Annotated in this window: 45 protein-coding genes and 1 tRNA gene (2 of these 46 cut by a window edge); 32 read left to right on the top strand and 14 right to left on the bottom strand. The window is 37.5% G+C overall.

Annotated elements, in window-relative coordinates; genetic code table 11:
* Nucleotides 1-113: the final stretch of an FAD:protein FMN transferase gene (locus tag CGC47_RS05370; protein WP_013998065.1), read on the top strand. It extends 904 nt beyond the left edge of the window; the window shows 113 of its 1,017 coding nt (coding positions 905-1,017); its start codon lies off the left edge, out of view; the stop codon is at nucleotides 111-113.
* Between the two features lie 99 nt (nucleotides 114-212).
* On the opposite strand, the gene CGC47_RS05365 is transcribed toward CGC47_RS05370, so the two are convergent.
* The 6 genes from CGC47_RS05365 to hflX form a co-directional block, all read right to left on the bottom strand.
* Nucleotides 213-2,342 carry a TonB-dependent receptor gene (locus CGC47_RS05365; protein WP_095900092.1) on the bottom strand — a complete coding sequence of 710 codons (2,130 nt, stop codon included), beginning with the start codon at nucleotides 2,340-2,342 and terminating at the stop codon, nucleotides 213-215.
* A 253-nt stretch (nucleotides 2,343-2,595) separates the two neighbouring features.
* On the bottom strand, nucleotides 2,596-4,062 hold the full coding sequence (gene rpoN / locus CGC47_RS05360) for an RNA polymerase factor sigma-54 (RefSeq protein ID WP_095900091.1): 1,467 nt from the start codon (nucleotides 4,060-4,062) through the stop codon (nucleotides 2,596-2,598).
* A 26-nt stretch (nucleotides 4,063-4,088) separates the two neighbouring features.
* A complete protein-coding gene (locus tag CGC47_RS05355) occupies nucleotides 4,089-4,703 on the bottom strand; it encodes a lipoprotein signal peptidase (protein WP_041999416.1) in 615 nt (204 codons plus the stop codon).
* Between the two features lie 71 nt (nucleotides 4,704-4,774).
* Entirely contained in the window at nucleotides 4,775-5,995 is a 1,221-nt protein-coding gene (locus CGC47_RS05350) for an aminotransferase class V-fold PLP-dependent enzyme (RefSeq protein ID WP_041999413.1), read from the bottom strand.
* 69 nt (nucleotides 5,996-6,064) lie between these two features.
* A complete protein-coding gene (locus CGC47_RS10975) occupies nucleotides 6,065-6,487 on the bottom strand; it encodes a YkvA family protein (protein ID WP_041985440.1) in 423 nt (140 codons plus the stop codon).
* A gap of 2 nt (nucleotides 6,488-6,489) precedes the next feature.
* Nucleotides 6,490-7,716 carry a GTPase HflX gene (hflX, locus tag CGC47_RS05340; protein ID WP_095900376.1) on the bottom strand — a complete coding sequence of 409 codons (1,227 nt, stop codon included), beginning with the start codon at nucleotides 7,714-7,716 and terminating at the stop codon, nucleotides 6,490-6,492.
* A gap of 121 nt (nucleotides 7,717-7,837) precedes the next feature.
* Between hflX and CGC47_RS05335 the strand changes: the two genes are divergently transcribed.
* Both CGC47_RS05335 and CGC47_RS05330 read left to right on the top strand, forming a co-directional pair.
* A complete protein-coding gene (locus CGC47_RS05335) occupies nucleotides 7,838-8,347 on the top strand; it encodes a hypothetical protein (protein WP_157908816.1) in 510 nt (169 codons plus the stop codon).
* 150 nt (nucleotides 8,348-8,497) lie between these two features.
* Nucleotides 8,498-8,571: transfer RNA gene (locus tag CGC47_RS05330), tRNA-Asp, on the top strand.
* 106 nt (nucleotides 8,572-8,677) lie between these two features.
* Here CGC47_RS05330 and CGC47_RS05325 read toward each other — a convergent pair.
* The gene (locus CGC47_RS05325) at nucleotides 8,678-9,628 is read right to left on the bottom strand and encodes an NAD(P)H-dependent flavin oxidoreductase (protein ID WP_041999404.1); all 951 of its coding nucleotides are present in this window, start codon (nucleotides 9,626-9,628) and stop codon (nucleotides 8,678-8,680) included.
* A 446-nt stretch (nucleotides 9,629-10,074) separates the two neighbouring features.
* Here CGC47_RS05325 and CGC47_RS05320 point away from each other — a divergent pair, with 446 nt between their 5' ends.
* The 3 genes from CGC47_RS05320 (at nucleotide 10,075) to thrA (ending at nucleotide 14,871) form a co-directional block, all read left to right on the top strand.
* Entirely contained in the window at nucleotides 10,075-11,349 is a 1,275-nt protein-coding gene (locus CGC47_RS05320) for an O-acetylhomoserine aminocarboxypropyltransferase/cysteine synthase family protein (RefSeq protein ID WP_041999401.1), read from the top strand.
* A 127-nt stretch (nucleotides 11,350-11,476) separates the two neighbouring features.
* The gene (locus CGC47_RS05315) at nucleotides 11,477-12,442 is read left to right on the top strand and encodes an alpha/beta fold hydrolase (protein WP_041999398.1); all 966 of its coding nucleotides are present in this window, start codon (nucleotides 11,477-11,479) and stop codon (nucleotides 12,440-12,442) included.
* Nucleotides 12,443-12,453: 11 nt separating this feature from the next.
* Complete coding sequence (thrA, locus tag CGC47_RS05310) at nucleotides 12,454-14,871, top strand: bifunctional aspartate kinase/homoserine dehydrogenase I (protein WP_041999395.1); 2,418 nt, start codon at nucleotides 12,454-12,456, stop codon at nucleotides 14,869-14,871.
* Here the strand turns inward: thrA and CGC47_RS05305 are convergent.
* Together CGC47_RS05305 and CGC47_RS05300 are read right to left on the bottom strand one after the other, a co-directional pair.
* Nucleotides 14,866-15,303, bottom strand: a complete 438-nt coding sequence (locus CGC47_RS05305) for a DUF4268 domain-containing protein (protein WP_013998051.1) — start codon at nucleotides 15,301-15,303, stop codon at nucleotides 14,866-14,868. The genes thrA and CGC47_RS05305 overlap by 6 nt on opposite strands.
* Before the next feature lie 11 nt (nucleotides 15,304-15,314).
* Nucleotides 15,315-16,007, bottom strand: coding sequence for a ZIP family metal transporter (locus CGC47_RS05300; protein WP_041999392.1), 693 nt, complete (start codon nucleotides 16,005-16,007; stop codon nucleotides 15,315-15,317).
* A 460-nt stretch (nucleotides 16,008-16,467) separates the two neighbouring features.
* Between CGC47_RS05300 and CGC47_RS05295 the strand changes: the two genes are divergently transcribed.
* The 3 genes from CGC47_RS05295 to CGC47_RS05285 all read left to right on the top strand — a co-directional run bounded on the left by CGC47_RS05295 (nucleotide 16,468) and on the right by CGC47_RS05285 (nucleotide 23,071).
* A complete protein-coding gene (locus CGC47_RS05295) occupies nucleotides 16,468-17,625 on the top strand; it encodes a THUMP domain-containing class I SAM-dependent RNA methyltransferase (RefSeq protein ID WP_095900089.1) in 1,158 nt (385 codons plus the stop codon).
* 179 nt (nucleotides 17,626-17,804) lie between these two features.
* Entirely contained in the window at nucleotides 17,805-21,206 is a 3,402-nt protein-coding gene (locus tag CGC47_RS05290) for a SusC/RagA family TonB-linked outer membrane protein (RefSeq protein ID WP_095900088.1), read from the top strand.
* Nucleotides 21,207-21,226: 20 nt separating this feature from the next.
* Nucleotides 21,227-23,071 (top strand): SusD/RagB family nutrient-binding outer membrane lipoprotein, encoded by a 1,845-nt coding sequence (locus CGC47_RS05285; RefSeq protein WP_198537287.1) that lies wholly within the window; start codon nucleotides 21,227-21,229, stop codon nucleotides 23,069-23,071.
* A 64-nt stretch (nucleotides 23,072-23,135) separates the two neighbouring features.
* On the opposite strand, the gene rocD is transcribed toward CGC47_RS05285, so the two are convergent.
* Nucleotides 23,136-24,380: an ornithine--oxo-acid transaminase gene (gene rocD / locus CGC47_RS05280; RefSeq protein WP_095900086.1), complete on the bottom strand. Its 1,245-nt coding sequence runs from the start codon at nucleotides 24,378-24,380 to the stop codon at nucleotides 23,136-23,138.
* A 136-nt stretch (nucleotides 24,381-24,516) separates the two neighbouring features.
* Between rocD and CGC47_RS05275 the strand changes: the two genes are divergently transcribed.
* The 10 genes from CGC47_RS05275 (at nucleotide 24,517) to mutS (ending at nucleotide 36,476) form a co-directional block, all read left to right on the top strand.
* Nucleotides 24,517-24,846 carry a HesB/IscA family protein gene (locus tag CGC47_RS05275; protein WP_018279660.1) on the top strand — a complete coding sequence of 110 codons (330 nt, stop codon included), beginning with the start codon at nucleotides 24,517-24,519 and terminating at the stop codon, nucleotides 24,844-24,846.
* Between the two features lie 73 nt (nucleotides 24,847-24,919).
* Nucleotides 24,920-25,309 (top strand): four helix bundle protein, encoded by a 390-nt coding sequence (locus tag CGC47_RS05270; protein ID WP_041986636.1) that lies wholly within the window; start codon nucleotides 24,920-24,922, stop codon nucleotides 25,307-25,309.
* 79 nt (nucleotides 25,310-25,388) lie between these two features.
* Entirely contained in the window at nucleotides 25,389-26,846 is a 1,458-nt protein-coding gene (gene sufB, locus CGC47_RS05265; protein ID WP_041986640.1) for a Fe-S cluster assembly protein SufB, read from the top strand.
* A gap of 236 nt (nucleotides 26,847-27,082) precedes the next feature.
* On the top strand, nucleotides 27,083-27,418 hold the full coding sequence (locus tag CGC47_RS05260; protein ID WP_232779695.1) for a hypothetical protein: 336 nt from the start codon (nucleotides 27,083-27,085) through the stop codon (nucleotides 27,416-27,418).
* Between the two features lie 261 nt (nucleotides 27,419-27,679).
* Nucleotides 27,680-27,991 carry a hypothetical protein gene (locus CGC47_RS05255; RefSeq protein WP_013998037.1) on the top strand — a complete coding sequence of 104 codons (312 nt, stop codon included), beginning with the start codon at nucleotides 27,680-27,682 and terminating at the stop codon, nucleotides 27,989-27,991.
* Between the two features lie 337 nt (nucleotides 27,992-28,328).
* Nucleotides 28,329-29,729 carry a carboxylesterase family protein gene (locus CGC47_RS05250; RefSeq protein WP_042000497.1) on the top strand — a complete coding sequence of 467 codons (1,401 nt, stop codon included), beginning with the start codon at nucleotides 28,329-28,331 and terminating at the stop codon, nucleotides 29,727-29,729.
* 33 nt (nucleotides 29,730-29,762) lie between these two features.
* Nucleotides 29,763-30,500: a Fe-S cluster assembly ATPase SufC gene (gene sufC, locus CGC47_RS05245; RefSeq protein WP_042000500.1), complete on the top strand. Its 738-nt coding sequence runs from the start codon at nucleotides 29,763-29,765 to the stop codon at nucleotides 30,498-30,500.
* Nucleotides 30,501-30,714: 214 nt separating this feature from the next.
* On the top strand, nucleotides 30,715-31,683 hold the full coding sequence (gene trpS / locus CGC47_RS05240) for a tryptophan--tRNA ligase (protein ID WP_042000503.1): 969 nt from the start codon (nucleotides 30,715-30,717) through the stop codon (nucleotides 31,681-31,683).
* Nucleotides 31,684-31,809: 126 nt separating this feature from the next.
* Nucleotides 31,810-33,738: a hypothetical protein gene (locus CGC47_RS05235; protein ID WP_095900085.1), complete on the top strand. Its 1,929-nt coding sequence runs from the start codon at nucleotides 31,810-31,812 to the stop codon at nucleotides 33,736-33,738.
* Between the two features lie 170 nt (nucleotides 33,739-33,908).
* Nucleotides 33,909-36,476 carry a DNA mismatch repair protein MutS gene (gene mutS / locus CGC47_RS05230; RefSeq protein ID WP_172458725.1) on the top strand — a complete coding sequence of 856 codons (2,568 nt, stop codon included), beginning with the start codon at nucleotides 33,909-33,911 and terminating at the stop codon, nucleotides 36,474-36,476.
* A gap of 1 nt (nucleotide 36,477) precedes the next feature.
* Here the strand turns inward: mutS and murB are convergent, their stop codons facing one another.
* Both murB and CGC47_RS05220 read right to left on the bottom strand, forming a co-directional pair.
* Complete coding sequence (gene murB, locus CGC47_RS05225; protein ID WP_095900083.1) at nucleotides 36,478-37,488, bottom strand: UDP-N-acetylmuramate dehydrogenase; 1,011 nt, start codon at nucleotides 37,486-37,488, stop codon at nucleotides 36,478-36,480.
* A 17-nt stretch (nucleotides 37,489-37,505) separates the two neighbouring features.
* On the bottom strand, nucleotides 37,506-38,033 hold the full coding sequence (locus tag CGC47_RS05220) for a TlpA family protein disulfide reductase (protein WP_042000519.1): 528 nt from the start codon (nucleotides 38,031-38,033) through the stop codon (nucleotides 37,506-37,508).
* A gap of 220 nt (nucleotides 38,034-38,253) precedes the next feature.
* Here CGC47_RS05220 and CGC47_RS05215 point away from each other — a divergent pair, with 220 nt between their 5' ends.
* The 7 genes from CGC47_RS05215 to CGC47_RS05185 all read left to right on the top strand — a co-directional run bounded on the left by CGC47_RS05215 (nucleotide 38,254) and on the right by CGC47_RS05185 (nucleotide 44,383).
* Entirely contained in the window at nucleotides 38,254-38,967 is a 714-nt protein-coding gene (locus tag CGC47_RS05215; RefSeq protein WP_042000522.1) for a pyridoxine 5'-phosphate synthase, read from the top strand.
* An 8-nt stretch (nucleotides 38,968-38,975) separates the two neighbouring features.
* Nucleotides 38,976-39,755, top strand: a complete 780-nt coding sequence (locus CGC47_RS05210; RefSeq protein ID WP_042000525.1) for an alpha/beta fold hydrolase — start codon at nucleotides 38,976-38,978, stop codon at nucleotides 39,753-39,755.
* 51 nt (nucleotides 39,756-39,806) lie between these two features.
* Complete coding sequence (locus tag CGC47_RS05205; protein WP_041987413.1) at nucleotides 39,807-40,160, top strand: phage holin family protein; 354 nt, start codon at nucleotides 39,807-39,809, stop codon at nucleotides 40,158-40,160.
* A 25-nt stretch (nucleotides 40,161-40,185) separates the two neighbouring features.
* Nucleotides 40,186-40,809: a PASTA domain-containing protein gene (locus CGC47_RS05200; RefSeq protein WP_231552305.1), complete on the top strand. Its 624-nt coding sequence runs from the start codon at nucleotides 40,186-40,188 to the stop codon at nucleotides 40,807-40,809.
* An 88-nt stretch (nucleotides 40,810-40,897) separates the two neighbouring features.
* Entirely contained in the window at nucleotides 40,898-41,929 is a 1,032-nt protein-coding gene (locus tag CGC47_RS05195) for an RluA family pseudouridine synthase (RefSeq protein ID WP_013998024.1), read from the top strand.
* A 28-nt stretch (nucleotides 41,930-41,957) separates the two neighbouring features.
* Nucleotides 41,958-42,284 (top strand): DMT family transporter, encoded by a 327-nt coding sequence (locus CGC47_RS05190; protein WP_013998023.1) that lies wholly within the window; start codon nucleotides 41,958-41,960, stop codon nucleotides 42,282-42,284.
* 644 nt (nucleotides 42,285-42,928) lie between these two features.
* Nucleotides 42,929-44,383: a lipopolysaccharide biosynthesis protein gene (locus CGC47_RS05185; protein WP_042000531.1), complete on the top strand. Its 1,455-nt coding sequence runs from the start codon at nucleotides 42,929-42,931 to the stop codon at nucleotides 44,381-44,383.
* A gap of 28 nt (nucleotides 44,384-44,411) precedes the next feature.
* On the opposite strand, the gene CGC47_RS05180 is transcribed toward CGC47_RS05185, so the two are convergent.
* Both CGC47_RS05180 and CGC47_RS05175 read right to left on the bottom strand, forming a co-directional pair.
* Nucleotides 44,412-45,620: an MFS transporter gene (locus CGC47_RS05180; RefSeq protein WP_042000534.1), complete on the bottom strand. Its 1,209-nt coding sequence runs from the start codon at nucleotides 45,618-45,620 to the stop codon at nucleotides 44,412-44,414.
* Between the two features lie 160 nt (nucleotides 45,621-45,780).
* A complete protein-coding gene (locus CGC47_RS05175; protein WP_042000537.1) occupies nucleotides 45,781-48,045 on the bottom strand; it encodes an aconitate hydratase in 2,265 nt (754 codons plus the stop codon).
* A gap of 250 nt (nucleotides 48,046-48,295) precedes the next feature.
* Between CGC47_RS05175 and CGC47_RS05170 the strand changes: the two genes are divergently transcribed.
* From CGC47_RS05170 to CGC47_RS05145, 6 genes are all read left to right on the top strand, one after another.
* Nucleotides 48,296-48,859: a 5-formyltetrahydrofolate cyclo-ligase gene (locus tag CGC47_RS05170; protein ID WP_042000540.1), complete on the top strand. Its 564-nt coding sequence runs from the start codon at nucleotides 48,296-48,298 to the stop codon at nucleotides 48,857-48,859.
* Nucleotides 48,860-49,167: 308 nt separating this feature from the next.
* Nucleotides 49,168-51,450, top strand: coding sequence for an NADP-dependent malic enzyme (locus CGC47_RS05165; protein ID WP_095900082.1), 2,283 nt, complete (start codon nucleotides 49,168-49,170; stop codon nucleotides 51,448-51,450).
* Between the two features lie 211 nt (nucleotides 51,451-51,661).
* Nucleotides 51,662-52,939 (top strand): c-type cytochrome, encoded by a 1,278-nt coding sequence (locus tag CGC47_RS05160; protein ID WP_042000542.1) that lies wholly within the window; start codon nucleotides 51,662-51,664, stop codon nucleotides 52,937-52,939.
* 35 nt (nucleotides 52,940-52,974) lie between these two features.
* Complete coding sequence (locus CGC47_RS05155; protein ID WP_042000544.1) at nucleotides 52,975-56,049, top strand: TAT-variant-translocated molybdopterin oxidoreductase; 3,075 nt, start codon at nucleotides 52,975-52,977, stop codon at nucleotides 56,047-56,049.
* A 72-nt stretch (nucleotides 56,050-56,121) separates the two neighbouring features.
* On the top strand, nucleotides 56,122-57,516 hold the full coding sequence (nrfD, locus tag CGC47_RS05150) for an NrfD/PsrC family molybdoenzyme membrane anchor subunit (protein WP_013997993.1): 1,395 nt from the start codon (nucleotides 56,122-56,124) through the stop codon (nucleotides 57,514-57,516).
* Nucleotides 57,506-57,671 carry the beginning of a DUF3341 domain-containing protein gene (locus CGC47_RS05145; RefSeq protein WP_041987434.1) on the top strand. Its footprint extends 359 nt past the window's final position, so 166 of the gene's 525 nt are visible here — the first part of the coding sequence; the start codon lies at nucleotides 57,506-57,508; the stop codon falls past the right edge of the window. The genes nrfD and CGC47_RS05145 overlap by 11 nt, the downstream gene beginning before the upstream one ends.

Below are 57,671 nucleotides of genomic sequence, written 5' to 3'. Positions count from 1 at the left end.
AACAATTCTTAAAGGAAAATCCCACCATTGATGCGATGATTATTTTTAACAATACTCAAAATCAAACGGAGATTTTTACAACTGAAGGATTCAAAAAATATCAAACAGAATAAAAACCATTAGCGTTTATTGGTGTTATTAAACCAAAAAGCGGAAGTTTACTCAATGGTATAACTCCGCTTTTTTTAAGGGTATGGATTGAAAATTATTTTCTAAAATGATAGTGTTAGCCCTGCCAGATAATTGATTTCGGCTTGAGGGAAGTAAGCAGCTTGTCCATCTTCAAAAGTTCCGTTGGCTACATATTTCGCATTCAAAATGTTGTTCCCAGTAACTGAAATCACTATTGATTTACAGAATTTTAATGGATTTATTTCATACGATAAGTGCAAGTTGTTAACAAAGTAAGATTTTAATTTTGAGTTTTCTTCGTTAATGTTGCTCATATATTGCTCTCCTACGTATTTGGTTAACAATGTTGCACCAAAGTTTGGTATAGGCTTGAAAGTTAATGAGCTTGAAGCCACAAATTCAGGAGAATACGATAGTTTGGTGTTTCCTATATTTACCGATTTTCCTTCTTTTATAGTGTGAAAATCAATATTTTTATTTCTGCTGACAGATACATTTGGTTGCCAAATCCATCTGTCGGAAAGTAGTAAAGTAGCATCTACTTCAAGTCCAGCTCTGTAGCTATCTCCGCTGTTATCACGAATTGGATACCCTTTGTCGTTCAAACGACCAGTTAGTACCAATTGGTCTTTATAAAGCATATAATATAAATTCGTATTGATTTTTACTTTTGGGGTGTTGTATCTCCAACCCAATTCAAAATCGTTCAATTTTTCAGGTCGAGGCTCTCTTATTGTTGCGGAAGGGTCTGTCTTTTTGGCTTTTTCGTACTCTTTGTGTGCCGCTTTGTAGTCGCTACGATTCGGCTCCTTAGTGGCTTTGGCATACGATAAGTAAAAATAATTATTTTCGTTTAAGGAAAAACTTACTCCTATTTTAGGGTTGATAAAATTAAATGCTTTGTTAGCTTTGTATTCATCGGCTTTGTAGTGAACGTATCTGTATTGAATATCAGTAAATAAATCCCACTGAGGAGCAAATTTCCAAGTCATTTTGGCAAAAGCGGAACCATCTTTTTTGTATCCCCAATTTTCATCTACAATTTCTTGATAAGGTTTTGAAGCTTCTTCCGACCATACTCTTTCTTCGAAATGCAATCCGTCATATTTGTTGAAAGCACCTCCAAATATCAAATCAATAGTATTTTTCTTGAAATTGGAAGATAATGTAGCTCCGTAGAAATCGTTGTCTAAGGCGTATCGTGTGATTTGGTGTTTGTCATAGGTTGCACCGCCCCAAGTTTCGTACATTTCCCAATGTCCACGACCTTTGGTGTAATGAAAAGCCAAGTTGGTTGTCCAAAAAGGAGACCATTTTTCTACCCAATGCAGTTGAGCGTGGTCTTGTTGGTAATTATCCGTTTCATTGTCATAGAAACGAGTGTTGCCCTCTGCATCTTTGTATTTTCCAGCAGGATTGTATTTTCTGTTTTTGTTTAAAGTTGCCTCGTCAATTCCTATCCAAGTAAGCTGTGTTTTTTCTTTTCCACCAAAAACTAAAGCTTTAATCAGCGTATTTTTGTAAGAATAAGCTCCTTGTAAAAAATAGGATTTCAAATCAGATGATGCTCTGTCTCTGTACCCGTTAGAATTGATTTTTGAAAAACGTCCCGAAAGCTCAAAACGCTCATTGATTTTTCCTGTCGAAAGTTTTACCATATGCTTATGTGTGTTGTAACTTCCGTAGAAATTTGCAATTTCGGCGTATGGATTCTCCGAAACGGCATCAGTAAGTACGTTCAAACTTGCTCCGAAAGCTCCCGCACCATTAGTAGATGTACCTACACCACGTTGAAGTTGGATATTCTCTGAGGAAGAAGCAAAATCGGAAAGATTGTACCAAAAAGTTCCTTGTGATTCTGAGTCATTGTACGGAATACCATTGATAGTCACATTGGTTCGGTAAAGGTCACTTCCACGAACAGAAAGGTAGGTTGCCCCGAAGCCTGTTCCGTCTTCAGAATATGAAACTACGTTAGGCAAGTTCCCTAAAAGCATCGGGATTTGTTGTCCTTGATTGCTTTTTGCGATGTCTGATTTCGATAAATTGGAGAAAGTTACTGGCAAAGTTTGTTTTGCCCTTACTGCTGAAACCAGTACTTCGTCTAATTTGATGGTTTTTAATTCTGTAGAATCTTTTTCTGATTCCATTGTTTGAGCATAAGCCGAAGTAATAAGGCTCATCGCTCCCATAAAAAATAATTTTTTCATCAGTAAAATGAAATTTTTACAAAATAAAAGAGGTAATTATTTTATGGAATGAATAAAAAAAGCCTGTTTCTGCTACCCAAAAAGCAAAAACAAGCCACTTATTATTGACTTCGTTTCCTTAGACTGCATTACCAGCCCAAGTTCTATGGGTATAATCTCAGCCGCAAACGCAGCACCCCTTTGAGACGGGTGCAAAAGTATAAAAAAAAGTTAAAGCGTACAAGTGCTAATGCAACAAGGCGAGAACTTATTTTTAAAGTTCTTTACGTAAACGAGCCACAGGAATATCTAACTGTTCCCGATATTTAGCAACGGTTCTTCGGGCGATAGGGTAGCCTTTTTCTTTGAGTATCTGGGCTAAATCATCGTCAGGATAGGGTTTGCGTTTGTCTTCTTCAGCAATGATATTTTGTAGTATATTTTTGATTTCGTGAGTAGAAACGTCCTCTCCTTGGTCATTTTTCATAGATTCGGAAAAGAATTCTTTGATGAGCTTTGTGCCATAAGGTGTGGTTACGTATTTGCTATTGGCTACACGCGAAACGGTGGAAATATCCATACCTACTACATCGGCAATGTCTTTTAAAATCAAAGGTTTGATTTTTAGTTCGTCACCTGTCAAAAAATATTCTTTTTGATGATTCATAATGGCATTCATTGTTACGTACAGCGTTTGTTGGCGCTGTTTTATAGCGTCAATGAACCATTTGGCGGCGTCTAGTTTTTGTTTGATAAAGAAAACAGCTTCTTTTTGTGAGTTTGATTTTTCTTTGGTGTTTTTGTACGTTTCGAGCATCGTGGTGTACTCTCTGGAAACGTGTAACTCGGGTGCATTTCTTCCGTTGAGAGTTAGTTCTAGTTCGTTATCATTAATGCGAATATTAAAATCAGGAATGATTTGCTCCACTTGTATGTGATTGTTGGAGTAGGCATTGCCTGGTTTAGGGTTGAGTTTTTCGATTTCTTGAATGGCTTCTTTTAAATCTTCTTCCGATGCGGAAAATTTTTGCTGTAGGCGTGAATAATGTTTCTTGGTGAAAGGTTCAAAACCTTTTTCGATGATTTCTATGGCAAGTTCTATTGCGGGAGTACCCTTTTTGCGTTGTAATTGTACCAGTAGGCATTCTTGTAGGTCGGAAGCCCCTACGCCGGCAGGGTCTAACTGAAAAATGATTTGTTGTTGTATCTGTCTTACCTTTTCTTCATCGGTATAGATGTTTTGAGTAAAAGCCAAATCGTCAGTAAGGTCTTGTAGGCTACGGCGGATGTAACCCGTATCATCAATGCTGCCTACCAAAAATTCAGCGATGAGGTAGTCTTCATCACTTAACTGAAACGTATTGAGTTGGTTTATAAGGGATTGATGAAAAGAAATACCAGCGCTAAAAGGAATTTCCTTTTCTTCATCGTCATCGCTATAATTGTTAGCTTGAAGACGATAATCAGGGATTTCATCATCGCTTAAATATTCATCAATATTGATGTCATCTGTGTTAATGACTTCATTATCATTGAAATCATCTATGCTATTATCGAACTCATCAGCAAACTCATCGTATAGGCTTTCTTCTTTCCCTGTTTCCAAAGCAGGATTTTCTTCCAATTCTTGTTTTACGCGTTGTTCAAAAGCCAAGGTAGGAAGCTGTACCAGCTTCATCAATTGAATTTGCTGGGGAGAAAGTTTTTGTGAGAGTTTAAGTTGTAAGTTTTGTTTTAGCATAGTTGTTCTATAAATCAGATATTTATTTACTTGTTTGTTGCTTCGTTTTCTTTCGGGAAAGCTTTCTTATTGAATACCAAAAGTAAACCTACGGCAATGCTAATGGCTGCATCGGCAACATTAAAAACGGGTTCAAAAAAGCGAAAGTTTTTTCCGCCCCAAAACGGAAGCCATTCGGGTAATTTTGTATCGATAAGCGGAAAGTAAAACATATCCACCACTTTACCGTGTAGAAGTGTTCCGTAAGGATTCTCTGAAAATAAAGTAGCTACATTGCCATAGCTATGGTCAAAAATGACTCCGTAGAAAACCGAATCAATAATATTTCCTAAAGCTCCGGCTAAAATTAAAGAAATAGATATAATTAAAATAGTAGGACGCTGTTTTTTAATGGATTGTGTCAGCCAATACCCGATACCCACCACCGCTACAATGCGGAACAAGGTTAATGCCAATTTACCATACGTTCCTGGAATTTTAGTTCCCCAAGCTGCACCTTCGTTTTCAATAAATAGTATTTTAAACCAACTGAAAACCTCCACGTAATCATTGAGTTTGAAATGTGTTTTGATGTAGATTTTACTCCATTGGTCAATAATTAGCACTACTAATATAATCAAAAATGCGTGTTTTAATTTCATAAGGAAATAGGGTATCTATAAATTTAGCGACAAAAATAGTATTTATATTCGGAATAATTTCAACTTTTCTATTACGAAAGCATACTTTTTGCTTTCAGTAAAGCGACTATAAACTGATCGATTTCTTCAAAGGTATTGTAAAAGGCAAAACTAATGCGTACCGTCCCAGGAATTTGATAGAAGTTCATAATGGGTTGTGTACAATGATGACCCGTACGTACGGCTATGCCTTGTTTGTCAAGCAATGTGCCTAAATCATAAGGGTGTATTCCTTTGATATTGAATGAAATTACAGCTGTCTTGTTTTTCAAATTAGAGGTTCCGTAGAAAATTACTTCGGGTATGTTTTGTAATTTTTCTGTGGCATACTTGAGAAGTTCGTGTTCGTGACGAGCAATATTTTCCATCCCGATTTGGTGCATATAGTCAATGGCAGCGCCCAAGGCAATGCCTCCGCAGATGTTAGGTGTACCTGCTTCAAATTTATGAGGCAATTCGGCATAGGTGCTATTTTCAAAAGTTACTTCTTTTATCATTTCGCCTCCTCCTTGATAGGGCGGAAGTTTGCTCAGCCACGCTTCTTTTCCGTACAAAATGCCAACTCCTGTAGGTCCGTACATTTTATGCCCTGAAGCGGTATAAAAATCAACATCTAAAGCCTGAACATCGGGTTGTAAGTGTGGCGAGGCTTGAGCTCCGTCCACCAAAACTGCGGCATTTACCTTTTTAGCCAAAGCGATGATTTTTTCAATGGGTTGGATATTCCCCAAAGCATTTGAAACGTGTTGTACACATACTAACTTGGTATTTGAAGTTAGTAATTGCTCGAATTGATTTAGGTCTAAATGCCCTTCCATATCCATTGAAATCACTTTCAATGAAGCTCCGCTATGCTTACAGGCAAATTGCCACGGCACAATATTGCTATGATGCTCTGATGCTGAAACAATAATTTCATCACTTTTTTTCAAGATATTAGCAAATCCGTTAGCAACCAAATTGATGCTGTGTGTGGTGCCTGATGTGAAAATTATTTCACAAGATTTATGGGCATTAAAATGTTTTTGTAGTTTCACACGAGCTGCTTCGTAAGCCTCAGTGGCTTCTTGGCTGAGTGTATGTACACCCCTGTGAATGTTAGCATTCAGGTGCGAATAATAATGCACAATGGTGTTAATTACAGGCAGAGGCGTTTGCGAGGTAGCGGCATTGTCAAAATAAATCAGCGGACAGCCGTTTACTTTACGTGCTAATATCGGAAAATCGGCTCTAATGGCACTTATTGTTTTCATATTTATATGCTAAAGATATAGAATTATATTATTATTTATCTCTTTATGAAGTTTAGAAGGTAATGGTTTTTAAATGCCTTTTTTGAAAGCAAAACTTTCGCTCTCAGGCGGCGTAAGGTTTTTGCCCGTTGCCGTCCGCCATTTTTTGTAATTTTGAATTTCGTGAGAAAGCCGATTTACTACAAAAATCACTACGGTAATATCGTCTGTCCAGCCAATCATTGGAAACAAATCAGGAATAGTGTCAATGGGCGAAACCACATATAGAATCACTCCTGCTAAAACAGCCAAAGTAGTTTTTGAAATGGGATATCCGCCCGAAATACCGTCTTTAAACATTGATAAAAGCAGTTTGAAATCGGTTACCTTTTCTTTTAAGTTTACCGATTTGCTTTCGGCGGTGGTTAAATCTTCCTCTGATACTTTTTGTTTAGAAAATTTTTGAAGTAATTTCAGTGATTTATCAAGTATTTTTTCTTTTTTATCTTTCATAATTAGTTTTCTGTTTCTGTGTCATCTTCCATAAATTCTGGGTACAAGAAGTTGTTGTACGGAAAACGTGTGATGTGTATTTCTCGCACTTTAGCATACACTTTTTCGCGAAATTCCTCCAGATTATCCTTATTTAATGCCGAAATGAAAAGCACATCGTTGCCTACTTTGTTCATCCACGTCTGTTTCCACTGCTCCAATGTAAAATGTTTGGAGGTAGGTTCAGTGATGAGGTCATCTTCTGCAATAGTTTGATGTTTGTAAGCGTCTATTTTGTTGAAAACCATAATTGTAGGTTTGTCTGCACTTTTTATTTCTGAAAGAATTTGATTTACTGAGTGAATATGTTCCTCAAAATTTGGATGCGAAATATCCACAATATGAAGTAGTAAATCCGCTTCACGAACTTCATCTAACGTACTTTTAAATGATTCGATAAGTTGAGTAGGTAATTTTCGGATAAAACCAACAGTATCAGATAGTAAGAAAGGAAGATTTCCGATAACTACCTTTCGTACTGTGGTATCGAGTGTAGCGAAAAGTTTGTTTTCGGCGAAGACTTCACTTTTGCTAATTACATTCATTAGGGTAGATTTTCCAACGTTGGTGTATCCGATAAGTGCCACACGTACCATCGCTCCACGATTGCTTCGTTGTACAGCCATTTGGCGGTCGATGGTTGCTAATTTTTTCTTCAAAAGTGCGATACGGTCACGTACGATACGGCGGTCAGTTTCAATCTCTGTTTCTCCAGGTCCACGCATACCAATTCCTCCTCGTTGGCGTTCAAGGTGTGTCCAAAGTCCTGTTAATCGAGGTAAAAGATATTGATATTGAGCTAATTCCACTTGGGTTCGGGAATAGCTGGTTTGAGCCCGTTGTGCGAATATATCCAAAATAAGCCCCGTTCGGTCTAAAATTTTGGCTTTCAAGATACGTTCAATATTTTTTTGCTGTGCAGGAGAAAGTTCATCATCAAAAATAACAGTCCCAACTCCGTTTTCTTCCACGAATTGCTGAACCTCTTCCATTTTTCCTGTCCCTATAAAGGTTTTCGGATTTGGAACATCTAACTTTTGAGTAAATCGTTGTAAAACTTCTCCACCCGCTGTATAGGTAAGAAATTCTAATTCATCTAAGTATTCTTTTGATTTTTCTTCGTCTTGCATTTGGTTGATGATTCCCACCAACACCACTTTTTCGTAATTTAGATTTATCTGTTCGAGCATAGTATGCTTAATTGTTTCGTTTGCAAAAATAACAAAATAATTTTTTCTGTAAGGAAAAAAAGTATATTTGTGCCTATAAATCATTTGATTAATGAGTATTTTGCTTAAGATGATACGTTTTTTGCGAATTTTATTTCTGACCATAGGTTGGGGTGTCCCGATGTTGAGTTTTTTAGAATTCTTTCTGAATGCTGTCTTCAAGATAGAAATGATTTTCTATAATAATTATTTGATTGTCTTGGTTTTATTTTGGGTAATTGCTGGTTTAGGAAGTCTTATTTTTCTGCTTAAAAAACGATTGAAGTTTTTTATGTTTTTGGTTATTAGTATGTTGCATTGGGTGTTGTTTCATTATTGGTGGTCACAATATCAATTCAGTTTTCAAAAAAATGTGGAAAGCACCAATTATACAATGAAAATATTTATGCACCATTATGAGGTTTGGCAGATGAATTGGATATATCGCCAACAAATGTTGGTCAAAGAATCGGATATATTTTTCAATCCGTACTCGAAAACGGGTATAACTCATCTCTCAAAAGTGAATATTCTTAGTAATGATGAAGAAAAAATCATTCTTGAAATAGAAGTTGGTGCCAAAAGAGAAATTTTGCATATTGAAAAAAGATGATTTTTAAAAATAAATGATGTTCATTTTCAGTGTTTTGTTTTTTTGAGTGAAGAAATTTTGAATTTTTTTAATCAAAAAATTTGCACAATTGCAAAAATGTACTACCTTTGCAACCGCAATGATGAAACAAAATGTTCATAAGCAAATATTGGTCTGGTAGTTCAGTTGGTTAGAATACATGCCTGTCACGCATGGGGTCGCGGGTTCGAGTCCCGTCCAGACCGCGGTAAAATTTAGTTGTGTTGTTTTGTGTAAATACCTTTTACACAGGTTTATAGTTAAACCAATGAAAGCTTTCCCTTAAGGAAAGCTTTTTTGCTTTTATATCTTTTAGAAGTTTATGGAAGCCAAATCTTTACGCGCTGATTCAAATTCTGTGATGATTTCTTCAAAAATCTCTGAAACAGATTGTATTTTATGAATAACCGACGCAATTTGCCCGATTTCCAATTCACCAGCTTCTAAATCACCTTCGAACATTCCTTTTTTAGTTCTCCCTTTTCCTAAAAAAGTACGAAATGCCTCTGGTGAATTATTTTTGTTTTCATACATAGCTTCAAGCTCCTGATAGAATTTGTTTTTTAATAGTCTTACAGGTGCTAGTTCTTTCAGTGTAAGGTGGGTATCTCCTTCTTGGGCTTCGATAACTTTATTTTTGAAGTTAATATGAGCTGAGGCTTCGTGCGTAGCTACAAATCGGCTGCCGATTTGAACGCCCTCTGCTCCCAATGCCATTGCGGCGAGCATTCCTCTGCCTGTAGCAATACCTCCTGCTGCAATAATAGGAATGTTAATGTGTTGTTTTACAGAGGGAATAAGTACTAAAGTAGTGGTTTCTTCTCTTCCGTTATGTCCGCCCGCTTCAAATCCTTCTGTTACAACGGCATCTACCCCTGCGTTTTGGGCTTTTATGGCAAATTTTGAACTGCTTACCACGTGAGCTACTTTAATACCTTCTTTTTTCAATAGGGAAGTCCAAGTGTTAGGATTTCCAGCTGAAGTAAATACAATAGGTACTTTTTCTTCTAAAATGGTAGCTATCAGTTGTTCGATGTTCGGATACATTAGCGGTATGTTTACCCCAAAAGGCTTATTAGTGGCAATTCGGCATTTTCTGATATGTTCTCGAAGAACTTCTGGGTACATCGAACCTGCTCCTAAAAGCCCTAAACCTCCAGCATTACTCACCGCAGAGGCTAATTTCCAACCGCTTGCCCATACCATTCCTCCTTGAATGATAGGATATTTAATATGGAATAATTTGGTTACATTATTGTTCATACTTGATTGTTGAAAGAAAAATTTGATACAAAAATAGCTTTTTTTGGGTGATTTTTTTTGCGTTAGATAGCGATTGTTTAAGATTATTTGTTTGATAAATAAAATTATAAAAATCAATATGTTACGATTTTATTTTTGTATTTTGCTTTTGTTTTTAGCGCTGTTTGTTTTTGAAAAATATTTTTAAAAATAAAAAAAAATATAGAATTATTTTTTGTTTAATATGGAAAAGTGTTTATATTTGCACCGTTAAAAATTGATGTAATGAAAAAATATACTTTTAAAATGATGTCTATGATGATGTGCGGAGAAAATTCGGCAGAGTTATTCGTTTTGTAAAGTGAAATATAAAATTCGAATAAAACCTCTGCTTATGTAGAGGTTTTTTTTGTATCAAAGAAATAGAAAAATCTTAGTTAATTATAAATTGTAAAAAAGAAGAAATTATGAGTAAATTTAAACCAGCTACACAGGCACTACACGCAGGATATGATGTTAAACAACACGGTGGAAACAGAGCTATCCCGATTTATCAAACCGTTTCGTATGTTTTTGAAAATAGCGATCAAGCTGCTGCCCGATTCAATCTTTCGGAAGCAGGATATATCTATACCCGATTGAACAATCCTACTAACGATATTTTGGAGCAACGTTTGGCAGCCTTAGAAGGAGGTGTTGGGGCAGTAGTTACCGCATCAGGAACGGCGGCCCTTTCTACTACATTTTTAACCCTATTACGGGTAGGTGACCATATCGTTTCGTCTAATAGTTTATACGGAGGAACCTACAATTTGTTGAATGTTACGTTGCCACGATTGGGCATTACGACCACTTTTGTTGACCCACAAAATCCGCAAAATTTTGAAAAAGCAATTCAGGAAAATACCAAATGTATTTTTATCGAAACATTGGGAAATCCAAAATTAGATGTGCTTGATATTGAAGCTATTGCCAAAATCGCTCAAAAGTATAATATTCCGCTAATTGCTGATAATACAGTAGCATCTCCTGCTTTACTTAATCCGATTAAATATGGAGCGAATATTGTAATCCATTCATTAACAAAGTATATTGCTGGAAATGGAACGGCACTTGGTGGAGCTATCATTGATGGTGGAAACTTTGATTGGAGTAGCGGAAAATTTCCTGAATTTACCGAACCTTCAGCAGGTTATCACGGATTAGTTTTGCACGAAGCCTTAGGAAACTTGGCTTTCATCGCTAAGGTGAGAATTGAGGGGCTTCGTGATTTTGGAGCTGCACTTAGCCCGTTTAACGCTTTTCAAATTCTTCAAGGTTTGGAAACGCTGGAAATCAGAATAAAACGACATAGCGAAAATACTTTAGCTTTGGCAAAATGGCTTTCACAGCAACCCGAAGTAGCTTGGGTAAATTATCCAGGTTTGGAAAATAGTTCATATAAATCTTTAGCAGACAAGTATTTACCTAACGGACAAAGTGGTTTGCTAACTTTTGGATTGAAATCAGGGTATGAAGGAGCGAAAAAAACGGTGGATAATGTTAAAATCATTTCTCTTTTGGCGAATTTAGGTGATACCAAATCGCTGATAATTCATCCTGCAAGTACTACACATCAGCAACTTAGCGAAGAATCACAACGATTAACGGGAGTAACCCCTGATTTGATTCGTCTTTCTGTAGGTTTGGAAGATATCGAAGATTTAAAAGCTGATTTAAAGGCTGCTTTTACAAGTAATTAGTGTTAGTTGTTGGTTATCAGTTGTATTTCTGATGTCAAAATATAGATTTTTTGCTTGAAAGTTTTGTAACCGACAGAAATTCAGTTGAAAAAGTATTCATTAGTGTATGAAATCTAAAAATTAAAAAATGTCAAGCCTTCCTTACATAGAAATATCGAATTTTGAAACGCTTTCGGGAGGGAAATATCCGAAAATTCACTTGCAGTATCAAGTTTTTGGAAAAAAATTAGGAGAAGCCCCTCTAATAGTGGTCAATCACGCACTTACAGGAAATTCGCAAGTTACGGGCGAAAATGGTTGGTGGAACGAGGCCGTAGGCAAGGGGAGACCTATTGATACTCAGCAGTATAGTGTTTTGGTTTTTGATATTCCAGGTAACGGGTATAAAAATTCATTTTTTATTGAAAATCCAAAAGAGTGGATAGCACGTGATGTGGCTCGACTTTTTTTACTGGGACTGAAATCGTTACATATTGAACAAGTTTTTGCTCTTGTCGGGAATTCAGTGGGTGGAGGCATCGCTTGGGAAATGATTGCTCTTGTCCCCAATTTGTTCAGTCATTTGATAGCAGTAGCAACCGACTGGAAATCATCGGATTGGATTATTGCAAATAGTCTCATTCAGGAGTCTATTTTACAAAATTCAGCCAACCCACTGCACGACGCTCGTTTACACGCAATGCTTTGTTATCGTTCTCCTCAATCCTTCAAAATGAAGTTTGAACGTAGTTTTAATTTTGAGAAACTACCGCTTCGTAATGTAGAAACTTGGCTTTTGCATCACGGTGAAAAATTGGAAAAACGTTTCACACTTTCCGCCTATAAGCTTATGAATCAGTTGGTAAAAACAATTGATATCGCTGAAGGAAGAACGAGTTTTGAAAGTGTAATGAAAGACGTTCAGACAGAAATTCACATTATTGGCACAAATTCAGATTTGTACTTTGTTCCTGAGGAAAATCGGCAGACTTACGCTGTTTTACAGAAAATGGGTAAGAAAGCCACCTATCACGAAATCGATTCCATTCACGGACACGATGCGTTTTTGATTGAATATCAGCAGTTAGATAAAATTTTAAGAACTATAATTTAAGAATCAATACAATGAAAATATTAAAATTTGGAGGAAAATCATTGGCTAACGGCAAGGGGCTGGAAACCGTGCTTGAAATCGTCGAACAAAAAATAAACAAAGGCGAACATATTGCTTTGGTAGTTTCAGCACGAGGAAATGCCACAGATGATTTGTTAGCGATATTGGAAAAAGCCACCTCAGGAGAGTCATATCTTCCTATTTTTGAAGATTTTAAAACCTATCAAAAAGCCTATGATTTGGATTTTCCAGAGGAATTTGCCTTACTTGAAAAACTTTTTGAAGGGGTGTCACTTTTAGGAGATTACAGCGATAAAATCAAAGACCAAATCGTGGCTCAAGGCGAAATCATTTCGGCAAAATTGGTTACTTATCTTCTTGAAAAGAGAGGAATTAACGCTGTTTTTGTAGATAGTAGAAAACTTCTGGTAAGCGACGACCATTTTGGAAATGCCCAAGTAAAGGAGGCAATTTCTCAGCAGAAAACCCAAACTTTTTTTGAGCAACTTCCTAAGAGAGCAGTTGCGGTAGTCACTGGATTTATCGCAGCAACCGAAAAGGGCGAAACCACTACTTTAGGACGTAACGGAAGCAATTATTCGGCGGCTTTATTTGCGAATTTTCTCCAAGCGGAAGAATTACAGAACTTTACACACGTGAACGGGATATATACGGCTAATCCTGATTGGGTTTCGGAGGCTCAAATCATTCGCCATTTATCCTATCAGGAAGCCAATGAATTAGCAAATTTTGGTGCCACGATTCTACACGCCAAAACAATTATTCCGTTGATTTCCAAAGATATTCCACTTCGTATTCTCAACACGTTTAACGCTGATGATGCTGGAACATTGATTCATTCGCAAACTGCTGAAAAGGGCATACGTTCGTTATCGGTTTTGGAAGGAAATGCGTTGGTAATTCTCGAAGGAAGAGGATTGCTGGGACAGGTTGGGGTTGATGCTCGGATTTTCAGGGCTTTAGCACAACGCAATATCAGTGTGAGCATCATTTCTCAGGGTTCGTCGGAGCGTGGAATTGGTTTTTTGGTGGCAAATCAAGATGCTGAAAAAGCCAAAAAAGCTTTGGAGGAAGAGTTCGAGTCCGACTTTTATACCAAAGATGTAAGTGAAGTTTCTGTGGTGAAAAATGTGGGAGTAATTTCTATCGTGGGGCAAGATATGGCAACTTTTCATAAGCCTTACAATGCGTTGATTCGTAATCAAATAACCCCACTTTTAATCAATAATGCTGTCACTGGAAATAATGTGAGCGTGGTAGTGTATAATCATCAGTTACAGAAGGCTTTAAATGTTATCCACGGTGAAATTTTTTCAATTTCAAAACGAGTGAATTTGGTAATTTTCGGAAGAGGAACCGTAGGCGGAACACTTGTGAAGCAAATATTTGACGCTCAAGAGTCTATATTGTCAAGAAAGAACATTAGTTTGCGAATTGTTACAGTAGCAAATTCGAGCCAATGTCTTTTCAATCCGAAGGGAATTACTTCTGATGAATATCAAAATTTTGAAACTCTCGGTAAACAATATCAACTGGAAGACATCTTCAATTTTGTTAAAAAACATCATCTTGAAAATTTAATTGCGGTAGATGCAACTGCAAGTAAAACATTTGTAGAAAATTATATTCCGCTCATTGAGAATGGATTTGACTTAGTTTCAGCAAATAAAATAGCCAATACGGTTTCGTATGATTTCTATCAGAAATTAAGACAAGTACTTAGAGATAATCAAAAGCAATACTTGTATGAAACCAATGTTGGAGCAGGGCTTCCGTTGATTGACACCATTAAATTACTGCATCTCTCTGGAGAAAACATTACACGTATTAAGGGAATATTTTCTGGAACACTTAGCTATCTGTTCAATACGTTTTCGGACAGCGACCAACCTTTCAGTCAGGTGCTTCAAACCGCCATCGATAGTGGCTATACCGAGCCTGACCCACGTGAAGACCTTTGTGGAAATGACGTCGGGCGAAAATTACTTATTCTGGCACGTGAACTGGATTTGGAGAATGAATTTGATGAAATAACTATCCAAAATTTAATTCCAGAGCATTTACGTCAAGGAAGCGTAGCTGATTTTTTATCTCGGTTGAATGAATTTGATGTTGAATTTCAGAAGATTAAACGGAATCAAGAACCTAATCACGTTTTGAGATATGTGGGTGACCTGCACGGAAATTTAAGTCAAACTCAAACTTCTCGTCTTGAAGTGAAGTTAGTTTCCGTTCCGAAAGAAAGTGCGTTGGGGCAGGTAAAGGGGGCCGATTCTATTTTTGAGATTTATACCGAATCATACGGAAATCACCCTATCGTAATTCAAGGAGCTGGAGCTGGAGCCGCCGTAACAGCACGAGGCATATTCGGAGATATATTACGACTGGTGGAAAGAGGAACTTTATAGTTCCTTTTCCTTTATATAGTCTTCATATTCAAACCAAAAAGCTTCAAACTTATCCATCGTTTCATAGAAAAATTCCATCGTTTCACGCCAAGTGTTTTTATTGTGAATGGAAACATTTTCTTTAAGTACAGATATTCGGCTGATTTCCTTCTCATTGTCTAGAATACAAGAATCTTCAAAAACGGCTTGAGGGAGGAAATCCGTCAATAATATGTTTTTTAGAGCTACTAATTTTTCGTAGTAAAAGATACGGTTTTCAAGGTTATCATCTTCAATGTCAAGAACAACCATTGCTTTTTTGGTGTCGAAATAAAATTTGAAGCTGAAATCTTTAATTTTCGTATCGTAAAGTATCCATTTTCGAGGGAAAGACTTCCCGAAGGAAATCCAAAAAGTTTCTCGTAATTGTTTCGATTCTTGTTTTGAAAACATACTTTGGTTTTTTACGTAAAATAAGCAATTAGAAATCCTAAAAGGATACTCATCATTTTAAAACTGTTAAATTTATGTCCTTCAGCACTTTCAAAAAGAATCATTGTTGAAATGTGTAGAAAAATACCGATAACCATTGCCGAAAGTTCGGTGTGGTAGTTGGCTAAAAACGGAACATAATCGCTCAAAAATGTTCCAAGAGGGGTCATTAACCCAAAGAGAAATAAAAACCCAGCTGTTTTTAATTTTGAGACTCCTGTATTGATGAAAAAAGCACTCAAAACGAAAGCAATAGGTAATTTATGTACGAAAATTCCGTACACCAATTCGTGGCTGTGAGTTAGGGGAAATCCTTCTAAAAGTGAGTGAGTGCTTAAACTAATGAAAAGCGCTATAGGGAAGGATTTTTGAGTATGCGAATGTGTGTGAATGTGACCGTGCTCAGCACCTTGTGAGAAAAATTCTAATACAATTTGCAACAAAATCCCTAAAAGGATAAAGGTACCAGTGTGTTTTAAAGCGTTATGGTTGTGTTCGCCGTGTAAGTGATAAACCTCTGGTAGTAGCGTGAAAACGGTAAGTCCTAAAAGATAAGCCCCACTAAAAGAGAGTAATAGCTTTACGTATTTGTTTTCTTTGGGTTTGAAAAATACGGCTAATAAAAAGCCAATAACCACGGCAGAAAAAGGTAAAATATAATTCATTTTTGACTTTTAATAATAAACTGAAAAACAGGGTTTTCTAAAAAGAAAAACAGTGTGCAAAAATACAATAAAAAGCATAGAAAGACAATAGTATAAAGTACATTTTGAAAAATAGCTAGGATAATTGAGAGTTTCAAAAAATTTATTGTCTAATTTTGTAAATCGTAAAAAAATTATAGGGTCATCACTTAAATACATATTTGATTTTGTAGTTAAGCCTTGATTTTGAATTTTTTGTTGTCACAATTTTACTGGCATTGGAGACGAAGCGTTAAGAAAATCAATGAATGGAGCGTAGAAAATCTCCACTGTTTGAGCGTTAGCGAGTTTGGAGGTTTTCAGCGAAATGATTTGATTTTTAGCGGAGTATCCACAGCCTTGAATTTTTGGTACTTTTGTTTCAAGACAAAAGTACAAATATGAAAATAAATGATAAATTCAAAAAAATTATATTCTATTTATGAAGCAGAATTTTTCTATGGTTGCAAAAACATTTTTCGGTTTTGAAGATGTTTTGGCTACAGAACTCAAAAAAATAGGAGCGGTAAATGTGCAAAAAGGTGTACGCAGTGTGTCGTTTGAAGGTGATAAAGGCTTTATGTATAAAGCCAATTTGTCTTTACGTACCGCTTTAAAAATATTGAAGCCAATAACTCAGTTTAAAATTCGAAATGAACACGATTACTACCGAAAAATATATGATTTTCATTGGTATTCTTTCTTAGAAGTGAATCAAACCTTTGCCATTACAGCTACACTACAGACGGAGCTTTTTAATCATTCGCAATATGTTGCACTTCGGGCTAAGGATGCTATAGTAGATAAATTTCGGGCTCAACAAGGTAGGCGACCCAGTGTGGATGTGTTGCATCCGGACTTGCAAATACATATTCATATTCAAAAAAACGATGTAATTATTTCATTAGATAGCTCTGGTGAGTCGTTACACCATCGCGGATATCGTTCAGCGACCAATATTGCTCCGATTAACGAGGTTTTGGCGGCGGGTATGCTTATGATGAGTGGCTGGGAAGGGCAATGTGATTTTCTAGACCCGATGTGTGGGAGCGGAACACTACTTATTGAAGCAGCGATGATAGCTTGTAATATTCCAGCTAATATTCATAGAAAAGAATTTGCCTTTGAAAAATGGAAAGATTTTGATGCTGATTTGTTTGATACGATTTTTGAGAGTTGCCTTAAAAAAACAAAAGAATTTCACTATCAGATTTTAGGATACGACAAGGCACCTTCGGCGGTGGTTAAAGCTAAGGATAATTTGAAGAATGCCAGTCTTTCTGATTATATAGAGGTAGTACAAAAGAACTTTTTTGAAACCCAAAAACAAGATAAACAAAGAAAGTTACATATGGTTTTTAATCCGCCTTATGGAGAACGTTTGCAAGTAGATATCCCTAAATTCTACGAAACACTTGGCAATACTTTGAAAAATGGTTACCCTAACACGGATGCTTGGTTTATTACTTCTAATTTGGAAGCGATCAAATATGTTGGGCTTCGTCCCTCACGTAAGATAAAACTCTTTAATGGAAAGTTGGAAAGTCGCTTTTTGAATTACAAAATGTATGAAGGAGCTAAAAATAAGAACCGATTTTAATCTAAAAAACAAAAGATTTTTTAATAATTTTTGTTTGAATTCAGTTTAAAAGTAGTTTTTACCCAATGTAATGCCTTATGTATTGCAAGAAACGCATTTATGTTAAAAAAATATAAACAAATGAAAACTTTATTATCTTTGCCTTTAATAAAATTTAGTATTAACTAACTTGATAGTGTATGAAAAGAAAATTATTAGTTGCACTTATGCTTGTTATGGGAGTGTTTATGCAGTCCGTTTTAGCACAAGTGCGTATGGTAAGTGGTCAGGTAACCGATGAGTCGGGGATGCCGCTTCCAGGAGTGAGTGTGGTGGTTAAAAATACCTCAAAGGGAGTTTCCACTGATTTTGATGGGAAATATTCCCTGCAAGCCAACCAAGGAGATGTACTTGAATTCTCATATATTGGCTTTGCTACCCAAACTAAAAAAGTTACAGGGTCAAAAATGGATGTTGTTTTAAAGGAAGAAACTGAGCAACTTGGCGAGGTTGTGGTTACGGCTTTAGGGGTTAACAAACAAGCTCGTTCGGTGGGGTACGCAACTACCAAAGTAGATGTTGCTGAGATTGGGCGTTTGAATGTGGTAAACCCTGTTAATGCTTTACAAGGTAAAGTGGCTGGGGTTGCTATCAATACGGTAGGGTCTTCAGGGGTAACTTCAAGTTCTGGAATTACCATTCGTGGTGCCAAGTCTATTGATAAAAACAACTCTCCGATTTTCGTCATAGATGGGATGATTATCCAAGAGGCGGTTACTGGAGCGCTTTCAGGAACAGACTGGGGGTCTCAGCTTAAAAACTTAAACCCTGCAGACTATGAGAGCATAACGGTATTGAAAGGTGCTGCTGCCACAGCTTTGTATGGTTCTCGTGGAGCTAATGGTGCTATTGTAATTGTTTCAAAAGGAGGTAAATTTGGTAAACAAGGGCTTGGGATAGAGATGTCTCATTCTGTTGAAATGGGGGATATTTATAAATCTCCTATCGCACTTCAGAACGTTTATGGAGCAGGATATCCTCATAATGGATATGAAGGAGGTTTTTTAGGTGATGGTTCTTTGACCCGAGTTGCTCTTAGTTTTGGTCCAAAAATGGAAGGGCAGCTAGTAAACCAATATATGCCTCACGGTAAAGCTACTCCTTTTGTTCCACACCCTAATAACTGGAGGGCATTGTACCAAAGTCCTATAAACATACAACATAATATTGCTATAAATGGAGGTGGAGAAACTTCTTCTTTTCGTTTGTCATATTCTTATGCCGATAATAATGGTGTATTTGCACGAAATAACTTTAATAGGAATACACTAGCCTTCAAAGGTTTGATGAAGCTTAACAATGTTTTCTCTGTTGAAGCTGGTGTTAACTATGCCTTTTCAAGTGCTCAAAACGGAGGTAATCAAGGGGCTTGGAACTATGGTGGTAATTTACCAATGATGAGTACTTACTATACTCCTCGTAACTTTGATATGGCAACTTATCAAGCAATTTATCGTGACCCAGTTACTCATGCCGTTGAGACTAATTCACCTTGGGGTACCCTAAGAGGGTATTTACACGATAGAGATTTAAATCTTAGAAAAAGATATGAAAATTCATTGTTAACTAACTTGACTCTTCGAGCAGAAATAGCTCCTTGGCTCACGGCAAGTGTTAAAGGGAATTATAACTACTATGGCATATCAACCTTAGATAAAACCTACGGAACAGGGGTTGATTATGGTCCTACTCGTACAGGTAGTTATAGCAGAGGTGGGAATAACTCTGGGTCATATAACATATTAGGGATGCTTCAATCCAATGACAATAAGTTTAACATAGCAGGGGAGGAATTTACTTTTGATGCTATTGTAGCTGCTGAGTTGTATGGGAACTTAGAGTCACATTCTTGGAGTAAATCTACCAAAGGAGGATTGGTGGTCCCTGGTGTATTCGCATTTTCTAACTCTGCTGAAACCATAATTCCTAATTTTACATATACCCCAAGAAATAACCAAACTTTCGGACTTTCTGGAATATTAAATTTCGGATGGAGAGATCAGTTGTTTTTGGAAATCACAGGTAGAAACGATTGGCTATCTACCCTCACGTATCCTACATATATGAATTTGGGTAAAAATAACTATTCCGTATTCTATCCTTCTGTAAATGCTTCGTATGTATTTACTGAGTCGTTCAATATGCCTGAATGGTTTTCTTTTGGAAAAATTCGTGCTTCAATAGCAGAAGTAGGTTTAGGAACTAGTGCTTATGCTACTACACGTGGTTTTGGAGTTTTCTCACAATCCTCTCAATTTGACCCCAATCGAAATAGTGTTTTGGTGGCTAATCCGAACTTAGGTACAGCTTGGAATGCTGATTTGAAACCTGAAATTCAACGCTCTATTGAGGTAGGTACAGACTTGCGTTTCTTTAATGAACGTTTGAACTTAGATTTTACTTATTATAAGACCAATACTAGAAATCAAATCCTTTCTATTGGAGCTGTAGCTGAAGCAGGAGCAACAAGCCAGCTTATTAATGCAGGTAATATTCAAAATCAAGGTATTGAGGTTCAGTTGGAAGGAACACCAATCCGCACTAAAGATTTTCGTTGGACATTAGGGGCTAACTTTACTAAAAACAAGGGTAAGGTAGTGAAACTACACGATAATGTGAAAGAATGGAAATTGCTCGACGGGTATGATGCTGGTCCTGAAATCTGGGCTTACGAAGGAGGTGATTATGGAGTGATTACTACTATTTATAACTCAGCTAGTGGCTCAGCTATATACAGATTCAATAACCCTGATAATGCGAATGATCCAAGGAATGGTAAACCTGTAATTACTTATATAGGGCGTTATGGTAGTCCTAATCCAGTATATGCTTATGGCTATGTAACAAATCAAGATAAGGGTAAACCAGAAAGGGTAGTTTTAGGAAAGGTTGAGGCTGATTTTTACCTAAGTTTAAATACTTCTTTCTCTTACAAAAATTTTGATTTTTATGCTCTAGTAGATGGACGTTTTGGGGGTAATTTTTTCTCACATACTCATAAGTATGCAACAGGAAGAGGATCAGCGGAGTCTACTTTAAGAGGAAGAGATCGTGAGTTTGGTGGTATTCCTCGAAAAAATTATAAAGGAGAAACTGTATATGATGCTATTATGTTAGATGCTGTTTTTGATGAAGGTGCTAAAGTGCCTTCGGCAAGTGATCCTTCAAAACAAATAGAGGTCGGTGGTAAAACTTATGCAGAAGCTTTAGAGGCAGGTATTATGCCAATGATGGCCACTTCTTATTATATGTTCAACTATGGCTGGGGAGGACCTAATGAGTTGAATATTCAAGATAATACTTGGTTGATGTTAAGAGAAATTACATTGGGGTATCGTCTTCCTGAAGATATCTGTAAAAAATTTGGAGCAAATTATCTTCGTTTAGGGGTAACTGCTCGAAATTTAGGCTACTTAATGAATAAGTTAACTGACGGATTAAATCCAGAATCTGTTTCAAGTAATAATCCATTGACTCCAATGGATATCGGGGGAGCTCCATTCCACAGAACTTATTCTTTTAATTTAACTTTACGTTTCTAAAATTTACGAATATGAAAAAAATGAAATATACATTTTTTGGGGTATTAATGCTCGGAATGCTTTCAGGTTGTTTGAAAGATTATCAAGAATTAAATACTGACCCTGAGTTGCTTGGAAATACCGACCCTCGTAATGTTTTTACTGGGGCAACAGAGAATTTTAATAATCGTAGTCGGCAACATTTGATGGGTAAATACCAAGGAGTTATGCAGGCTATGCAGTATATAGTCTTTTATGAAGGTCCTCAATCAGGAGTATATTATGACGGGACAGCAACAGGTCGCCCTTCTTACTATGTGCCTTATTATCAAGATTATTTTCATCAAATAGGACTTCGTTTGCGTTACTTGACAGAGACCGTAATCCCTTCTAATAAGGATAAAGATCGTTTTCAACATTTAGCTGCCATAGCTAATATTTTAGAAACGTATCAAGCGTGGCTTATGTACGATGTTTATGGAGCGGCTCCTTATACCGAAGCTTTTAAGTTAGCTACTGAAGGCATTTCAAAACCTCGTTATGATTTATATCAACAAGATTTGAACGGCACTCCCTTGTATAAAGTGTTTGATAAAAAAGTTAAGGATAATGTTGCTATATTACAATCGCCTTCTGTAACTAATCAGTTTGAATTGGGAAGAAATGATTATTTTTACCAAGGAAACATATCAAACTGGATTAAGTTTGGTAATACTTTGCGTATAAAAATGGCTCAACGTCTTGAAAAAGCAGATAATGCTTTTTATACAGCTACTATAGCCGATGCTCTAAATTCAGGAGGTATTATTTCTAGTAATGCAGAGTCTTGTGTATATAATCATCCGAATGAACATAATGATAATACGGATGATATGCAAATTTTGACCTATCAGTATTGCGCTTCTCGATCATTTGTTAATTTCTTAAAAACTTATGATGATCCTCGTTTGCCTTTGTTGGTTCGTAGAAATGGTTTTGGTAAAGGGAATAACAATAAAGGAAATGATAAGATAGCAGAGGATTTGAAAAAATATTTCCCTGACTATGCTTCTAAACCGAAATTTCAAAAAATTTCAGAACGTTACTTTGGAATGTCTGCCAATCCTGATAGTACTAGTACCGATTGGTCAAGAAACTCTTATTATACCTTTGAGTATATTCCTGAAGGGAAAACAGCAACTGAAACGTTTACTGTACGCCATAATAGCCAAATAGAGAGTCGTTTCTTTGTTAAAAACGGAGGTAAGGTAGGTAATCAAGTAACTGCGCGTGATAAGGAAGATGATGCTTATGATGTAGCACAGACAAGTATAAGTCTCTTTACACCACTTATCACCTATCCTGAAGTATGCTTAATGATGGCTGAAATAGCTCATAAAGGAGGAGGAAGCATAGGAGGTAAAACCGATTTGGATTGGTTTAAAGATGGTATCAGAGCCTCTATGCAACAATATCAATCTTGGGCTGTGAAAATGGCAGTACCTTCAGCAATGAATTCAAACAGTGATAACTTTAACCCTATTACGGATAGTAAAATAGACGCATATTTAGCGAAGCCTGAATTTCAGAGTGTTAGCTTAGAGAAAATTATTTCTCAACAATGGGTGAATTTGTTTATGCGTCCTGAAGAGATGTGGGCTACTTGGAAAAGAACAGGTTTGCCTAATTTTAAAGATGATCCAGTTCCTGACAACGGTGTAGCTTATTTTGAATCACTAACCAAAGCAGGTTCTCCTTTGCAAATAATCCGAAGAGCGGTTTTACCGGTTCCAAACGCCGAAAATATCAGTAATTATGAAGCTGCTATTGAAAATCTGAAAAAAGATCCAGATTATGGAGCTTTGGTAAATCATACAGAAGGAAGAATATGGTGGGATAAAAAATAATCCACTTTGTAGTAAATAAACTAAGAAAAACAGGATGTAAATCATACATCCTGTTTTTTAGTTCTTATTTTTCAAAATTTAGAATCACTTTTTTAATGATAGCAATAGCTTCTCTAAGTTGTTCTTCGTTGATAACCAAAGGAGGAGCTAATCGGATAATGTTTCCGTGAGTGGGTTTGGCAAGTAATCCGTTTTCTTTGAAAGCCAAGCATAAGTTCCAAGCTGTTGGGCTATCTTGTGTGTCATTAACCAAAATGGCATTGAGCAATCCTTTTCCTCTTACTTGATAAATCAGGTCAGTTTGATTGATGATTTTTTGTATTTCTCTTCGGAAGATTTCTCCCATTTTTTCGGCATTTTCGGCAAGATGTTCCTCTTGAACTACATCTAAGGCGGCACAAGCTACAGCACAAGCTAGCGGATTTCCTCCAAAGGTAGAACCGTGCTGTCCGGGGTGGATTACGTTCATTATTGCATCATTGGCTAATACAGCCGATACCGGATACATTCCACCTGATAGGGCTTTTCCTAAAATAAGAATATCTGGTTGTACGTTTTCGTGATGACAAGCTATGAGTTTTCCTGTTCGGGCAATACCCGTTTGTACCTCGTCAGCAATGAATAGTACATTATGTTGCTTACACAAATCAAAGCTCTTTTTCAAGAAACCTTCATCAGGTACATAGACTCCAGCTTCTCCTTGTATGGGTTCTACTAAAAAAGCAGCAATATTTTGAGCATCTTCTATAAGTACCTTTTCCAAAGCATCTACATCGTTGTAAGGAATACGTATAAAACCAGGAGTAAAGGGACCATAATTAGTATGTGCATCGGGGTCGTTGGAGAAGGAAACGATAGTGGTGGTACGTCCGTGGAAGTTGTTTTCACAAACTACAATTTTTGCTTGATGTCCTTTAATGCCTTTTACTTCGTACGACCATTTACGTGCCAATTTAATAGCGGTTTCTACCGCCTCAGCCCCCGAATTCATCGGTAGTACTTTATCAAAGCCTAAAAGTTTGGTGATTTTTTCTTCGTAAATACCTAATTTTGAATTGTAAAAAGCACGAGAAGTTAAAGAAAGTACTTGGGCTTGTTGGGTAAGCGCTTTGACAATTTTAGGATGTGAATGTCCTTGATTAACGGCTGAATAAGCTGACAAAAAGTCGAAATATTTTTTACCTTCCAAATCCCAAACATATACTCCTTCTCCTCGGTCTAAAACCACGGGTAGTGGATGATAATTATGGGCTCCGTATTTATCTTCAAGAGCAATGGCTTGTTCTGATGAAAGTTTTACTGTTTCCATTATGGTTTAATTATAAATGTTATAGGTACGCAATATACTAAAAAAAATGATGCTTGTTTAATTTCTTTTCAATTCTTTGTCTTTCAAATTTTAAATAGTAATTTTGCTCCCAAAACTGATTTTTATCATAACTATAATGATTCAAGTATCTGAACAAGCAAAAAAGAAACTAATTTCCTTGATGGAAGATGATAATTTCGACCCTACAACCGATTTTGTACGTGTGGGCGTAAAAAGCGGTGGTTGTAGCGGACTTTCCTACGAACTCAAATTCGACAAAACTACTGACGCCGACGATAAAATATTTGAAAACAACGGAATACGCATTGCTGTAAACAAAAAAAGTTTTCTCTATTTGGTAGGTACAACCCTTGAATATTCAGGCGGACTTAACGGAAAAGGCTTTGTATTCAACAATCCCAATGCTAACAGAACTTGTGGCTGCGGAGAAAGTTTTTCGTTGTAAATATTTCAAGGTTCAAAGTTTAATGTTCAAGGTTTTGTCGGAAACTTTACACATTCAATCCTAAAAACACAATATGGCTACGATAAAAAGATTTGAAGATTTAGAAATTTGGCAATTGGCAAGAATACTTAGCAATGATATTTATCAAATCATCGAAAATTCAGCACTTAAAAGCAATTTTCGTTTAAGTAATCAAATTGATGGTGCATCGGGCTCAATAATGGATAATATCGCAGAAGGCTTTGAACGTAACGGGAATAAGGAATTTATACAATTTTTATCAATAGCGAAGGCTTCTTGTGGAGAGACAAGGTCGCAATTGTATCGAATTTTGGATAGAGGATTCATTTCTGAAGAAGAATTTATCAAACTAAAAAATCAAACTGAAATTTTAAGCAAGAAAATAAATACATTTATCAATTATTTAATTAACAGCAATTTAAAAGGCATAAAATATAAGTGATTTTAAGGTTACATATTCAGAGTTCACTCTTTAAACCTTGAACTTTGAACCTCAGACCTTAAACTTAAAAACTAAAACTATGGCAAAATACACAGAAGACGATTTACGTGACGAACTACAAACCAAGGAATATGCCTATGGTTTTTATACCGATATCGAAGCCGAAACATTCCCAAAGGGGCTCAATGAGGAAATTGTAATTGCGATTTCCAAAAAGAAAAACGAGCCTGAATGGATGACCAATTGGCGTCTCGAAGCCTTCCGCATTTGGAAAGAAATGGAAGAACCCGAGTGGGCAAATGTAAAATACGAAAAACCAGATTTCCAAGACATTTCGTATTATTCCGCACCCAAGCAGAAACCTCAATACGAAAGTTTAGATGAAGTAGACCCAAAACTTCTTGAAACTTTTAACAAATTGGGTATTTCCATCGAAGAGCAGAAACGTTTAACAGGCGTTGCCCCTGTTGCGATGGACATCGTGATGGATTCCGTTTCGGTGGCGACAACTTTCAAAAAGACATTGGCAGAAAAAGGAATCATCTTCTGTTCTATCTCCGAAGCCATTCAAGAACACCCCGAATTAGTGAAAAAATACATCGGGTCTGTCGTACCTAAAACCGACAATTTCTATGCTGCCCTGAACTCGGCGGTATTTTCCGATGGGTCTTTCTGTTATGTACCCAAAGGCGTTCGTTGTCCGATGGAACTTTCTACGTATTTCCGAATCAATCAGGCAGGTACAGGACAGTTCGAGCGTACTTTAGTGATTGCCGATGAAGGTAGCTACGTGTCTTATCTTGAAGGATGTACCGCTCCGCAACGTGACGAAAACCAATTACACGCTGCCGTAGTGGAGCTCATAGCTTTGGATAATGCCGAGATAAAATACTCAACCGTTCAGAATTGGTTCCCGGGGGATAAAGATGGTAAAGGAGGGGTTTTCAATTTTGTAACCAAACGAGGACTATGTGAAAAGAACGCTAAAATATCTTGGACGCAGGTTGAGACAGGTTCCGCAGTGACGTGGAAATATCCATCGTGTGTGCTCAAAGGTGATAATTCGATTGGGGAATTTTACTCCATCGCCGTAACCAATCACTTCCAACAGGCGGATACAGGAACCAAAATGATTCACTTAGGGAAAAACACCCGTTCAACAATCATTTCAAAAGGGATTTCTGCCGGACAATCGCAGAATTCTTATCGAGGATTGGTGAAAGTTAGTCCGAATGCCGAGAATGCACGAAACTTCTCGCAATGTGATTCCCTCTTGATGGGCAACGAGTGCGGAGCTCATACCTTTCCGTACATCGAAGCAAAAAACAAGACCGCTCAAATAGAACACGAAGCCACAACTTCAAAAATCGGGGAAGACCAAATTTTCTACTGCAACCAACGCGGTATCGACACGGAAAAAGCCATCGCACTGATTGTAAACGGCTTCAGCAAGGAGGTTTTAAACAAACTCCCAATGGAATTTGCCGTAGAAGCTCAGAAATTATTGGAAATCTCTTTGGAAGGAAGCGTCGGATAATCCGTAGCACGGATAGGCAAGTGATTTTTCCCTAAAAGAAAGATGAAAAAGCCAAGTTTCAAGCTATTTTTCACAGAAAATAACCATAACAAGGCGTTAATACAGTAGGGGTGTATTGCAATACACCCTTACATCGTTTAAAATAATGTAATATAAAGCATTTCCCTATAGAGATAAAGTGTATTTCATAAAAATATTTTGTTTTTCTACAAGAAATAAGACAAATTCCTAAAGGGATGGAACATTTTTTATCAGGGATAATGTATTTCCCTAAAGGGATGAGTAATATCCCTAATGGTACAAGGCATTTCCCTAAAGGGATAGAGTGTTTCCCTAAAGGGATGTACAATATCCCTAATGGTACAAAGTATTTCCCTAAAGGGATGAGCAATATCCCTAATGGTATAAGGCATTTCCTTGTAGGGGCGAAATATTTTTCACCTGTACATTGTATTTTACGTGTAGGGACGAGATGTGTCTCGTCCGAAAATCACATTTTCACAATAGGGATAGCGTGTTTCCCCGTAGGGGCGTATTGCAATACGCCCGTACATTGTGTAGAGCAATTATGATATAAGATATTTTGCCCGTACATTGTGTAGAGCAATGTGATGTAAGGTGTTTTTTAAGCAATATAGATATAAATTAACATCAGCAGAAATACAATCCACGTTACAAAAACAAAAACTGTTGATAAATACGTTCATAAAAAGCTGATAATAAGTAATATTTGGCTCGATATTTGCTTGTGTTTTAATAAAATAGCCCAAAAGCTAATGGATAACAAAGGTGGAAGGCTTAAACGGAATATTAACCATTAAAATCGAATTATTATGGCAAGGAAATCGTATGCAGAAAACATCAAATCTGTAAAGTTAATGATTGACGGGCTTAGAAATCACAAGGATAATCTACCCGCAGGGATTGATGAGGCTTTTATCGATGAGTTGGAAGCCTTAAAGAACAAAGTCGAAACCCTAAACAGCGAACAAGAGAAGCTCAAAGCCGATTTAAAATCGAAAACTGAGGAGTTCGACAAGCAACTCAAGCTGCTTACCGACAAACAATCAGTTGCTCGGAAAAGAGCCAAGATGGATTATCAGCAAAGTCAGTGGCGAGAATTCGGCATTGAGGATAAAAGATAAGTCCGCAAGGTGGTACAAAACAAAAAAATGTAGGGGCGGAAAATGCTTCGCCCGTACATTGTGTTTTTCGTATGGAAATGTATTATATACCTGTTGATATTAAAACATTTTAATAATTTTATAAAAGGTATAATGATGATATTGAGTGTCAGGCTGAGCGAAGTCGAAGCCCCATAGTTATAGGCTTCGACTTCGCTCAGCCTGACAAAAAAATACGCTATTTTTGCATCTCATATTTGAAAAATAATTTATTTTCCTAACAAGAAAAGGCAACATCACACATCAAATAAAACCAAAAATAACTGATATATAATTACTGTTACAAATATAACTATTTATGAAACAAGCATTTTTATTCATCACACTTTGGGCTTTGGTAAGTACATCTTGTAGCAAAGCAGAACATACTGAAGCCCCGAAAGAGCAAGAAATCCCTAAGCCGGAGCAAGAAGCCCCAAAAGGGAATATATCCAAAGAAAAGGTCAAACAATTTTTCGTAAAACACCTATTGGGTAAAACAACGTCTTTTCAAGAAGGGAAAACCTTGTCGCTTACTGAAATAGCCCATACGCAACAAGAAATTTGGCAAAGTTGGAAAGAAGCAAACCAAAGTTTTTCTGAAGAGAAGTTAGGAGATTTAGCTCCTCTTACCAACGCTACTCAAGGCAATCGTTGGCAACTTCCTGTTAACTTGGAGGCAAATGCTACAATGCCTTTCTATTGGGCTTCCAAAGGCAATCAACCTGAAAAAGGGTATCCGCTTTTTGTGTATATGCACGGTTCGGGCGATAAACATAAGGAGTGGGCTAACGGAAAGACTCTTGCACGACACTTTGAAGATGCTCCATCTGCCTATTTCATTCCGCAAATTCCCAATACAGGGGAACTGTATCGATGGTGGCAAAAGGCAAAACAATTTGCTTGGGAGAAATTACTCCGATTGGCTTTTCTTTCAGGGAAAGTAGACGCTAATAGAGTGTATTTTTTTGGAATATCTGAAGGAGGTTACGGAAGTCAGCGATTAGCTTCTTTTTATGCTGATTATTTGGCGGGGGCAGGTCCGATGGCAGGAGGCGAACCACTTATCAACGCTCCGGTAGAAAACTGCCGAAATATTGCTTTTTCACTACGAACAGGGGCAAAAGATAATATGTTTCATCGAGATTTATTTACTCGATATGCAAAAGAAGAATTTGAAAAGTTTAAAGCCGAAGACCCTCAGGGATTTGTACATCATATTGAGTTAATTCCTAATGCAGGACACGGAATAGACTATCGCCCTACGACACCTTGGCTAAAGCAATATACACGTAATCCGCACCCGAAAAAAGTAGTTTGGGAGGATTTCCCAATGGACGGCATCTACCGAAAAGGATTTTACAACATTGCCATCAAAGAACGTGGAGCAGAACGCGTACGTTACACGATGAACATCGTTGATAACAAAGTAAGTATCAATGTTGATGAAGTTACTTATAAGGGAATTGAAAGAAGTCCTCGTTGGGACTTATTCACGAAATATCAAAAAACGCATATTCCTTTGCAGAAAGGAAAATTTGTTGTTTATTTGAACCAAAATTTGGTAGATTTCAGCAAAGAAGTCACTGTTGTAGTGAATAATAAACAAGTTTTTAAAGGAATGCTACAGTCTGATGTTCAACACCTTGTGAATAGCTGTGCTACTTTCTTTGACCCTGAAAGAGTATTCCCTGCTGCTGTGGAAGTACACCTAAATTAAAATAGAAAATAAATTAAAAAATCAATATATAAAATGTTAGAGATAAAGAACTTACACGCCTCTGTGGAGGATAAAGAAATTTTAAAAGGCATCAACCTGAATGTAAAAGCAGGTGAGGTTCACGCCATTATGGGACCTAACGGAGCAGGAAAATCCACGCTTTCGGCAGTGATTTCGGGCAATGAAAACTTCGAAGTTACTGAGGGAGACATCATTTTGGAAGGAGAAAGCATTTTGGAAGACGCTCCCGAAGAAAGAGCTCACAAGGGAATATTTATGTCCTTTCAATATCCCGTGGAAATCCCCGGAATTTCCGTTACAAACTTCATAAAAACTGCGGTAAACGAAGCGAGAAAAGCTCGTGGTGAAGAGGAAATGCCTGCGGCTGAACTTCTAAAGAAAATCCGCGAGAAAGCTGAACTTTTGGAAATCAACAAAGATTTCTTATCTCGTTCGCTTAACGAAGGCTTTTCAGGGGGAGAAAAGAAACGTAACGAAATCTTCCAAATGGCAATGCTTGAGCCAAAAGTCGCGATATTGGACGAAACAGACTCCGGATTGGATATCGACGCTCTTCGTATCGTGGCAAACGGAGTAAACAAACTAAAAAACCAAAACAATGCGGTAATTGTTATCACACACTATCAGCGTTTGTTGGAGTACATCGTTCCGGATTATGTTCACGTACTTGCCGATGGAAAAATCGTGAAGTCGGGCGGAAAAGAACTCGCTCTCGAACTTGAAGAAAAAGGCTATGATTGGCTGAAATAAAAACAAATCAAATAACAAAAGGTTTAAAGCGTTTGCTTTAAACCTTTTGCTTTTTGATAACATATTCGAGCATTAAAACAAATTGATTTGAAGAAGTGTAATTTGAAGGGGGCATTAAAGCGAAGTTTAAATTGATAAGTATAAAAATGTTTTTGTAATTTTGGCTTTTCTGAAGATGAATCAAAAAGAATAAAAAACGATTAAAAATAGTAATATGGCAAGGATATTAACAGGCATACAAAGTACAGGAACTCCACACTTAGGAAATATTTTAGGAGCTATCATACCCGCAATACAAATGGCACAGAATCCTCAAAACGATTCTTTTTTGTTTATTGCTGATATGCATTCACTTACACAAATCAAAAATGGCGAAGAACTTCGCTCCAACACCTATAGCGTTGCTGCTACGTGGTTAGCATTTGGGTTGGACTACAATCGGATTGTTTTTTATCGTCAAAGTGATGTCCCTCAAACAGCAGAACTCACTTGGTATTTGAGTTGTTTTTTCCCATATCAACGACTTACACTAGCACATTCGTTCAAGGATAAAGCAGACCGCTTGGAAGACGTCAATACAGGGCTTTTCACTTATCCTATGTTGATGGCTGCCGACATTTTACTTTATGATGCAGAAATAGTACCTGTTGGAAAAGATCAATTACAACATCTTGAAATGGCAAGAGATGTAGCTTCCCGATTTAACCATCAAATGGGAGAAACTTTTGTACTTCCTCAGGCTAAAATTGAGGAACGCATAATGATAATCCCAGGAACAGACGGAGAAAAGATGAGTAAATCACGAAACAATTTTATCAATATTTTTCTTCCTGAAAAACAACTCCGCAAACAAGTAATGGCGATACAAACCGATAGCACTCCATTAGAAGAACCTAAAAATCCGGAAACGTGCAATGTTTTTGCTTTGTATAAATTAATCGCATCTGAAGAGCAAACACAACAGATGAGAAACAATTATTTAGCAGGAAACTATGGCTACGGACACGCCAAACAAGCTCTTTTCGAACTTATGTTGGAAAAATTTGCTGAACCTCGCCAAAAATTCAACTATTATATGGAAAATTTGGACGAATTAGACAAAATACTACAAGAAGGGGCCTTAAAAGCCCAGAAAACAGCCAATGAAGTACTCAAAAGAGTTCGTAAAAAAGTAGGATACTAAATTGAAATACTTTCCCACAGATAACACAGATTTACACAGAAAAAAATTATAACAAACCAGATATAAAAAATCCGTAATAATCCTTATAATCTGTGGGACAACTACATAAAAACAAAACAAACAACTATGAAGAAGGTATATTTAATAATTTTGTTTTTAACTTCATTCTGCGGTTTTTCACAAACGGAGGAAGAGGTACGCAAAGAACTTGAGGAACTTTTTACCAATTGTAAAAATACAAATCCCAATGATATTCTTCCCTTTTATGTGGATAGAAAATTAGGACTTATGAATAGGAAAACGATGCAAACCCTCGTTAAGCCAATTCATACCACCAGTATTTACATTGAAAGTTTTTCTCCGATTAGAGGAAAAGTGATTTATAGTGCATTTGATGAGCATTATTATACATTTTCGGTAGATAAAAACTGGAAAATTTCAACTAAAGAAGAAATAAATTACAGTTGTGTTTTACATTCTCCTCCTCATAAGAAACCAAAATATGAATTTGTGTCTTCGGACAAGTTAGCAAAGGGGTTTCAGATAAAAAACAGAACTGTATTTTTCGCCAAAGAATATGAAAGTTGTAACTATTTTGGAGATAATGATGTTTTTAAGTATAAAGGAAAATACTATTTAATTGTATGTAAAAAAGTTGATGATGGATATTTGTATGCTATCATAGACCAACAAGGTAATATTTCAGAGCATTTTAATTACAAACATTCGTGGATTGATGTAAACAAATATGCTTCCAATGAAAATGACGTTTGGCTTAAAGTTCAAGACTTGTCAATGAGTAAGAATAGAGTGATGAGTTTTATCAATATGTCAGGAGAAGAAAAATTGAAGAATCAAGTTCCAGATAATGGCTCTATCTCAACAGAAATCTTTGGTTATGGAATAACAAAGCACCCTATCAATGAAAAAAATGGTGTTTTGGATTGGGCTACAATGCAATGGGTTATCCCTCCACAAGACAAATTGGTTTTCAAAGACTTAATTATAGAAACTGACAAGAAGGTTAATCGGCACGATATTAAAAATCGGGCAAAATATCATGTTCTGATAAGTACAGATAGCTATTCAAAAAGTTTTTATATGGACTTCAGCGGAAAAAAATTCCTTCCGAAAGAGTTTGACAACCAAGAAGAAAACCTAACTGCAGAAGCATTTGCCCAAAATAAGATAAAAGACTTCTTCAAAGACTACGATGCGAACACCATTGGCAATATTTTGTATTTCCAACGAGGATTTGACACAGGATACATTGATGCAGAAACAATGCAAGAAATCGTTCCGCCTTCAGGCAGTCCAATCCTAATACAAGATGAACTTTCTACTCCCAAAATTAAAGGGCAACTTTATTCTCTCAATGATTTTTTTGAGTTTGAATATCACCCTACAAGTGGTTTGGAACTGAAACGTATTGAAAAAGATGATTTGTTTTCAAAAGTTATTGATGCAGATGTAACCACTGCATATACTTCAGAAAAACCTAAAAGAGTAACTCCCAACAACAAGAATTTTGAATATGTTGATATTATTACTCATAACGGAAATACCTATGTTTTAGCTCGAAAGTTATCAAAAGAAAATCCTATGATGGGAATTATTGATAAAAAAGAAGAAATTTTGTCTCCATTTGAGTTTGAATACGAAACGATTGAGCAAAATACGTATGCAAAAGATAATATTTGGTTTCTGACCAAGAAAAAAGGAGAAGAATACAGCCATTTTACGAGTATTTCGGGTGATACAAAAACTCTGTTTATCAAGGAAATAAAGAAAAAACGATTAGGATACGCCATTGCAGAATCTATAAATAATACAATGGGAGTTATTGACCTTACCACAATGCAATGGGTTATCGAACCTCAAAAGCAGCTACATTTTGTAGATTTCAGACATACCTCAAAAGAAGAAATTGACATACAAAACACTGAAAACAGAACAAAAGCAACACTATACATTCTCGTATATCAAGATGATTATCAATACTTCATTGATTTGAAAGGCGAAAAATATATTCCTGAAAAATATTTAAACAAATAAATCTCAAAAATATACATAATCTAAAAAAACAATTTTGCTCTAAAGCGTGATGATTTCATCTTTTTGGTTTTTTGTCTTTTTTGAAATGCAAATAAATATGTTATCTTCGCAAAAGTAAAAACATAAACAAAAACACAGTGGCAAAGCAGACTAAGAAAGAAACTCCCTTAATGAAGCAATACAATCAGATTAAAGCAAAATATCCTGATGCGTTGTTGCTTTTCAGGGTGGGGGATTTTTATGAAACGTTTGGTGAGGACGCTGTAAAGGCTGCCCAAGTGCTTGATATTGTGCTTACCAACCGAAATAATGGTAGTGAACGCACGGAACTTGCTGGGTTTCCGCATCATTCAATAAACAACTATTTGCCAAAATTAGTCAAGGCAGGTTACAGAGTTGCAATTTGCGACCAACTTGAAGACCCTAAAACTGTGAAAGGCATCGTGAAACGCGGTGTTACTGAATTGGTTACCCCTGGTGTGGCTTTAAATGATGATATTCTTCATTCAAAATCGAACAACTTTTTGGCTTCCGTATGGTTTACAAAAAATATAAACGGAGTCAGTTTTCTGGATATTTCCACAGGTGAATTTTTGGTAGCACAAGGAGATAAAGCTAACATTGATAAGCTATTACAAAACTTCAAGCCCAGCGAAGTTCTGGTGGCGAAAAAGCAAAAAAAAGAGTTTACAGAAAGCTTTGGTGATGATTTTCATCTTTTCTTTTTAGAAGATTGGGTGTACAAGGAGGATTACGCTCGTCAAATTCTAACGCAACATTTTCAAACTAATTCATTAAAAGGATTTGGCGTAGAGGAACTAACAGAATCTTTATTGGCTGCGGGTTCTATTCTTTATTATCTGTCTGAAACACAACATAATAAATTACAACATATTACTTCCATTCAGCGGATTGTGGAAGATGCTTACGTATGGTTGGATAAGTTCACTATTCGCAATTTGGAGCTTTATACAGGAACTTCCAGCCAATCGGTAACCCTTTTGGACGTCATCGACAAAACGATTTCTGCAATGGGTAGCCGAACCTTAAAACGCTGGTTAGCACTTCCGTTGAAGGATATTGCCAAAATAAAGCAACGTCACGAGGTGGTTTCGCACTTTATGGGACATATTGATGTGTTGCAAAAAATTAAAGAGCATATTTCAAAAATAAGTGATATTGAGCGACTTATTTCAAAGGTTGCGACAGGAAAGATTACGCCTCGTGAGGTCGTTCAGCTGAAAAATTCACTGGAAATGATTTCTCCGATAAAAGAAATATGCGATCAAGCTAAAAATCACGATTTGAATGCTTTAGCCGATAAATTGCATTCGTGTGAAGAGCTTTGTAATCAGATTGCCGTAACGCTTAATGAGGAAGCTCCGGTCAATATTCTGAAAGGAAATGCTATAAAGGAAGGAGTTTCTGCGGAATTGGACGAACTTCGCAAACTTTCTGTTTCAGGGAAAGCCTATTTGGACGAGATGCTCAAAAGGGAGACCGAAAAAACTGGAATTTCGTCTTTAAAAATTGATTATAACAATGTTCACGGATATTATATTGAGGTTCGTAACACGCACAAAGACAAGGTTCCGCAAGATTGGATTCGTAAACAAACTCTCGTCAATGCCGAACGATACATCACGGAGGAATTAAAAACTTACGAAGCTAAAATTTTAGGAGCAGAAGAGAAAATAGCACAACTTGAACAAGCTATTTTTGCCGAATTGATTATTTCTATAGGAAATTATATCCCTCAGGTACAGCAAAATGCGATGCTTATTGGTCAGTTGGATTGCCTCTGCGGATTTGCCTCACTTGCTCTTGAAAATAATTACAATCGCCCTGAAATGGACGAATCGTTTGTTTTAGATATTAAAGACGGAAGGCATCCTGTTATTGAAAAACAATTGCCTGTGGGCGTTCCTTATATCGCCAATGATGTATATCTTGACCGTGATTCACAGCAAATTATAATGATTACAGGACCCAATATGTCAGGTAAATCTGCGATTTTGCGTCAGACGGCACTCATTGTTTTGTTGGCACAGATTGGAAGTTTTGTTCCAGCAGATTCAGCACGAATAGGCATTGTGGATAAGATTTTTACGCGTGTTGGGGCTAGTGATAATATTTCAATGGGAGAATCAACTTTTATGGTTGAAATGAACGAAGCAGCCCTGATTTTGAATAACATATCAGAACGAAGTTTGGTTTTACTTGATGAAATAGGCAGAGGAACAAGTACTTACGACGGAATTTCCATCGCTTGGGCAATAGCTGAATATTTGCACGAACATCCATCAAAGGCAAAAACCTTATTTGCAACACATTACCACGAACTTAATGAAATGACTGATAGTTTCGATCGGATTAAAAACTTCAACGTTTCAGTCAAAGAAACTAAGGATAATGTATTGTTTATCCGAAAGTTAGTCTCAGGGGGTTCTGCTCATAGTTTTGGTATTCACGTAGCAAAAATGGCAGGAATGCCTCAATTTGTTATTCAGAAGGCCAATAAAATGCTCAAAAAACTGGAAAGTTCACACGCTTCGGAAGATACTTCACAAAAGTTAAAATCAGCTCAAAAAGAAATGCAACTTAGCTTTTTCAATATGGACGACCCACTTCTGGAAGAAATAAAGTCAGAGATTTTGCAGTTGGATATCAATACATTAACCCCCGTTGAGGCACTGATGAAACTTAATCAAATTAAAAAACTAATTGATAAGGAGTGACTTACATAAATACGTTTACTTCGGGTTCAATATCAATACCGAAGGTATTTTTTACCTTTTGTTGAATTGTTGTAGCTAAATTCCAAATATCTGTTCCTGAAGCTTTTCCGTAATTAACTAAAACTAAGGCTTGATTTTTATGTACTCCTGCATCACCTTGTCGATATCCCTTAAGTCCACAAGTTTCAATGAGCCATCCAGCAGGAATTTTTACGCGTGCCTCTGGCATTTCATAGTAAGGCAATTGAGGGTACTGATTGCGTATTTGTTCGGCAAGGGCTTGGTTTACAATCGGATTTTTGAAAAAACTACCACTGTTGCCCAGTGTTTTAGGGTCGGGTAATTTTTGTTTTCGTATGGTCATTACGGCTTGAGCGATTTCTGAAGGAGTAGGAGAGGAGATGCCTTTTTCAGCAAGTACTTTTTGGATGTCGCCGTAATGAATGTTTAAAATGTGGTTTTGCTTAGTAAGTTTAAATGTTACGGAAGTGATGATGTAATTGCCCTTTTCGGTGGTTTTAAAAATGGATTCTCGATAAGCAAAATGACAATCAGAGTTGGTAAATGTTTTATTTTCAAGATTTTGTGTGTTTATGGCTTGGCAACTTTCCATCACATCTTTAATCTCAACTCCGTAAGCACCGATGTTTTGTACAGGAGTAGTACCCACATTTCCAGGAATTAGAGCAAGATTTTCCAATCCGCCATAGCCTTTTTCTATGCAAAAAAGCACGAATTTATGCCAATTTTCACCAGCTTCGGCTTTTATCCAAATAAAATCACTATCTTCTTTTATGATAGAAATTCCTTTGTTTTGAATATGAAGTACGGGTATTGCTATGTCTTTGGTAAGCAACATATTACTCCCGCCTCCTAATACAAAGCATTTGGGAAACAGCTTCAAGGCTTGTTTTAAATCGGCTTCAGAGGTTATTTCAACGAAAGTTTCAGCAATAACATCAATACCAAAGGAATTGTAAGGTTTTAAGGAAATGTTTTTTAAAATATTCATAGTTTGGATAGGATATTTTACTTTAAAGCCTCTAAAAAATGAGGGTCGTCAACCGATTTTGCGTAAAAATTGATGATTTTTCCGTTAGAATCAAGCACCATATATCGGGGTATCCAATCTAATTTTGCGAATTTGATAAAGTTGTTTTCCTTAGAATCGGGGCTTTTAGGGCGTTTCCAACCCGTGTTGAAAAAATATTGCTCTCCTTTTACATTATTAGGATACATATGACTTTCAAGGGCATATAACCAATTTTCCTGTTTGTCATCCACAGAAAAGAATAAAAATTTGACTTCAGGATATTTTTGCTGTAACTGAGCTATTTCAGGCATAGAAACAATACAGTCTCTGCACCACGAAGCCCAAAGGTCGATAACTATCTTATTTCCTTTGAATTGCGAGATAGCCTCACCTACGGTAGTTTGATTTCCCTCGGGGTCAAATATTTCTTGTTGTAGTGCCTCTGGGGTAAAAACTACTGCACTTTCAGTGTTTTTGCAACCTGTTGAGAGAATTATTAAAAATGCAATAAGTAATTTCTTCATATTTTTTCTTGAGATATGTTTAACACTTACCAAACAAAGTTGGCTTTAAAAAGCAATCCAAAGGTACGTATTCTTTTTTAAAAACAAAATTTTGAAGGTGTTTTAATTAAAGGGGTTAAGCTAAGTGCGATACCTTTATTTGGTTTTTAAAATAATGAGTTTGTGCGTATCGTTATGCTTGATTTTATTATCTTTGCCCCGACATAAATATTCTCAACAGATGACAAAATTAAGCGTAAATATCAATAAAATAGCTACACTGCGAAATTCGCGTGGTGGTAATGTGCCCAATTTACTTCAGGTGGCAGCTGATGTGCAAAAGTTTGGTGCTGAGGGAATCACCATACACCCTCGCCCTGATGAACGTCACATTCGTTATCAAGATGCGTTTGATTTATTGGACGTGGTAGTTACTGAATACAACATTGAAGGAAATCCTGTGACCAAATTTATAGATTTAGTGTTGCAGGTAAAACCCACTCAAGTAACTTTAGTGCCTGATGCCGAAGATGCTATAACCTCTAATGCTGGTTGGGATACTATTAAAAACAGAGATTTCTTAACCGAAGTTGTTGCTGAATTTAAGCGCAATGGCATACGCACTTCATTATTTGTCGACCCTGTCGAGAAAATGGTCTCGGCAGCAGCACAAACAGGAGTTGACCGTGTGGAACTTTATACTGAGGCATATGCTACGGCTTATCACGCGGGGAATTTAGAGGGTATAAATCCTTATGTAAAAGCGGCTTTGGAAGCTCAAAAAGTAGGCTTAGGGCTTAACGCAGGGCACGATTTAAGTTTGGAAAATCTTCGTTATTTTAAAGAGCATATTCCTGGCTTGTTGGAAGTTTCTATCGGACACGCACTCATTAGCGAGGCATTGTATTTAGGTTTGGATAATGTAGTGAATATGTACCTACAACGACTTAAATAAAAGGAGTTATGCAGATTTTACATTCGCAAATTGTGGGGCAAGGGCAACCACTACTGATTTTGCACGGTTTTCTAGGAATGTCCGACAATTGGAGAACTTTGGGGCTAAAGTATGCCGAACAAGGCTTCCAAGTGCATTTGATTGATCAGCGCAATCACGGGCATAGTTTCCATTCTGATGATTTCAATTACACTTTGTTGGTTGGTGATTTGAAAAAATATGCGCAATATCACCAACTTGAGTTTTTTCACCTGATGGGGCATTCTATGGGGGGTAAAACCGCAATGCTCTTTGCTACAGAATATCCTCAAATGGTAAAATCGTTGGTAGTAGTGGATATCGCACCCAAATATTACCCGATGCACCACCAACATATATTACAAGGTTTAGCATCTATTGATTTCGATTCGATAACATCACGTAATGAAGCCGATGGGCAATTGGCTAAATTTGTACCCGAAGCGACTGTACGTCAGTTTTTATTAAAGAATTTGTACTGGCAGACGCGTGAACGATTGGCTTTCCGATTTAATTTGGAGGCACTTACCGAAAATGAAGGTGAAATTGGTGAAGCACTTGCCACCAATAAAGTATTTTCAGGCAGCACTCTGTTTTTAAGAGGCGAATATTCCGAATACGTTTTGCAAGATGATGAAGCGCTAATAAAAGTACATTTTCCTAAAGCAATTATTGATACTGTAACTCGGGCAGGGCATTGGGTACACGCTCAAAACCCTACTGATTTTTTCAGTAAAACAATTCAGTTTATGCAAGAAAATACTCAATAGTGATAGGTTTTTCTTATTTTTGCTGATGATTTAACAAAAAGATAGAGTGATATGAAATTTGTAGTTAATCTTTTACTTACGGCTTTAGCGGTGCTTGTACTTGCTAATATTCTTCCTGGAGCGTCAATCACCGATTATTTTACGGCGATTTTGGTCGCCTTTGTGTTGGCAATTTTGAACGTTTTAGTAAAGCCTGTGCTATTTTTTATTTCTATTCCGATAACGGTGGTTACTTTAGGGTTATTTTTATTTGTAATCAATGCTATTATTATCTTATTGGCAGGTGAATTGGTGGGCGGCTTTAGTGTTCACGGCTTTTGGGCTGCTTTGCTCTTTAGCCTATGCTTGTCACTGACGCAATCGGTTATTGATAAACTTATAGAAAACGCAAACCAAAAACAATAATTCAATGCAAAAGAAATCAAAAACAATGAAAATAATAAATCACCCAATGGTGAGGCTTTGGGGCAAACATATTGCCTTAGCTATTTTGGTGCTTTTTCTTTTGATATTTGTACTTCTCAAGATGTTAAAGGTATGGACCAATCACGGCGAATATGTAGTGGTTCCTGATTTGTCCAAGAAAACGCTCAGCGAAGTGGAAGAAACCCTCAAGGCGGTTCATTTACGTTATGAGGTGCTTGATTCAACTACATATAACCCAAAATTCCCCAAGTATTCGGTAATTAGTCAGAATCCGGAGGCTGCCCAGCAGGTAAAGGAAAACAGGAAGATTTACTTGACAATAAATCCGTCAGGGTACCGAAAAGTAACCATTCCGAAAGTGATTCAAATTACGCGTCGTAGTGCCGAGGCGATACTCAAATCGGTTGGTTTGGAGGTCGGTAAAATTACCTATGTAGATGATATAGGTAAAGATATGGTGCTGGAAATGTCGCATAGAGGGCAAAAAGTAAATCCAGGGGAAATGCTCATAAAAACAGCTAAAATAGATTTAGTTTGTGGTAATGGTAAAGACCCTAACGCGCCTGATTTGCCCACTCAAGAGGGGGAAGCTACCTCTGAGGAGGTTTTGGGTACTCATAATTTGTAAAACATACTTTTTAATTTAAGGTAAGCCGTTAGTAATGCCATCAAAATGAGGCATACTAACGGTTTAGTAACTTGTAAAATCACCACAGATGAAACCTATCTTCGATGACGATTTAGAAAAGGACGATGAACTATACGAACATTACAGCTTTAAAGCAGGTAAAGGGCAAGAACCTTTACGCGTGGATAAGTTTTTGATGAATTTTGTGGAAAACGCCACCCGAAATAAAATACAACAAGCTGCCAAGCAAGGAAATATCTTCGTTAACGGCTGTGCGGTAAAGTCCAATCACCGTGTGAAAGCCAATGATGAGGTAAAAGTAATGTTTGAACATCCTCCGCACGAATATTTGCTCACTCCAGAGCCTATTGCTCTTGATGTGGTTTATGAAGATGAAGCTCTTTTGGTGGTTAATAAACCTGCGGGTATGGTGGTGCACCCAGGTCACGGTAATTATAGCGGTACGCTTATCAATGCACTCATTTATCACTTCGAAAATCTGCCTAATAATAGTAGTAATCGTCCCGGTTTGGTACATCGTATTGATAAGGATACGTCGGGCTTGTTGGTTATTGCCAAAACAGAAGCTGCGATGAATCATTTGGCGTTACAATTCTTTCATAAGACTTCCGAAAGGGAATATGTGGCGTTGGTATGGGGCAATGTGGAGCAAGATGAAGGAACTATTCGTGGTCATATCGGTAGGCATTTGAAAGACCGATTGCTTATGGATGTTTTTGAAGATGGCAGTTACGGAAAGGAGGCCGTTACGCACTACAAAGTTTTGGAACGATTTGGCTACGTAACACTTATTTCGTGTCGTTTGGAAACTGGGCGAACTCATCAAATACGTGTGCATATGAAGCACTTAGGGCATCCGCTTTTTAATGACGAACGCTACGGAGGAGATAAAATACGCAAAGGAACTACCTTTGTTAAGTATAAGCAATTCGTTGAAAATTGTTTTAAGATACTGCCGCGTCAGGCATTACACGCCAAAACGCTGGGCTTTGAGCATCCTTCGGGGAAAGGTTTTTTACGTTTTGACTCTTCGCTACCTGATGATATGCAACAATGTATTGAAAAATGGCGTCAGTATAGTAAAAATCAAGGTTTATAAGTATTCTTCTTTCAAAAATAGTTCGTAAATGCACTGGTTTTATTTGCTTTTAGCAGGGTTGTTGGAGGTTTCCTTTGTTTTTTGTTTGGGTAAAGCTCGAGAAAGTGTTTCACAGCAGATGTATTGGTGGTATGTGGGCTTTGGTATTTCTTTAACGGGGAGTATGTGGTTGATGATGCGTGCCATACAGCATATTCCTTTAGGAACGGCTTACGCGGTTTGGACGGGTATCGGAGCGGCGGGCTCGGTCATCATCGGAATGCTATTTTTTAAAGACCCTATCACCTTTTGGCGTGTCTTTTTCTTATTTACCCTAATAGCTTCCATTGTTGGGCTAAAATACATCTCAGGATAAGGGCTCAAAACGTACTTTCGCTTTTATTTTCAGAGATAAAGGAGTTGATAACCCAAAATATTAGCCCTACTTTGTAGTATAACCCAACAACTCACTTCATAAAATCTTTCGAAAAAGAATTTAATGAAACGACTATTTAATATCAATGAATACTATTTTTAACATAGAAACCGATTCATACTTGTGAATTGATAAAACCGATGTGTTTTCTTTCAATTCACATCAGTGAATTCGTTCCTTTAAACAAGATTTTAGTAATTTATTGCTGTGAATAGATAGTTTTTTAAGTTGATGAGGTAATTCACATCAGTGAATAAAGAATATTGAATCAAATTGTACAAATTCATAGTAGTGAATTGATAAAATGAGTATTTGTTTCATTCATTTATAGTAGTGAATAATACGAACCGTTGGTGGCTATACGAATTCATTATGATGAATAAAGAGTAGGGGGGAGTGAGTTTTACTTGATGAAAAAATACAACTTTATATACTTGTAGCTTTGTTTTCAAGAGTGAGTTTATGACCTTGGAGACGAAACCTTGTCAATTTGAGCGAAGCTGAAGATTTTTATTTTCAGCGATTTTTAAATTCAAAATGGTATAAAACCGTATTTTTGCTGAAAATTCAAATCCTTTTTGAAAATGTCTGGACTGAGAACCCTTTTTAAACATACTTTCATCTACGGATTGGCAACGGTGCTTCCGCGTATAATTAGTGTGATTTTAACGCCTTTGTACGTCTATCAACTTCCTAAATCCGACTACGGAATTTACTCCGTGCTGATGGTGTACCTCATTTTAGGCAACGTGTTACTTTCCTACGGTATGGAAACTGCCTTCTTCCGATTTATGAATCGGGAAGAAAATCCTCAAAAGGTACAATCAACAGCACTAACTTCGGTTACTCTTACTACATTGGTGTTCTTTATTGTTGCTTGGTTTTTGCGTGAGCACATCGCTCACTACTTAAATTATGAAGTTGCTTTTATACAATATGCTATTGCCATTCTTGCCCTCGATGCTTTGGTGGTTATTCCCTTTGCTTGGTTTCGTAATGCAGGAAAACCGGTGGCTTATGCCGCTATTAAGATAGGAAATGTACTGGTAAACCTCTTTTTAAATCTGTTTTTCTTTTTAGTTTTACCCAAAATGGCACTCGGCGAACCAATGGCATCGTATTTTGATTTTGAAAATAAAGTACATTATATATTTATAGCCAATTTGGTGGCAAGTTTACTGACCTTTTTGGTGCTTTTACCTTTATATGTGAAGATTAAATTTGCCTTTTATCCTCGGCTTTGGCGTGCGATGTTCGCTTATGCTTTTCCGGTGCTTATTGCCGGTATTGCCTTTTCGATTAACGAAGGATTTGACCGTGTTTTCTTACGGAAATTACTTCCCTCCGAAACCGCCGATGCAACCATCGGTATTTATGCCGCTTGTTATAAGCTCGGTATGTTTATGACCTTGTTCGTAACGGCTTATAAGTTGGGGGTAGAGCCTTTTTTCTTTAATAAGGCTCGTGATAAGTCAGCACCACAAACCTATGCTACCATTACCTACTACTTTACGATTTTCGGAGCATTCGTTTTACTTTTTATAACCGTTTATACCGATTTATTTAAGCGGATTTTAGTCCCCGACCCCGCTTATTGGGAAGCCCTTTGGATTGTTCCGATAATTCTGTTGGCAAATCTTTGCTTGGGTATTTACCATAGCCTATCGGTTTGGTATAAAATTACCGACAGAACCAGCTATGGGGCGTACATTTCCATATTTGGGGCGATAGTAACATTGGTAGGAAATTATGCTTTAATCCCCATACTGAGTTATAAGGGAGCGGCATTGGCAACGTTACTTGCCTATGGTACGATGATGTTACTTTCTTATTTCATCGGGCAGTACAAATATCCGATACCCTATCCGATGAAAAAGATAGGACTTTTTTTAGGTGTAAGCACAGGGGCATCAGTATTAGCATTTTATGTTTTCGACCGAAACCTTTGGGTGGGAAGCTTTTTTGTGGTGGGTTACTTACTTTTGGTGTTTTCTTTGGAAGGAAAACAACTTATACGGTTGGCTAATAGTCGGGATTAAAAGTTTAGTGAGGTGTTTTTTATGCCAATTATGGCTTTCTTACTTTTACAAGAAAACTGATTGCCAAAGCTATAATCACGGTAACAAGCCCTGCACAAAAGGCGTACATTCCAGCACTATGAGCAAAAGTATCCTTTAAAAAAGCCGTAGAAAGTGCACCGATTACTCCACCAATGCCCCAACCTGTAAGCATAATCCCATAAATTTTGGGCATTCTTTCAGCTCCGAACTCGTCTTTAATCAGTGAAGGAAGTATGCCGAAACCACCGCCATAACACAGCAACACAAGGCAAACTAAAACACAAAATAAAACTACATTTTGGGTAACTATAAGCAGCGAAAAGCAAATAACTTCAAGGGCGATGAGCCAACGGAAGGCAATTATTCGCCCAATTTTATCCGAGAGACTTGCCCAAAGCAATCTTCCAATACCGTTAAAAAAAGCACTCACTGCAATAAGAGTAGCTCCTGCTGCAGTAAGCGTTTCTTTTGAAACAGAAGCCTCTTCTTTTAGTATCAATTCCTGTAAAAGTGGGGACTGGAAGGATAAAAATATCATTCCTACGATGATATTTAATGTAAAGATAAGCCAAATTAGCAGAGCTTTCCCTGAACTTTTTTGTGTTGAAGTAATTTCGTTAACTGAATGATGCGATGAGTTGATGTTTGTTGGAAGTTTTAAAAACATACCCAGTAGCGGAATAATCAGCATAAAACCAATTCCGAAATACCGAAAGCTCAAGGCTACATTTTGCCCAGTAAGTTCAAAAAAGAGAGGAGCTAAAATTTTAGACATCAAAAAAGCGCCTAAACCAAATCCCATTACTACCATTCCAGTAGCCAAACCTTGCTTTTTACTAAACCATTGGCTAACTACAGCCACTGGAGTTACGTAAGCTAAACCAAGTCCGCATCCGCTTACTAATCCAAAACTTACATAGAAGCCCCATAAATGAGTTCGCTCCAAAGCTAAGGAAGCAAGTATATAGCCTAATCCAAAGAGTAATCCGCCCATTATGGTTAATTTGGTAGTGCCATAGCGTTCTAATTTTCCGCCTGCCCAAGATGCTGTTATACCCAAAGAAAGTATCGTTAGGCTAAAAGCCATAGTGGTCTGCAGGTTGTTCCATTGAGTAAGTTCCATAATAGGTACTTGAAAAAAACTCCAAGCGTAAACGGTTCCTAAAAATAAGTGAATAATCGTGCCTATAAAGGCTATTTTCCAAGCGTTTGACATATTTAAAGTATAAAGTATAAAGTATCAAGAACCAAGTTACAAGTTTCTAACTACTAACTACTAACTACTAACTACTATTCCCTATTGCTTAACTTCTAAAAATAACAAAACCCGTTTAAACTTTTATTTTTAAGCGTTTAAACGGGTTGGGTAATATGATTTATTGTGCAGATGCAGCAATCAAGTTTAGGGCACTTCCTGCTTTAAACCAAGCAATTTGACCTTCGTTATAAGTATGATTTACTTTGATGAGGTCTTTTGAGCCATCTTTATGTACTATTTCCAGAGTTAGAGGCTTGTTGGGTGCGAACTCTGTTAAGTCTAAGAAGTTGAAAGTATCATCTTCCTGAATTAAATCGTAGTCGCTTTCTTTGGAAAAAGTAAGAGCAAGCATTCCTTGTTTTTTGAGATTGGTTTCGTGGATTCGAGCAAAAGATTTTACCAAAACAGCACGTACTCCCAAATGACGTGGTTGCATTGCGGCGTGTTCTCTTGATGAACCTTCTCCGTAATTTTGATCGCCTACAACTATAGAGGCTACTTGGGCTGCTTTATAAGCGCGTTGTACCTCTGGAACGGGAGCATACTGACCAGTGAGTTGGTTTTTTACCGAATTGGTTTTTCCGTTGAAGGCATTTACCGCTCCGATAAGGGTGTTGTTGGCAATATTGTCCAAATGTCCGCGGAAACGAAGCCAAGGTCCTGCCATTGAAATGTGGTCGGTGGTACATTTGCCTTGTGCCTTAATGAGTAGTTTGGCTCCAGTGATATTCTTGCCGTCCCAAGCAGGGAAAGGAGCGAGTAGCTGCAAACGTTCAGAGTCAGGGTTTACTATAACTTTCACTTGGCTGCCGTCTTCAGCTGGTGCTATGTATCCAGCATCTTCTACGGCAAATCCTTTTGGAGGGAGTTCAAAACCAGTAGGCTCATCAAGTGATACTTCTTCACCATTTTCATTTACCAGTTTGTCGGTAATGGGGTTGAAATCTAATCTTCCAGCAATGGCAAGAGCCGTAACGATTTCGGGCGACCCTACGAAGGCTAAAGTATTAGGATTACCATCGGCACGTTTAGCAAAATTACGATTGAAAGAATGTACGATGGTGTTTCGTTCCTGTTTTTCAGCACCTTCTCTGTCCCACATCCCGATGCAAGGTCCGCAGGCATTAGCAAAAACGGTAGCTCCGATTTTATCAAAAGTATCGATGAACCCGTCACGTTCGATGGTATATCGTACTTGTTCAGAACCTGGTGTGATGGTAAATTTGGCTTTTGTTTTTAGTTTTTTGTCGGCAACTTGTTTAGCTAATGAAGCGGCTCTGGAAATATCTTCATAGGAAGAGTTTGTACACGAACCGATTAAGCCTACTTCTACTTTCAAAGGCCAATCGTTTTTGGCGGCTTCTTCCTTCATTTTCGAAATGGGCGTGGCTAAATCTGGCGTGAAAGGTCCGTTAAGGTGAGGTTCTAGTTGAGAAAGATTGATTTCGATAACTTGGTCGAAATATTTTTCAGGTTGTGCATATACTTCAGGGTCGGCAGTTAGGTGATGTTTGATTTTATTAGCAGCCTCAGCTACATCGGCGCGTCCTGTTGAAATTAGGTAACGTTCCATAGAGGCATCATATCCAAATGTAGAAGTAGTTGCTCCTACTTCTGCTCCCATATTACAAATGGTTCCTTTTCCAGTGCAAGACATCGCTTCAGCTCCTTCACCAAAGTATTCAATAATAGCCCCTGTACCTCCTTTTACGGTTAAAATTCCGGCGACCTTTAAGATAACATCTTTTGGTGCAGTCCAACCATTTAATTTTCCAGTGAGTTTTATTCCGATGAGCTTCGGGAATTTCAGTTCCCAAGGCATACCTGCCATAACATCAACAGCGTCGGCACCGCCCACCCCGATGGCTATCATTCCTAAACCTCCAGCATTTACCGTGTGCGAGTCGGTACCAATCATCATTCCGCCAGGAAAAGCATAGTTTTCAAGGACTACCTGATGGATAATTCCTGCGCCAGGTTTCCAAAAACCAATACCGTACTTATTAGAAACGGATTCTAAAAAGTTAAACACTTCGCAACTGGTTTCATTGGCGCGTTTCAAATCGGTAGAGGCATCTACTTTTGCCTGTATCAAGTGGTCGCAATGTACGGTAGTTGGTACAGCAACTTTTGCTTTTCCAGCGTGCATAAATTGCAATAGTGCCATTTGTGCCGTAGCATCTTGACAGGCGATTCTGTCGGGGGCAAAATCTACATAGTCTTTGCTACGTTCAAACACTCGGGTTGGGTTTCCGTCCCAAAGATGAGCGTAAAGGATTTTTTCGGTCAGTGTTAGCGGACGTTGGGTCAGTTCACGTGCTTTATCAATACGCTCACCCATACGCTCATACACTTTCTTGATCATTTCAATATCAAAAGCCATAATGTGTTATTATTTTTAGTTTTAAGAAAGACAAAGGTATATATCTTTTTCGTAAAATAAAAACTTTTCAATATATTGTACTTGTGGGTCGTTTATTTTTTATTAAAACGATTTTGTAGGTGTTTTTTTTGTGTGTTTTGAATGGAAATGGGTGCGTTTTTGTCAAATTGTAAAAGCGATTTTTAAAGTTTTACTCATTTTGTAAGATGATTTTTAATTACTTTTGTATGCATTTAATTTGGAGTAGAATATGGATAAATCTTCTTTGCGCAAACAGTACAAATCTTTAAGGGCAGGGCTTTCTCCTCAAGAACAAAATACAAAAAGTATAGCCATTGCCCAACGAATTTTGCAGTTACCTATTTGGCATTTGGAGGTGTTTCATATCTTTTTGCCTATCAAACATTTTGGGGAAGTAGATACCCAATATGTGATTCATATTTTACAGGATAAAAATAAAAAAATAGTACTACCCAAAACTGATTTTAGTACTCGAAAGCTTACACATATTTTGCTTACACCAAAAACTATTTTTTTTCAAAATCAATGGGGAATTACAGAGCCTCAAACAGGATTAGAAATTGCTCCTGAAGCTATTGAGGTAGTTTTTGTTCCCTTACTTACTTATGATACAAAGGGAAACCGAGTGGGTTATGGGAAAGGATTCTACGATGATTTTTTGAGTCAATGCTCTCCAAAAACGTTAAAAATAGGACTTTCTTTTTTTGCTCCCGTCCAAAATATAGAAGACGTTTCCAATGACGATATTCCACTTGATTATTGTGTAACTCCCGAGCAGATTTATCAGTTTTGATATATAGAAATTATTAAAAATTGTAGTTTTTTTTAGTGTGAAACATCGTAAATTATTAGGGTTAAAAGTTGTAATACTATAAAATTATGACTTGGCCAAGTGGGTCATATTATCTTGTAAAAAACAATCTTGAACAGATTAGGTGGATTTTAGAGATAATTTGTCTTTTCCTAAAATGACTACCCATAAAAGGCTTGGCATTTTATAAAAAAATCATACTTTTGCTCCTAATATCATAGAATGAAATTTGAAGGTTGATAAATAATAAATGGCTTTTTTGCTATTTTACTAAAAATAAAGAATATATAATGAAGAATTCTCGTAAAAAAAGTGAAGCTTTAAACTATCACGAGTTTCCTAAACCAGGGAAAATAGCGGTGGTTCCCACTAAAAAATATGCTACGCAGCATGATTTGTCTTTGGCATACTCCCCTGGGGTTGCCGAGCCTTGCCTTGCTATTGCCGAAGATAAAAGCAAAGTTTATAACTATACTTCCAAAAGCAATTTGGTAGCGGTAATTTCCAACGGAACAGCAGTTTTGGGTTTGGGTGATATTGGCCCAGAGGCTTCAAAACCTGTAATGGAGGGCAAAGGTTTGCTTTTTAAGATATTTGCTGATATAGATGTGTTTGACATTGAGGTAGATGCTACTGATGTGGATAAGTTTGTTGAAACGGTCAAAGCTATTGCGCCTACCTTTGGAGGGATCAATTTGGAGGACATTAAAGCTCCTGAAGCTTTTGAAATAGAACGTCGTTTGAAAGAAGAGTTGGATATTCCTGTAATGCACGATGACCAACACGGAACAGCAATCATTTCGGCAGCAGCCCTTAAAAATGCCCTTGAAATTGTAGGGAAGGATATCAGTAAGGTACAAATTGTGGTGAGTGGAGCAGGAGCAGCGGCTGTTTCGTGCTCAAAATTATACATTGCGTTAGGAGCCAAACCTGAAAACATCATTATGTGCGATAGCAAAGGGGTTATCCGTAAAGATGCTATTAATCTTACCCAGCAAAAAGCCGAATTTGCCACTGCACGAGATATTTACACCCTTGAAGAGGCAATGAAAAACGCTGATGTTTTCATTGGGCTTTCCAAAGGAAATGTAGTTTCTCCTGAAATGTTGCTTTCTATGGCTGCTGACCCTATCGTTTTTGCAATGGCGAATCCAACTCCCGAAATTGATTATAATTTGGCGGTAAAAACTCGTAAAGATATCATAATGGCAACAGGGCGTTCTGATCATCCCAATCAGGTGAACAATGTCCTTGGTTTTCCGTTTATTTTTCGAGGTGCGTTAGATGTTCGTGCTACCAAAATCAATGAAGAAATGAAACTTGCTGCCGTACACGCTTTGGCAGATTTAACCAAAAAGAGTGTACCCGAACAAGTGAATATCGTTTACGGAGAAGTAAATCTTTCTTTTGGGCGTAATTATATCATTCCTAAACCTTTTGACCCCCGTTTGATTTATGAAATACCCCCAGCAATTGCTCGAGCAGCTATGGAAAGTGGTGTGGCTCAAAAACCCATTACCGATTGGGAGGCGTATCGTGCCGAACTGATGGATAGATCAGGTAACGGAAATCGTGAAATTAGGTTGTTGCAAGATCGGGCTAAACAAAATCCTAAACGTGTGGTATTCCCTGAAGCTGACCACCTAGATGTGCTTAAAGCTGCTCAAAGAGTGTATGAAGACGGATTAGGAATTCCAGTATTACTCGGAAGACGTGACGTGGTGGAGGAACTTAAAGAGGAAATCGGTTTTACGGCTCAAGTTGAGATTATTGACCCTAAAAAAGACTCTGAAAAACAACGTTGTGATGAATTTGCTAAAATTTTTTGGAAAACCAGACAACGTAACGGAATTACGCTTTTAGGAGCGCAACGCCTAATGCGAGAGCGTAATTATTTTGGCGCAATGATGGTTAATACAGGTCAGGCTGATGCTATGGTTACAGGCTATTCTCGTTCGTATTCGTCAGTGGTACGTCCCGTTTTGGAATTGGTGGAAAAAGCGGAGGGCGTTTCTCGGATTTCGGCAACCAGCATCATTCTTACCAAACAAGGGCCTTTGTTTTTGTCGGACACCGCAGTGAATCCTAATCCAAGTACCCAAGAATTAATTGATATTACACTGATGACAGCAAAAGCAGCCAAAATTTTTGGAGTACAACCTGCTGTGGCGATGCTTTCTTACTCCAATTTTGGCTCTTCGAAAGAAGAAACCCCTAAAAAAGTACGTGAGGCAGTTCAATTTCTGCACGAAAAACATCCTGATTTAGTGGTTGATGGAGAAATACAGGCTGATTTTGCTATAAACCCTGAGAAAATAGCTAAATCCTTCCCTTTTTCAAAGCTTAATGGTAAAAATACAAATGTGTTGATTTTTCCTAATTTGGAGTCGGCGAACATTACGTATAAAATTCTCACAGAGGTTAATAAGTTGGATTCCATAGGTCCTATCTTGATGGGGCTTAGCAAACCCGTGCATATTATCCAATTAGGTGCCACTGTTGATGAGATGGTTAACTTGGCTACTATTGCTGTTGTTGATGCGCAACAACGTCAACGTAAAAAGGGAAAATAATTTTTTGAACGAAAAATATTAGGAAAGCTTTGTCTTTTAAATGATATGTCGTAAGTCAAAGAATGAAAACTGATGGGTTTAATTTAGAATCTGTATAAATTGAGTTGTAAATTTTAAGTTTTTTTTACAGTTCGATACTAAATTATATTTTTGTCCTTGATTACAGTCGGTATAAGTTCAATTTCGAATAAAGTAGATAACATATTTTAATATGAAAAAGGTGAATAACCGTAATTTTTTGTACACTAACGTGCTTAGTATTTGGTTAATGTTGGTGTTTTCTGTTTCTGTTTTTGCACAAGAAGGAGATGTTGCAAAAGGAAAAACCTTATTTAATCAGCAGTGTGCTGCGTGTCATAAGTTGGATAAACGTATGACCGGACCTGCATTAGCAGGGATTGCCGATAAAAGGGATAGGGAATGGTTGCAAAAATGGATTCGTAATAGTGCAGCTCTTATTAAATCAGGAGATGCCGATGCGATAGCCATTTTTGAGGAATACAACAAAGTTCCGATGACGGCGTTTCCGCAACTATCAGACCAAGATATTGACGATATTTTGGCATACACTTCTGCTCCGCCTCCTGCTCCCGAGCAACCTAAAGAAGCCGTTCAAGTAGTTGCTTCTGATACCAAAAGCGATGTTACTTTCCAGATTATGCTTGCTGGTTTCTTGGTGGTATTTGTAGTGCTTATTGTGCTTTTGGTGTCACTTAATCGCACCTTGAAAATGATTGCTGAGGCTAATGGAGTAAACTTGGAAGTTCTTCAAAAGACAAACAAATTACCTATTTGGAAGGCTTTTGTTCAAAATCAGTTTTTGGTGATTTCTTCCGTTATATTTTTGCTGTTGGCATCGGCTTATTTTGTTTACGGATACTTGATGCAAATTGATGTTAATCAAGGGTATGAGCCTATACAGCCCATTCACTATTCACATAAAATTCACGCTGGTGATAATCAGATTGATTGTAAATTCTGTCATTCCTCTGCTCGAGTTTCAAAAACCGCAGGTATTCCTTCACTCAACGTTTGTATGAATTGTCACGAAACCATTTCAGAATACAATGGCGAGGAGGATTTGGCTAATGGTTACACCAAAGAGTTCTATACTGGTGAAATTAAAAAACTTTACAAAGCAGTAGGTTGGGATGAAGAAAAACGTGAATATACTGGAAAAACAGAACCTGTACGCTGGGTGCGTGTGCATAATCTTCCTGATTTTGCATACTTCAATCACTCACAGCACGTAACGGTTGCGGGTGTTCAGTGTCAAGAGTGTCACGGACCTGTGGAAGAAATGGAAATTCTGCATCAACACGCGCCACTTACTATGGGTTGGTGTGTGGAGTGCCACCGAAAAACAGAAGTTAAGATGGATAACAAATATTATGAAAAAATCCACGAAGAACTATCTAAAAAATACGGCGTAGAGAAACTTACCATTGCGCAAATGGGTGGTTTAGAATGCGGTAAATGTCATTATTAATATTATTAAAAAAAGAGCTAATTTTATATAAAGCTATGGCATCAAACAAAAAATACTGGAAAAGTGTAGAGGAACTTAACTCAGAAAGTCCTATAGTAGATACACTAAAACAGAATGAGTTTGTACAAGAAATTCCGGTGGATGAATTTTTGGGAGATAAACAAACCCTCCAAAATTCCTCAACAACACGTCGTGATTTCTTAAAATATGTTGGGTTTAGTACTGCTGCAGCTACTATGGTAGCTTGTGAAGGTCCTGTACATAAGGCAGTTCCTTATGTGGTGCTTCCAGAACAAATTCGCCCAGGAGTTCCTGATTATTATGCGACGACCATTGCAAATGGTTATGATTTTGCTAGTGTTTTGGTAAAAACACGCGAAGGTCGTCCTATATTGATTGAAAATAATAGAGAGGCTAAAACCAATGGTTTTGCTAATGCTAGGGTACACGCTTCCGTTTTGGATTTGTACGATAATTTAAGGGTAAAACACCCTGTTGTTAAAGGCGGTGAGGCTACCGATTGGGATAAGTTAGATGCCGAAACCATTTATGCTTTAAACAAAGCAACCCAACAAGGTAAACAAATTGTAATTCTGACTCATACTTTGGCAAGTCCATCAACGTATGCTTTGGTGAGTTCTCTCAAAGAGAAATATCCTACCCTTACTTTAGTGGAGTACGATGCTATTTCGGAAGAAGCAACACTTAATGCTTTTGAAAAGAAATACGGAATTCGTGCAATGGCAGATTATGATTTTGCTAAAGCTGAGGTAATTGTCTCTTTTGGGGCTGATTTTATAGCCGATTGGAATGGAGGTGGTTTTGAAGAAGGTTATGCTAAGGGAAGAATCCCTACTCAAGGTAAAATGTCAAGACACATCCAGTTTGAGTCTAATATGACCCTTTCAGGGGCTAATGCTGATAAACGTGTTCCGCTAACTCCTTCACAATTAAAGGTAGCTTTGGCGAAATTTTACGGTATGCTCAAAGGTATTTCCGTAGGTGGAAGCCTCCCAGAAAAGGCAGAGGAAGCCCTCAAAAAAGCTGTAGCTCAAGTTAAAAAGGCAGGAGCGAAAGCTGTAGTAGTAACGGGTATTCAAGATGAAGACGCACAATTGTTAGCTTTGGAAATCAATGGTAGCATTGGAAGTGACGCTTTTGTGCCAACGACCCCTATTCTGGTAAGAAAAGGAAGTGTTGTTGCTTTGAATCAGTTGATTGCTGATATGAATGCTGGAAAAGTTGGGGTACTTATCATCAATAATATCAATCCTATATACACGTTACCAGTCACCAAACAGTTTGAAGAAGGTTTAAGTAAGGTTGATTTTTCAGTAGCTTTTACAATGAAAGCCGATGAAACCGCGATAAAAACCAACTACATTGCTGCAACGCCTCATTATTTAGAGTCTTGGGGCGATGTGGAAATCAAAAAGAATCATTTTGCTTTAACTCAACCTACAATTCGTCCGCTATTTGATACACGTCAGTTGCAAGATGCACTACTTAAATGGTCGGGATCAGATAAGACCTATTATGACTTTATAAAAGAATATTGGACAGCCAATGTTTTGGGTGGGTTTAAGTGGAACCAAGCGCTTCACGATGGTGCTTTTGTTACAGAGGGTACAACTCAAGTGCTTTCACAAAACGAAATTTCACTTGGAGCTTCGGTTGAAAAATTATCAAAAGCTACTTCTAGCGAATTTGAATTGGTGCTTTATCCTAAAACAGGAATTGGTGACGGGCAACAGGCTAATAACCCTTGGTTACAAGAGTTTCCTGACCCTATCAGCCGCGCTACTTGGGATAATTATCTTACTATGTCGGCTGCCGATGCTAAAGAATTAGGTATCAAAAACTGGCACGATGCTACTGGAGCTTTAGACGGAAATTATGCAGAAATCACCGTAAACGGACTTACTCTTAAAGTTCCTGTACTTATTCAACCCGGTCAAGCGAAAGGTTCTTTAGGTTTGGCTTTTGGTTACGGAAAGAAAGAAGGTGTGAAAAAAGAAATGCAAGTGGGGGTAAATGCTTATCCGTTGTATTTCGACTTCAATAATGTACAAAAAGTTTCTGTAACTAAAGTCTCAGGAACTCACGAGTTTGCTTGTGTGCAACTCCACAATACTTTAATGGGACGTGGTGATATTTTAAAAGAAACCACTTTGGCAGATTTTGTTAGCCAACCCGCTGAACAATGGAATAAGAAACCCGTAGTTTCTTTAGACCATAAAGAAGTACTTGCCACTAGCGTTTCTCTTTGGGATTCTTTTGATAGAACGGTTGGGCATCACTTCAATTTGTCTATTGATTTGAATGCGTGTACTGGATGTGGGGCTTGCGTTATTGCTTGTCACGCTGAAAATAATGTTCCTGTAGTAGGTAAAGAAGAGGTGCGCCGCTCCAGAGATATGCACTGGTTACGTATTGACCGTTATTATTCTTCAGAAGATACTTTTGTAGCCGATGTAAAAACAAAAGAAAATATTGCTGGTCTTGGGGCTGCTCTTACCACTTTTGGTCAGATGGAAGACCCTACTGAAAATCCGCAAGTGGCTTTTCAACCCGTGATGTGTCAGCATTGTAATAACGCTCCTTGTGAAACCGTTTGCCCAGTTGCAGCAACTTCACACGGACGTCAAGGGCAAAACCATATGGCGTACAATCGTTGTGTAGGAACACGTTACTGTGCCAACAACTGTCCGTATAAAGTACGTCGTTTTAACTGGTTCTTGTACAATAACAACGACGAGTTTGACTTCAATATGAATAACGATTTAGGGAAGATGGTACTCAACCCCGATGTAACGGTGCGTTCGCGTGGGGTAATGGAGAAATGTTCTTTCTGTATCCAACAAACTCAAGCCGTTATCCTTAAAGCTAAGCGTGAAGGAAGACCTGTACAAAAAGGCGAATTTAATAATGCTTGTGCTTGTTCGGCAGCTTGTGGAACTGGAGCTATGGTTTTTGGGGATATTAACGAAAAAGATAGCCCAATTGCTAAATTAGTTAATGATGAACGTGCTTATCACTTGTTGGAACACGTGGGTACACGCCCTAATGTGGTTTATCAAGTAAAAGTCAGAAACACCGAAGAAGTTTAATCAAACAAAAAACTAGAATATCAATTTTCGGGAAAGATTTCCTGATGAAAATAACAAAATAAAATTATAAATATGGCATCGCATTACGAAGCACCTATACGAAAACCCTTGGTAACGGGAGACAAATCCTACCACGATGTTACTGTGGATGTGGCTCGTCCGGTTGAAGGCAAGGCAAATAAATTGTGGTGGACAGTTTTCACCATTTCATTGGTAGCCTTCTTGTGGGGGTTGGGATGTATGATTTATACCATATCGGAAGGTATTGGTACTTGGGGACTAAACAAAACCGTAGGTTGGGCGTGGGATATCACCAACTTTGTATGGTGGGTAGGTATCGGGCACGCCGGCACACTGATTTCTGCCGTACTTTTATTGTTTCGCCAAAAATGGAGAATGGCAATTAACCGTTCGGCTGAGGCTATGACCATTTTCTCGGTAGCTCAAGCAGGGTTGTTCCCGTTGATACATATGGGACGTCCGTGGTTAGCATATTGGGTAATGCCTATTCCGAACCAGTTTGGTTCGCTTTGGGTGAATTTTAACTCGCCTTTGTTGTGGGACGTATTCGCTATTTCTACCTATCTTTCGGTTTCCTTAGTATTTTGGTGGACAGGCTTATTGCCCGATTTCGCAATGCTTCGTGACCGCGCTGTGAAACCTTTTCAGAAGAAAATTTATAGTTTGGTGAGTTTCGGTTGGAGTGGAAGAGCTAAAGATTGGCAACGTTTTGAAGAAGTTTCATTGGTTTTAGCAGGTTTGGCAACACCTTTGGTACTTTCAGTACACACTATCGTATCGTTCGACTTTGCAACTTCGGTAATTCCTGGGTGGCATACTACCATCTTTCCACCATATTTCGTTGCGGGAGCCATTTTCTCTGGATTTGCTATGGTAAACACCCTTCTAATCATTATGCGAAAAGTATGTAATTTTGAGGATTATATAACTATTCAGCATATTGAGCTAATGAATATCGTTATTATGATTACGGGTTCAATAGTAGGTTGTGCTTATATTACCGAGTTGTTTATTGCTTGGTATTCAGGGGTGGAGTATGAGCAATACGCATTTTTGAATCGTGCAACTGGTCCTTACGCTTGGGCATATTGGTTAATGATGACTTGTAACGTGTTTTCACCACAGTTTATGTGGTTTAAGAAACTACGAAGAAGTATTATGTTTTCTTTCATTATTTCCATCGTGGTAAATATCGGGATGTGGTTTGAGCGTTTTGTAATTATCGTAACTTCTTTACATAGAGATTATTTGCCATCTTCTTGGACAATGTTCTCGCCAACTTTTGTAGACATCGGTATCTACGTAGGTACTATTGGGTTTTTCTTTGTGCTTTTCTTGTTGTACTCACGTACTTTCCCAGTAATTGCACAAGCAGAGGTGAAGTCAATTTTGAAATCTTCGGGTGAAAAATATAAAAAATTAAGAGATACAAACCATGAGTCATAAAGTAATACAAGCATTGTACAATGATGATGATGTGCTGTTGGACGCTGTTAAAAAAGTAAAAGCACATAATCATCCAATAGAAGAGATTTATACGCCTTTTCCGGTTCACGGATTGGATAAAGCAATGGGTTTAGCCCCTACGCGTCTTGCAATTG

It is taken from the genome of Capnocytophaga canimorsus (assembly GCF_002302565.1).
Taxonomy (GTDB): Bacteria; Bacteroidota; Bacteroidia; order Flavobacteriales; family Flavobacteriaceae; genus Capnocytophaga; species Capnocytophaga canimorsus.
The sequence above is the reverse complement of the archived record's forward strand: the minus strand, read 5'-3'. Positions and strand labels throughout refer to the sequence as shown.

Bases quoted from the DNA above. Each gene is read 5' to 3' on its own strand.
- CGC47_RS05365 (WP_095900092.1), bottom strand. From the start codon at position 2,342: ATGAAAAAATTATTTTTTATGGGAGCGATGAGCCTTATTACTTCGGCT.
- rpoN (WP_095900091.1), bottom strand. From the start codon at position 4,062: ATGCTAAAACAAAACTTACAACTTAAACTCTCACAAAAACTTTCTCCC.
- CGC47_RS05355 (WP_041999416.1), bottom strand. From the start codon at position 4,703: ATGAAATTAAAACACGCATTTTTGATTATATTAGTAGTGCTAATTATT.
- CGC47_RS05350 (WP_041999413.1), bottom strand. From the start codon at position 5,995: ATGAAAACAATAAGTGCCATTAGAGCCGATTTTCCGATATTAGCACGT.
- CGC47_RS10975 (WP_041985440.1), bottom strand. From the start codon at position 6,487: ATGAAAGATAAAAAAGAAAAAATACTTGATAAATCACTGAAATTACTT.
- hflX (WP_095900376.1), bottom strand. From the start codon at position 7,716: ATGCTCGAACAGATAAATCTAAATTACGAAAAAGTGGTGTTGGTGGGA.
- CGC47_RS05325 (WP_041999404.1), bottom strand. From the start codon at position 9,628: ATGAACAATAATGTAACCAAATTATTCCATATTAAATATCCTATCATT.
- CGC47_RS05320 (WP_041999401.1), top strand. From the start codon at position 10,075: ATGAGTAAATTTAAACCAGCTACACAGGCACTACACGCAGGATATGAT.
- CGC47_RS05315 (WP_041999398.1), top strand. From the start codon at position 11,477: ATGTCAAGCCTTCCTTACATAGAAATATCGAATTTTGAAACGCTTTCG.
- thrA (WP_041999395.1), top strand. From the start codon at position 12,454: ATGAAAATATTAAAATTTGGAGGAAAATCATTGGCTAACGGCAAGGGG.
- CGC47_RS05305 (WP_013998051.1), bottom strand. From the start codon at position 15,303: ATGTTTTCAAAACAAGAATCGAAACAATTACGAGAAACTTTTTGGATT.
- CGC47_RS05300 (WP_041999392.1), bottom strand. From the start codon at position 16,007: ATGAATTATATTTTACCTTTTTCTGCCGTGGTTATTGGCTTTTTATTA.
- CGC47_RS05295 (WP_095900089.1), top strand. From the start codon at position 16,468: ATGAAGCAGAATTTTTCTATGGTTGCAAAAACATTTTTCGGTTTTGAA.
- CGC47_RS05290 (WP_095900088.1), top strand. From the start codon at position 17,805: ATGAAAAGAAAATTATTAGTTGCACTTATGCTTGTTATGGGAGTGTTT.
- CGC47_RS05285 (WP_198537287.1), top strand. From the start codon at position 21,227: ATGAAATATACATTTTTTGGGGTATTAATGCTCGGAATGCTTTCAGGT.
- rocD (WP_095900086.1), bottom strand. From the start codon at position 24,380: ATGGAAACAGTAAAACTTTCATCAGAACAAGCCATTGCTCTTGAAGAT.
- CGC47_RS05275 (WP_018279660.1), top strand. From the start codon at position 24,517: ATGATTCAAGTATCTGAACAAGCAAAAAAGAAACTAATTTCCTTGATG.
- CGC47_RS05270 (WP_041986636.1), top strand. From the start codon at position 24,920: ATGGCTACGATAAAAAGATTTGAAGATTTAGAAATTTGGCAATTGGCA.
- sufB (WP_041986640.1), top strand. From the start codon at position 25,389: ATGGCAAAATACACAGAAGACGATTTACGTGACGAACTACAAACCAAG.
- CGC47_RS05260 (WP_232779695.1), top strand. From the start codon at position 27,083: ATGGAACATTTTTTATCAGGGATAATGTATTTCCCTAAAGGGATGAGT.
- CGC47_RS05255 (WP_013998037.1), top strand. From the start codon at position 27,680: ATGGCAAGGAAATCGTATGCAGAAAACATCAAATCTGTAAAGTTAATG.
- CGC47_RS05250 (WP_042000497.1), top strand. From the start codon at position 28,329: ATGAAACAAGCATTTTTATTCATCACACTTTGGGCTTTGGTAAGTACA.
- sufC (WP_042000500.1), top strand. From the start codon at position 29,763: ATGTTAGAGATAAAGAACTTACACGCCTCTGTGGAGGATAAAGAAATT.
- trpS (WP_042000503.1), top strand. From the start codon at position 30,715: ATGGCAAGGATATTAACAGGCATACAAAGTACAGGAACTCCACACTTA.
- CGC47_RS05235 (WP_095900085.1), top strand. From the start codon at position 31,810: ATGAAGAAGGTATATTTAATAATTTTGTTTTTAACTTCATTCTGCGGT.
- mutS (WP_172458725.1), top strand. From the start codon at position 33,909: ATGAAGCAATACAATCAGATTAAAGCAAAATATCCTGATGCGTTGTTG.
- murB (WP_095900083.1), bottom strand. From the start codon at position 37,488: ATGAATATTTTAAAAAACATTTCCTTAAAACCTTACAATTCCTTTGGT.
- CGC47_RS05220 (WP_042000519.1), bottom strand. From the start codon at position 38,033: ATGAAGAAATTACTTATTGCATTTTTAATAATTCTCTCAACAGGTTGC.
- CGC47_RS05215 (WP_042000522.1), top strand. From the start codon at position 38,254: ATGACAAAATTAAGCGTAAATATCAATAAAATAGCTACACTGCGAAAT.
- CGC47_RS05210 (WP_042000525.1), top strand. From the start codon at position 38,976: ATGCAGATTTTACATTCGCAAATTGTGGGGCAAGGGCAACCACTACTG.
- CGC47_RS05205 (WP_041987413.1), top strand. From the start codon at position 39,807: ATGAAATTTGTAGTTAATCTTTTACTTACGGCTTTAGCGGTGCTTGTA.
- CGC47_RS05200 (WP_231552305.1), top strand. From the start codon at position 40,186: ATGAAAATAATAAATCACCCAATGGTGAGGCTTTGGGGCAAACATATT.
- CGC47_RS05195 (WP_013998024.1), top strand. From the start codon at position 40,898: ATGAAACCTATCTTCGATGACGATTTAGAAAAGGACGATGAACTATAC.
- CGC47_RS05190 (WP_013998023.1), top strand. From the start codon at position 41,958: ATGCACTGGTTTTATTTGCTTTTAGCAGGGTTGTTGGAGGTTTCCTTT.
- CGC47_RS05185 (WP_042000531.1), top strand. From the start codon at position 42,929: ATGTCTGGACTGAGAACCCTTTTTAAACATACTTTCATCTACGGATTG.
- CGC47_RS05180 (WP_042000534.1), bottom strand. From the start codon at position 45,620: ATGTCAAACGCTTGGAAAATAGCCTTTATAGGCACGATTATTCACTTA.
- CGC47_RS05175 (WP_042000537.1), bottom strand. From the start codon at position 48,045: ATGGCTTTTGATATTGAAATGATCAAGAAAGTGTATGAGCGTATGGGT.
- CGC47_RS05170 (WP_042000540.1), top strand. From the start codon at position 48,296: ATGGATAAATCTTCTTTGCGCAAACAGTACAAATCTTTAAGGGCAGGG.
- CGC47_RS05165 (WP_095900082.1), top strand. From the start codon at position 49,168: ATGAAGAATTCTCGTAAAAAAAGTGAAGCTTTAAACTATCACGAGTTT.
- CGC47_RS05160 (WP_042000542.1), top strand. From the start codon at position 51,662: ATGAAAAAGGTGAATAACCGTAATTTTTTGTACACTAACGTGCTTAGT.
- CGC47_RS05155 (WP_042000544.1), top strand. From the start codon at position 52,975: ATGGCATCAAACAAAAAATACTGGAAAAGTGTAGAGGAACTTAACTCA.
- nrfD (WP_013997993.1), top strand. From the start codon at position 56,122: ATGGCATCGCATTACGAAGCACCTATACGAAAACCCTTGGTAACGGGA.